Origin of the sequence: Glutamicibacter sp. 0426 (genome assembly GCF_001906485.1) — a bacterium.
In the GTDB taxonomy this organism is placed as follows: Bacteria; Actinomycetota; Actinomycetes; order Actinomycetales; family Micrococcaceae; genus Glutamicibacter; species Glutamicibacter nicotianae.
In genome coordinates this window covers 1-57,671 of record NZ_MPBI01000005.1, presented here as the reverse complement: position 1 = coordinate 57,671, position 57,671 = coordinate 1, and the positions used below count along the sequence as shown (strand labels likewise).

General features: G+C 56.9%; 43 protein-coding genes and 4 tRNA genes (1 of these 47 running past the window's edge). 33 read left to right on the top strand and 14 right to left on the bottom strand.

All coding sequences use genetic code 11. The annotated features are described in order from the left end of the window. A protein-coding gene (locus tag BKX98_RS12905) for a CueP family metal-binding protein (RefSeq protein ID WP_143181125.1) crosses the window boundary here: on the top strand, nucleotides 1–22 show its 3' end. 614 nt of this gene lie to the left of the window's left edge; the window shows 22 of its 636 coding nt (coding positions 615–636); its start codon lies beyond the left edge, outside the window; its stop codon occupies nucleotides 20–22. Nucleotides 23–109: 87 nt separating this feature from the next. Here the strand turns inward: BKX98_RS12905 and BKX98_RS12900 are convergent, their stop codons facing one another. After that, nucleotides 110–3,499 carry an efflux RND transporter permease subunit gene (locus BKX98_RS12900; protein WP_073707551.1) on the bottom strand — a complete coding sequence of 1,130 codons (3,390 nt, stop codon included), beginning with the start codon at nucleotides 3,497–3,499 and terminating at the stop codon, nucleotides 110–112. A gap of 386 nt (nucleotides 3,500–3,885) precedes the next feature. Between BKX98_RS12900 and BKX98_RS12895 the strand changes: the two genes are divergently transcribed. Continuing rightward, nucleotides 3,886–4,392, top strand: coding sequence for an OsmC family protein (locus BKX98_RS12895; protein ID WP_073707550.1), 507 nt, complete (start codon nucleotides 3,886–3,888; stop codon nucleotides 4,390–4,392). Nucleotides 4,393–4,469: 77 nt separating this feature from the next. Here BKX98_RS12895 and BKX98_RS12890 read toward each other — a convergent pair whose 3' ends face one another. The 3 genes from BKX98_RS12890 to BKX98_RS12880 all read right to left on the bottom strand — a co-directional run bounded on the left by BKX98_RS12890 (nucleotide 4,470) and on the right by BKX98_RS12880 (nucleotide 8,962). Further along, nucleotides 4,470–5,963, bottom strand: a complete 1,494-nt coding sequence (locus BKX98_RS12890; protein WP_255372333.1) for a malate:quinone oxidoreductase — start codon at nucleotides 5,961–5,963, stop codon at nucleotides 4,470–4,472. Nucleotides 5,964–6,034: 71 nt separating this feature from the next. Continuing rightward, on the bottom strand, nucleotides 6,035–7,879 hold the full coding sequence (locus BKX98_RS12885; protein WP_158024696.1) for an ABC transporter substrate-binding protein: 1,845 nt from the start codon (nucleotides 7,877–7,879) through the stop codon (nucleotides 6,035–6,037). Between the two features lie 150 nt (nucleotides 7,880–8,029). Further along, nucleotides 8,030–8,962 (bottom strand): 2-hydroxyacid dehydrogenase, encoded by a 933-nt coding sequence (locus BKX98_RS12880; protein ID WP_073707547.1) that lies wholly within the window; start codon nucleotides 8,960–8,962, stop codon nucleotides 8,030–8,032. 173 nt (nucleotides 8,963–9,135) lie between these two features. Between BKX98_RS12880 and BKX98_RS12875 the strand changes: the two genes are divergently transcribed. From BKX98_RS12875 to BKX98_RS12850, 6 genes are all read left to right on the top strand, one after another. Further along, nucleotides 9,136–9,208, top strand: a tRNA-Lys gene (locus BKX98_RS12875). Between the two features lie 49 nt (nucleotides 9,209–9,257). Next, a tRNA-Lys gene (locus BKX98_RS12870) sits at nucleotides 9,258–9,330 on the top strand. A 434-nt stretch (nucleotides 9,331–9,764) separates the two neighbouring features. Then, nucleotides 9,765–9,837 (top strand) — tRNA-Lys (locus BKX98_RS12865). A 66-nt stretch (nucleotides 9,838–9,903) separates the two neighbouring features. Beyond that, a complete protein-coding gene (gene bcp, locus BKX98_RS12860) occupies nucleotides 9,904–10,395 on the top strand; it encodes a thioredoxin-dependent thiol peroxidase (RefSeq protein WP_038991372.1) in 492 nt (163 codons plus the stop codon). A gap of 92 nt (nucleotides 10,396–10,487) precedes the next feature. Then, nucleotides 10,488–10,572: transfer RNA gene (locus BKX98_RS12855), tRNA-Leu, on the top strand. Nucleotides 10,573–10,684: 112 nt separating this feature from the next. Further along, nucleotides 10,685–11,245 (top strand): MarR family winged helix-turn-helix transcriptional regulator, encoded by a 561-nt coding sequence (locus BKX98_RS12850; RefSeq protein ID WP_073707546.1) that lies wholly within the window; start codon nucleotides 10,685–10,687, stop codon nucleotides 11,243–11,245. A 21-nt stretch (nucleotides 11,246–11,266) separates the two neighbouring features. Here the strand turns inward: BKX98_RS12850 and BKX98_RS12845 are convergent, their stop codons facing one another. Together BKX98_RS12845 and BKX98_RS12840 are read right to left on the bottom strand one after the other, a co-directional pair. Next, a complete protein-coding gene (locus BKX98_RS12845) occupies nucleotides 11,267–12,730 on the bottom strand; it encodes an SDR family oxidoreductase (RefSeq protein ID WP_073707545.1) in 1,464 nt (487 codons plus the stop codon). Further along, nucleotides 12,727–13,557 (bottom strand): tryptophan-rich sensory protein, encoded by an 831-nt coding sequence (locus tag BKX98_RS12840; RefSeq protein WP_143181124.1) that lies wholly within the window; start codon nucleotides 13,555–13,557, stop codon nucleotides 12,727–12,729. Before BKX98_RS12840 ends, BKX98_RS12845 begins: the two co-directional genes overlap by 4 nt. 68 nt (nucleotides 13,558–13,625) lie before the next feature. On the opposite strand from BKX98_RS12840, the gene BKX98_RS12835 reads away from it, so the two are divergent. The 9 genes from BKX98_RS12835 (at nucleotide 13,626) to BKX98_RS12795 (ending at nucleotide 20,487) form a co-directional block, all read left to right on the top strand. Beyond that, nucleotides 13,626–14,171 (top strand): MarR family winged helix-turn-helix transcriptional regulator, encoded by a 546-nt coding sequence (locus BKX98_RS12835; protein ID WP_073707544.1) that lies wholly within the window; start codon nucleotides 13,626–13,628, stop codon nucleotides 14,169–14,171. After that, nucleotides 14,168–15,301 (top strand): polyprenyl synthetase family protein, encoded by a 1,134-nt coding sequence (locus BKX98_RS12830; protein WP_073707543.1) that lies wholly within the window; start codon nucleotides 14,168–14,170, stop codon nucleotides 15,299–15,301. Before BKX98_RS12835 ends, BKX98_RS12830 begins: the two co-directional genes overlap by 4 nt. A 5-nt stretch (nucleotides 15,302–15,306) precedes the next feature. Next, complete coding sequence (locus BKX98_RS12825) at nucleotides 15,307–16,251, top strand: squalene/phytoene synthase family protein (RefSeq protein ID WP_073707692.1); 945 nt, start codon at nucleotides 15,307–15,309, stop codon at nucleotides 16,249–16,251. Then, nucleotides 16,248–17,840 (top strand): phytoene desaturase family protein, encoded by a 1,593-nt coding sequence (gene crtI, locus BKX98_RS12820; protein ID WP_073707542.1) that lies wholly within the window; start codon nucleotides 16,248–16,250, stop codon nucleotides 17,838–17,840. Before BKX98_RS12825 ends, crtI begins: the two co-directional genes overlap by 4 nt. Continuing rightward, nucleotides 17,837–18,166 (top strand): lycopene cyclase domain-containing protein, encoded by a 330-nt coding sequence (locus BKX98_RS12815; protein WP_073707541.1) that lies wholly within the window; start codon nucleotides 17,837–17,839, stop codon nucleotides 18,164–18,166. The genes crtI and BKX98_RS12815 overlap by 4 nt, the downstream gene beginning before the upstream one ends. Beyond that, nucleotides 18,156–18,470, top strand: a complete 315-nt coding sequence (locus BKX98_RS12810) for a lycopene cyclase domain-containing protein (RefSeq protein ID WP_073707540.1) — start codon at nucleotides 18,156–18,158, stop codon at nucleotides 18,468–18,470. The genes BKX98_RS12815 and BKX98_RS12810 overlap by 11 nt, the downstream gene beginning before the upstream one ends. Then, a complete protein-coding gene (locus BKX98_RS12805) occupies nucleotides 18,467–19,327 on the top strand; it encodes a prenyltransferase (RefSeq protein WP_073707539.1) in 861 nt (286 codons plus the stop codon). Before BKX98_RS12810 ends, BKX98_RS12805 begins: the two co-directional genes overlap by 4 nt. 30 nt (nucleotides 19,328–19,357) lie before the next feature. Further along, nucleotides 19,358–19,882, top strand: a complete 525-nt coding sequence (idi, locus tag BKX98_RS12800; RefSeq protein WP_073707538.1) for an isopentenyl-diphosphate Delta-isomerase — start codon at nucleotides 19,358–19,360, stop codon at nucleotides 19,880–19,882. Nucleotides 19,883–20,019: 137 nt separating this feature from the next. Next, nucleotides 20,020–20,487, top strand: coding sequence for a hypothetical protein (locus BKX98_RS12795; RefSeq protein ID WP_073707537.1), 468 nt, complete (start codon nucleotides 20,020–20,022; stop codon nucleotides 20,485–20,487). Between the two features lie 80 nt (nucleotides 20,488–20,567). On the opposite strand, the gene BKX98_RS12790 is transcribed toward BKX98_RS12795, so the two are convergent. Beyond that, nucleotides 20,568–21,029, bottom strand: a complete 462-nt coding sequence (locus BKX98_RS12790) for a hypothetical protein (RefSeq protein WP_038991384.1) — start codon at nucleotides 21,027–21,029, stop codon at nucleotides 20,568–20,570. A gap of 617 nt (nucleotides 21,030–21,646) precedes the next feature. Here BKX98_RS12790 and BKX98_RS12785 point away from each other — a divergent pair. The 3 genes from BKX98_RS12785 (at nucleotide 21,647) to ilvC (ending at nucleotide 25,204) form a co-directional block, all read left to right on the top strand. Further along, complete coding sequence (locus BKX98_RS12785; RefSeq protein ID WP_066137803.1) at nucleotides 21,647–23,530, top strand: acetolactate synthase large subunit; 1,884 nt, start codon at nucleotides 21,647–21,649, stop codon at nucleotides 23,528–23,530. A 3-nt stretch (nucleotides 23,531–23,533) separates the two neighbouring features. After that, on the top strand, nucleotides 23,534–24,052 hold the full coding sequence (gene ilvN, locus BKX98_RS12780; protein WP_038991387.1) for an acetolactate synthase small subunit: 519 nt from the start codon (nucleotides 23,534–23,536) through the stop codon (nucleotides 24,050–24,052). 120 nt (nucleotides 24,053–24,172) lie between these two features. Then, nucleotides 24,173–25,204: a ketol-acid reductoisomerase gene (gene ilvC / locus BKX98_RS12775; RefSeq protein ID WP_038991389.1), complete on the top strand. Its 1,032-nt coding sequence runs from the start codon at nucleotides 24,173–24,175 to the stop codon at nucleotides 25,202–25,204. 252 nt (nucleotides 25,205–25,456) lie between these two features. Here ilvC and BKX98_RS12770 read toward each other — a convergent pair whose 3' ends face one another. Then, nucleotides 25,457–26,065, bottom strand: a complete 609-nt coding sequence (locus tag BKX98_RS12770; protein WP_073707536.1) for a hypothetical protein — start codon at nucleotides 26,063–26,065, stop codon at nucleotides 25,457–25,459. A gap of 259 nt (nucleotides 26,066–26,324) precedes the next feature. On the opposite strand from BKX98_RS12770, the gene BKX98_RS12765 reads away from it, so the two are divergent. Next, nucleotides 26,325–27,029 carry a class I SAM-dependent methyltransferase gene (locus tag BKX98_RS12765; protein ID WP_083586887.1) on the top strand — a complete coding sequence of 235 codons (705 nt, stop codon included), beginning with the start codon at nucleotides 26,325–26,327 and terminating at the stop codon, nucleotides 27,027–27,029. 30 nt (nucleotides 27,030–27,059) lie between these two features. Here BKX98_RS12765 and BKX98_RS12760 read toward each other — a convergent pair whose 3' ends face one another. The 3 genes from BKX98_RS12760 to BKX98_RS12750 all read right to left on the bottom strand — a co-directional run bounded on the left by BKX98_RS12760 (nucleotide 27,060) and on the right by BKX98_RS12750 (nucleotide 31,951). Then, nucleotides 27,060–27,971 carry a class C sortase gene (locus BKX98_RS12760; protein ID WP_083586885.1) on the bottom strand — a complete coding sequence of 304 codons (912 nt, stop codon included), beginning with the start codon at nucleotides 27,969–27,971 and terminating at the stop codon, nucleotides 27,060–27,062. Nucleotides 27,972–28,096: 125 nt separating this feature from the next. Next, nucleotides 28,097–29,506 (bottom strand): SpaH/EbpB family LPXTG-anchored major pilin, encoded by a 1,410-nt coding sequence (locus BKX98_RS12755; protein ID WP_083586882.1) that lies wholly within the window; start codon nucleotides 29,504–29,506, stop codon nucleotides 28,097–28,099. A 69-nt stretch (nucleotides 29,507–29,575) separates the two neighbouring features. Next, the gene (locus tag BKX98_RS12750) at nucleotides 29,576–31,951 is read right to left on the bottom strand and encodes a SpaA isopeptide-forming pilin-related protein (RefSeq protein WP_143181122.1); all 2,376 of its coding nucleotides are present in this window, start codon (nucleotides 31,949–31,951) and stop codon (nucleotides 29,576–29,578) included. On the opposite strand from BKX98_RS12750, the gene BKX98_RS16875 reads away from it, so the two are divergent. The 12 genes from BKX98_RS16875 (at nucleotide 31,950) to BKX98_RS16870 (ending at nucleotide 52,893) form a co-directional block, all read left to right on the top strand. Next, complete coding sequence (locus BKX98_RS16875) at nucleotides 31,950–32,714, top strand: hypothetical protein (RefSeq protein WP_143181121.1); 765 nt, start codon at nucleotides 31,950–31,952, stop codon at nucleotides 32,712–32,714. The two genes, BKX98_RS12750 and BKX98_RS16875, sit on opposite strands and share 2 nt — an antisense overlap. Before the next feature lie 1,139 nt (nucleotides 32,715–33,853). Beyond that, nucleotides 33,854–35,449: a phosphoglycerate dehydrogenase gene (gene serA, locus BKX98_RS12745; protein WP_073707532.1), complete on the top strand. Its 1,596-nt coding sequence runs from the start codon at nucleotides 33,854–33,856 to the stop codon at nucleotides 35,447–35,449. A gap of 380 nt (nucleotides 35,450–35,829) precedes the next feature. Next, complete coding sequence (locus tag BKX98_RS12740; RefSeq protein ID WP_143181120.1) at nucleotides 35,830–36,936, top strand: polysaccharide pyruvyl transferase family protein; 1,107 nt, start codon at nucleotides 35,830–35,832, stop codon at nucleotides 36,934–36,936. Nucleotides 36,937–36,953: 17 nt separating this feature from the next. After that, nucleotides 36,954–38,129, top strand: coding sequence for a polysaccharide pyruvyl transferase family protein (locus BKX98_RS12735; protein ID WP_083586879.1), 1,176 nt, complete (start codon nucleotides 36,954–36,956; stop codon nucleotides 38,127–38,129). A gap of 327 nt (nucleotides 38,130–38,456) precedes the next feature. Then, nucleotides 38,457–39,173, top strand: a complete 717-nt coding sequence (locus BKX98_RS12730; protein ID WP_143181119.1) for a DUF6270 domain-containing protein — start codon at nucleotides 38,457–38,459, stop codon at nucleotides 39,171–39,173. A gap of 440 nt (nucleotides 39,174–39,613) precedes the next feature. Next, nucleotides 39,614–41,698, top strand: a complete 2,085-nt coding sequence (locus BKX98_RS12725) for a glycosyltransferase (RefSeq protein ID WP_083586877.1) — start codon at nucleotides 39,614–39,616, stop codon at nucleotides 41,696–41,698. Beyond that, a complete protein-coding gene (locus BKX98_RS12720; protein WP_073707527.1) occupies nucleotides 41,695–43,698 on the top strand; it encodes a glycosyltransferase in 2,004 nt (667 codons plus the stop codon). The genes BKX98_RS12725 and BKX98_RS12720 overlap by 4 nt, the downstream gene beginning before the upstream one ends. A 346-nt stretch (nucleotides 43,699–44,044) precedes the next feature. After that, nucleotides 44,045–46,156 carry a glycosyltransferase gene (locus BKX98_RS12715; RefSeq protein ID WP_073707526.1) on the top strand — a complete coding sequence of 704 codons (2,112 nt, stop codon included), beginning with the start codon at nucleotides 44,045–44,047 and terminating at the stop codon, nucleotides 46,154–46,156. 12 nt (nucleotides 46,157–46,168) lie between these two features. Next, nucleotides 46,169–48,115 carry a glycosyltransferase gene (locus BKX98_RS12710; protein ID WP_073707525.1) on the top strand — a complete coding sequence of 649 codons (1,947 nt, stop codon included), beginning with the start codon at nucleotides 46,169–46,171 and terminating at the stop codon, nucleotides 48,113–48,115. Between the two features lie 33 nt (nucleotides 48,116–48,148). Then, nucleotides 48,149–49,762: a heparinase II/III family protein gene (locus BKX98_RS12705; protein ID WP_143181118.1), complete on the top strand. Its 1,614-nt coding sequence runs from the start codon at nucleotides 48,149–48,151 to the stop codon at nucleotides 49,760–49,762. Nucleotides 49,763–49,775: 13 nt separating this feature from the next. Then, on the top strand, nucleotides 49,776–50,933 hold the full coding sequence (locus tag BKX98_RS12700; RefSeq protein WP_073707523.1) for a polysaccharide pyruvyl transferase family protein: 1,158 nt from the start codon (nucleotides 49,776–49,778) through the stop codon (nucleotides 50,931–50,933). Between the two features lie 211 nt (nucleotides 50,934–51,144). Continuing rightward, nucleotides 51,145–52,893, top strand: coding sequence for a hypothetical protein (locus BKX98_RS16870; RefSeq protein WP_143181117.1), 1,749 nt, complete (start codon nucleotides 51,145–51,147; stop codon nucleotides 52,891–52,893). 548 nt (nucleotides 52,894–53,441) lie between these two features. Here the strand turns inward: BKX98_RS16870 and istB are convergent. The 3 genes from istB to BKX98_RS12685 form a co-directional block, all read right to left on the bottom strand. After that, nucleotides 53,442–54,173, bottom strand: coding sequence for an IS21-like element helper ATPase IstB (gene istB, locus BKX98_RS12695; RefSeq protein ID WP_198934380.1), 732 nt, complete (start codon nucleotides 54,171–54,173; stop codon nucleotides 53,442–53,444). Further along, nucleotides 54,170–55,651, bottom strand: a complete 1,482-nt coding sequence (gene istA, locus BKX98_RS12690) for an IS21 family transposase (protein ID WP_083586874.1) — start codon at nucleotides 55,649–55,651, stop codon at nucleotides 54,170–54,172. Before istA ends, istB begins: the two co-directional genes overlap by 4 nt. Nucleotides 55,652–55,847: 196 nt before the next feature. Beyond that, nucleotides 55,848–57,551, bottom strand: a complete 1,704-nt coding sequence (locus BKX98_RS12685) for an IS1634 family transposase (RefSeq protein ID WP_073707521.1) — start codon at nucleotides 57,549–57,551, stop codon at nucleotides 55,848–55,850. Nucleotides 57,552–57,671: the final 120 nt, after the last annotated feature.

The window sequence follows — 57,671 nt, the reverse complement described above, 5'->3', positions numbered from 1 at the left end:
GACCGAGCTGCAGCTGGTGTAGCACCAATTGCCGCCGGCAGAGCACGAACGAACTCGGGCCTGCAACCACAGCGGTGGTTGCAGGCCCGAGTTCTATCGATGCTGAAAGCTAGCCGTCAGCCTTGGGCGGCGTCTGCTTCATCATCTCTTCGAACGCCCGGCGTTCCTTGCGCGAGACCGGAATCTGTCCGGTCAACGGGTTGACGACCTGATCGGCCGGTGCCGCCGGATTCTCATTCTTGCCAGCCTTGCCAGCCTTGCCGGTCTCGGCTGGTTTCGGCTGTTCCTTGTCCTTGTCTCCGGCCGTGTCTTCAGACTTGGACTTGGCATCGGCTGCCGGTGCAGCCTCCGGCGCGATCTTGGCGCTGGCGCTATCCATGGCACGGGTCAGGTCCTGGGCCGCGGTGTGCTGCTGCGCCGAATGCTTGCGCGCGGAGCGGGCCTTGGCGTTCTTCTCCTTGCGGGACTCGACCAGGCGGTAGAGCACCGGCACCAGGATCAGCGTGAGCAGGGTGGAGGAGACCAGGCCGCCGATGACCACCACGGCCAGCGGCTGGGAGATGAAGCCCGACTGGCCGGTCAGTCCCAGGCCCATCGGCACCAGAGCGAAGATGGTCGCCAGTGCGGTCATCAGGATCGGGCGCAGGCGCTGGCGGGCGCCGTGCATGATGGCATCTTCCAGGTCCATGGCAGGGCGCTCGGGCGTCTCCTCGCGGTACTGGTTGATCAGGTCGATCAGCACAATCGCGTTGGTCACCACGATGCCCACCAGCATCAGCATGCCGATCAGCGACGGCAGGCCCAGCGGGATGCCGGAGATCAGCAGCAGGCCGATCGCGCCGGTGGCGGCGAAGGGAATCGAGACCAGCAGGATCAGCGGCTGGATCAGGGACTTGAACGTGGCCACCATGATCACGTAAACGATGGCGATGGCGGCCAGCAACGCCAGGTACAGCTGGTTGAAGGACTCGGCCTGCTCGGTGGCCGCGCCGCCGATTTCGGCCGTGGCGCCCTCGGGCAGCTGCACCGACTCCAGGCGCTCGGTGACGTTCTTGGACACATCCCCGAGCATGTTCTCCGCAGGGGCCAGGGTGACGGTGGCGATCCGCTCGCCGTTGGAGGTGGTGACCTGCTGGACCACCTTGGCGCGTTCCACGGTGGCCAGGTCCTGCAGTTCCTTGACGCCGGCGGCGGTTGGAATTTCCAGCTCGCGCAGCTTGTCAAGGCTGTCCAGGTCCATGCCCTCGCCGATCTGCACCGTCATGTCGGTGTAGTCCAGGCGCAGCGTACCGGCAGGAACAGGGGAGACCTGGGAGGCCACCATGCCCGCCAGCTGGGTTTCGGTCAACCCGGCCTCGGCGGCCTTGGTGGCATCGATATCGATGGAGACCTGCTCGCGTTCGGCCGAGAGGTTATCGGAGATTTCGGTGACGTGCGCGGTGCCTTCCAGCGCCTCGCGGGTCGCGGTGGTCGCCTCGCGAAGGATTCCCTCATCCGGGGCCTTGATCTCGACGGTGACATCGCTGGACATCATGGCCGAGGAGTTCGAGCCGAAGCTCAGATCCAGGTCCTTGGGCAGGTCCAGTGCCTCGACCTGCTCGCGCACCGTGTTCTTCAGCGCTTCCTGGTCCGCATCGGGATCGGTGATCACGGTGAAGCTGGCGGTGTCCGAGCCCGAGGAGAACATGGCCGCCATGCCGCTGGCGGTGCCCACGGTCAGCTGGACATCTTCGATGCCGTCGATGTCCGCGAGCTTGGATTCGATCTTCGCCGCTTCCTTCTCGGTGGTTTCCATGGCCGTGCCCGACGGCATTTCGGCGGTGATGGAGATCGAGTTCTCGCCGGTTGAGCCCAGCAGGTTGGTGTTCAGCAGCGGGGTCATCGCCACGGTGCCGGCAAGCACCAGCACGGAGGCGAGCAGCGTGATGACCGGGTGCTTCTGGGTCTTCTTCAGCACCGGGATATATGCGCGCTGCAGCCAGGACTTGTCTTCGGCTACGTGCACGGTGTGGGTTTCGCCGCTGCCCGGGCGGTGTGGCAGGAACCAGTACGCCAGCACCGGGACGATGGTCAGCGAGACCAGCAGCGAGGCCAGCAGCGCGATGGTCATGGTCAGCGCGAACGGGCTGAACAGCTCGCCGGCCATGCCGCCCACCAGGGCGATCGGCAGGAACACCGCCACAGTGGTCAGGGTCGCCGCGGTAATGGCGCCGGCAACTTCCTTGACCGCCAGCAGGATGGCCTGCGCCTTGGATTCTCCGTGGGCCAGATGGCGCTTGATGTTCTCGATGACCACAATCGAGTCATCCACCACGCGGCCAATGGAAATGGTCAGTGCGCCCAGGGTCAGCATGTTCAGCGTGTACCCGAAAACGTTCATCCCGATGAACGTCGCCATCAGCGACAGCGGGATGGAGATTGCGGTGACCAGGGTGGAGCGTACCGAGAAGAGGAACACCAGGATGATGATCACGGCGAAGCCCAGGCCCAGCGCGCCTTCCAGTGCCAGGTGCTTGATCGAGTCCTCGATGAACGGCGCCTGGTCGAAGATCGTGGTCATGGTGGCCTTGTGGCCCAGCTCCGCTTCCAGCTCGGCGAGCATCGCGGTGATGGCATGCGAGATGGCTACGGTGTCGCCATCCGGGGTCTTGGTGACCTGGATGGACAGGGTCTCCTCGCCGTTGGTGCGGGTGATGCTGGTGGCCTCGTCGGCCTGCACCGAGACCTCGGCGACGTCCTTGAGCAGCACCGGGCCGTTGTCGGTGACCAGCGGGATGTCCTTGATGGCGTCCAGGGTATCCGGGGTGGAACCGGCGATCACCGGAAGCTCCAGTCCGTCGACGTCCATGTTGCCGATCGGCATGGGGGAGCCGGCGTTCTCGATGCCGTCCTTCAGATCCGCGACGGACAGCCCGGCCTCGCGCATCTGGCTGTCCTTCGGGATCACCGCAATGTGCTGGGAGGAGCCGCCGGAGACCGAGGCCTCGCGGACGCCGTCGATCTTCTGCAGCTTGGGCAGGGTGATGCGCTCCACGTCGTCGTTGAGCGCTTCCAGCGACTGGTCCGAGGAGACCGCCAGGGCCAGCACCGGGAAATCGGCGATGGAACCGGCGAAGGCGGTCGGCTCCACATCCTCGGGCAGCTGGGACTTGGAGTTGGCAATGGCCCGTTCCACCTGGGTGCGGGCCCGGTCCATGTCCGTGCCGTATTCGAAGGTCAAGCCGATGCGGGTGAAGCCGGTCTGCGAGGTGGCCGTGGAGGATTCCAGGCCCTCGACAGCCTGCAGCGCGGTTTCCAGCGGTTCGGCGACCTGCTCGTCAATCACCTCGGGGCTGGAACCCATTTGGGTTGCCATGACCGAGATCTGCGGGAATTCCAGTTCCGGGATCAGCTCCTGCTTGAGCGATCCCATGGAAATCACGCCGAAAACGGCGGCGAAAACCGTGATGAGCGCAATGAGCGCCCGGTTCTTCAATGACAAGATGGCCAAGCGCTGCATGCGGGTGTGGTCCTCGTTGTGTCGCAGTGGGAAGGGCTTATATCCAACTTTAGTTGGTTGCCATTGCACAACGGTCACCGAGAGATGTTAAGCACGCAAAAATCATCCGAATGGACTACCCGGCAGCCGCATGGGGCTGGAGTTGGATGCTGCTTTTTGATTTTTAGGGGGGCTTACGCCATTCTGCCGGCCTGACCCATGCGTCATCGGATGCCGCGGGTGCTTCCTTGGCCGGGGAACATTGGAAAACGACCCCGGCGTTGTGAATTGCCGTTGCCGTCGATCACGCGAAGATTCTGCCGATCGCCCGGCTCTTTGTGCGGAATCGCGCGCATACTCGATCTACGGGATAGTCCCGCGGAACTTCGCAGAGGGGCAGGGCAGCCATGGATCGGGATACTCTACGCAGCGTGCAGCGGCCATTGAAGCAGCTGTACCGCGAGCAGCCGGATGCTGGAAGCATCGTGCTGGAGGCCAGCGGAACGCTCGGAGAAGAAGGGCTGTCCTGCTCGGTGCACACCGGCCAAGCCCTGGTGGACGCCGGCCTGCACCCGTCCACCGGCGGGGACGGGACATTGGCCTGCTCGGGGGACATGCTCCTGCAGGCGCTGGTGGCCTGTGCCGGTGTCACCTTGGCCGCGGTGGCGATCAACCGCTCGCTGAGCGTGAGCGGCAGCGTCCATGCGAGCGGCGTGCTGGATGTGCGCGGCACCTTGGGATTGGATCCCGACGCCGCGGTGGGGTTCAGCTCGATCAAGCTGTCCTTCGAGCTGCAGACCGAGGCCAGCGAGCAGGAAGTGGCGCAGCTGATCGAGGCCACCGAAAAGTATTGCGTGGTGCTCCAGACCTTGGAATCCCCGCTGGACATCGCGGTCGCCGCGTCGGTGCAATAACCCGCGGTACTTCTTAGCCCGGATATGCGAAGAACCGCCCACCAGTGCTGGTGGGCGGTTCTCGTGGTGCCAAGTGGCTACAGTCCCAGGGACTTGTCGGTAGCTGCCTTGACCTCTGCGTAGAGTGCCGGGTTCTCGTTCAGCTTCTGGCCGTAGGAAGGAATCATGTCCTTCAGCTTCGACTCCCAGCCAGCGAACTGCTTAGGGAAGCAGCGCGAGAGCAGGCCGATCATGATCGGGGTAGCGGTCGAAGCGCCTGGCGAAGCGCCGAGCAGGCCGGAGATCGAGCCGTCCGAGGAGGTGATGACCTCGGTGCCGAACTGCAGCACGCCGCCCTTCTTGGCATCCTTCTTGATGACCTGGACGCGCTGGCCAGCGGTGATCAGTTCCCACTTGGAGCCATCTGCCTGAGGGAAGTACTCTGCCAGCGACTCGTCCTTCTTGGCGCGCGACTTGAGAACTTCCTTGATCAGGTAGGTGGTCAGATCCAGGTTGTCCTTGCCCACGGCCAGCATCGGGATGATGTTGTGCGGACGCAGGGACAGTGGAAGATCGAGCTGGCCGGTGGACTTCAGGAAGTTCATCGAGAAGCCGGCGTACGGGCCGAACATCAGCGAGCGCTTGCCGTCGACAAAGCGGGTGTCCAGGTGCGGCACCGACATTGGAGGTGCGCCCACGGAAGCCTGGCCGTAGACCTTGGCATGGTGCTGGTCGATGACGGTCTCGTCGGTGCAACGCAGGAACTGGCCGGAGACCGGGAATCCGCCGAAGCCCTTGATCTCGTCGATGCCTGCCTTCTGCAGCAGCGGCAGTGCTCCGCCGCCCGCGCCGACGAACACGAACTTGGCCTTGACGTTCTTCACTGCGCCCGAAGCGTTGTCCTTGACGGTCAGCTCCCAGCCGGCGCCCGAACGCTTGAGGCCCTTGACCTTGTGGCCGTAGTTCACCGAGGCGCCGGCGGCGCTCAGCGAGTCGGTCAACTCGCGGGTCAGCCGGCCGAAGTCGACGTCGGTGCCGGAGACGACGCGGGATGCGGCGACCTTCTGCGAGGCGTCGCGGCCCTGGGCAACCAGCGGGGTCCACTCGTTGATGGTGTCCAGGTCGTTGGTGATTTCCAGTTCGTCGAACAGGGCGTTCGGCTTCAGGGCCTCGTAGCGGGTCTGCAGGTACTTGGAGTGGTCCTCGCCGATGACGAAGGACATGTGCGGCAGGGCGTTGATGAAGCTGTTGTCAGCTACGCGCTTGTTCTCCACGGCCCACGAGTAGAACTGGCGGGACACCTGGAACTGCTCGTTGATGCCGATGGCCTTGGCCGGATCGACCGAGCCGTCAGCCTTGGCAGCGGTGTAGTTCAGCTCGCACAGTGCCGAGTGGCCGGTGCCTGCGTTGTTCCAAGGGGAGGAGGATTCCTGCCCGGCCTTGTCCAGGTTCTCGAAAAGACCAATGGACCAGGTTGGCTCCAGCTGGTTGATCATGGTGCCAAGGGTGGCACTCATGATGCCGGCACCGATTAGTACTACGTCAAAAGATTCGGTTGACGTTTCAGAAGGCACGAGGATCTCCATCGACAGTGATACTTTGCTCTCTCCCAGAGTAGACCCATATCCCCGGGGCCAGAAATCGTTAACTGGGTTAACGGTCGCTAACTTGAGATGGACGGTGAATTTGTCATCTGCACATCCGCGTAGCACTCATTGAGCATCGGCGATGGCGGATAGAAGGTGACGTTTCCGTTAAACGCCAGCGCAGAGATCGGAAAGACCAAGGGGAGCGCGGGCAGATCGGTGTTCAGGGTCTTGAGGATATCGGCATAGGCGGCGGTCCGCTCCTCGCCAAATGGGACGGAACGGGCCAGCATGACCTGTGAGTCAAGTAACGCCGAGGTGTAGCCGAACTCATTCTCCTTGGAAGCCAGGATGCCCGAAAGGAAGTCGTCGGCGGAACGGTAGCCGCCGGAGAAGCCCAGCAGGTGCAGCCCATTGAAGTCCTTGGACTGCACAGTCTGCACATAGCCGTCGGTCCAGGCGATCGGCTTGGGCTTGATGCGGATTCCCACCGCGGCCAGGTCGTCGGCGATCTGCGCGAAGGTGCGTTCGGGCAACGGCAGGTAGTTGCGCGAGACCCGCAGCGGATAGGCGAATTCGATTTCTTCACCGTCGTAGCCCAGCTCGTCCAGCAACGCCTTGGCCTTCGTGGCGTCGTGGTTGGGGGTTTCTTCCGGAGCCGGAATGCTCAGCGCGGGAGGCAGCAGGGTGGAAGCATGCTTGGATCCTTGCAGGAACAGCTTCTCGGCCAGCGAGCTGCGGTTGATCGCATGGGCGATGGCCAGGCGGAAATCCGGCTTGGCCAGCCACTTGTTGCGCTGGTCCATGCCGAGGTAGAGCACCGAGAAGGGGTCGCGCTGGACGACCACCTTGGCATTGCGCACCAGGGTGCGCATGATGTCCACCGACACCATGTCGAAGCCGTCGATTTCATCGGCCAGCAGCGCGCCTTCGCGGTTGTAGGGCGAAGGAACTGCGGAGATCAGCGCGACTTCAGGATGCCCGGTGTTGTTGTCCAGGCGCGCCTGGTTCCAGTAGTCCTTGAAGATCTCCAGGCGCACCACGCCGTTGCCATTGGAGACGAAGGTGTAGGGCCCGGTACCTACCGGGTGGGTGGACAGCGACTGGGCAGGATTCTGCTTTGGTCCGCCGGTCAACGCGCTGGGTGCGGCGATGGCCATGCCCGGCAAGGTCAGCGCGTCGACCAGCCCTGGCAGCCTGCGGCGCAGGTTCAAGGTGACCACGTACTCGCCGGTGGCCTCGATGGACGCGAAATAGCTTGCCGAACCCGCGGAGGATTTGCCTTCAAAGAGCTTCGTCTCGAACTGCTTGGACAACTCTTCGAGCTGCTCGGTGCGCGACTGCTGGGTGGCCAGCTCTTCTTCGGTAGCCTCGCCAGTGCTCTTGAAGGTCTTCTCAAGTTCTTTGGCGGTGGGCAGCTTGGGGATGTCGCTGTCGATGTGGAAGATGTTCGCGAAACCCTGGCTGGAGGCGGTGCGCAGCTGCGGCGACAAGTTCTCCCAGCGGTTGAAGTTGGCGACCACTGCCTTAGCGGTCAATTCGGTGCCGTCATGGAAGAGCACGCCCTGGCGCAGGGTAAAGGTGTAGCGCAGGCCGTCGGGACTTTCGGTCCAGGATTCGGCCAGGCCGGCTACGGTGCTGCCGGTATCCGGATCGATGTCGACCAGTGTTTCGTAAACCTGGCGGGTGATCCGGAAGGATTCGTTATCGCCGACGATGGCTGGATCAAGCTTGACCGGGGGAGCGGCTGCGGCCAAGCGCAGGGTCCGCGGAACAGGCGTCGCGCTGGAGGAGGCCGAGGGCGAAGCGGAGGCAGCGGGCCCGGAATTGCCGGTGCAGGCGGTCAGCGCCAGTGCGGTTGTCGCCAATGTACCGGTCAGCAATGCGCGTCGTGATACGGGTTTCGGTGGCAATTCGGGCACGGGGATGGCTCATCTTCCTTCGGCAGGCGGTACTGCTTTGCGCAGGGAACAAGCAGGGAGCAATGCGCAAAGGTATTTATCAAAGATAGCGCACCACGTCCACTGCTCCGGGAGCCAAAACTCCCGGAGCCGTCATCTGTCACTAAATTGTTAGCTGCGGTGCACGAGGTTCTCGCCGTCGTTGCCCGCCGCCCAGGCCTGCACCTGCTTCTTGAGCAGCTTCACCATGCGCGGGAAGAACGCCTTGGTGTTCCCGCCATTGTGCGGAATGACCAACGCATTGGGGTGCTGCCACAGGGGATGGCCGGCAGGCAGCGGTTCCGGGTCGAAGACATCTGATGCCATGTTCAAGCGGCCCGAGGCGACTTCCGCCACGATGGCGTCGGTGTCCACCACCGGACCGCGGGCCACGTTGACGACCGTCGCGCCGTCAGGAAGCTTGGCCAGCAATTGCGCATCCACCAGGTGGCGGGTGGAATCAATCAGTGGCACGATCAGGATCAGCACCTCGATTTCCGGCGCACGAGCCGCCAGCTCGGAGGTTGCGAAGACCTCGCCATGCTCATCGGTGCGGGCGGTCGATCCGAAGCGCAAGAGATTGACTTCGAAAGGCTCCAGGCGCTTGCGGATCTCCTCGCCGATGCCGCCCACGCCAACCAAGCCCACGGTACGGTCAGCTAAGCCGGGCCATTGCTGGGGGTTCCATCGGCCCTGCTGCTGATCGCGCACCGATTGCGGAAAGCCCCGCAAGGAGGCGATGGCCAGTCCCAGTGCCATCTCGGCGGTAGCCGCCGCGTGGACGCCGGCCGCTGTATTGATATCGGCGCGGTCGCCGATCAGGTCGATCATTCCATCAAAGCCGGTTGTCTGCGTCTGGACCACCTTGACATTGGGCGCCTTGCGGACGTTCTCCAGCGTCTGGGGATTCGCCATGTAGGGAAGGACGGCAATGTCGATGTCTTCCAGCGGGGTCTCGGGGTCGTTCTCCAAGTCCCAGAGCACTGCCTTGAGATTTTCCGGGATCGGTCCGACCGCATCAATCAGTTCTTGGGTGGGGAATGAAATCCTTCGTTGGGTGCTCATGGAATCACTGTACAAACCCCTTCCGCTCTTTGGTAGTAACACCTAGTCATCTCCTGTAATGAAGGTCACCGCGGAATGCTGGCAATCGAATTTGCGCTGAGGGAAATTGCTGGTAAAGTTTTATCTCGTTGCGAAAGCGCGAAGCTCGAAAAGCTTCTAGAACATCGCAGCGGGCGCCTCTAGCTCAATTGGCAGAGCAAATGACTCTTAATCATTAGGTTCCGGGTTCAAGTCCCGGGGGGCGCACGAACAATTTGTTCGGTTCACCAGGCAACTTGTTTATATAAATCAATACGCGCCTTTAGCTCAATTGGTAGAGCAAATGACTCTTAATCATTAGGTTCCGGGTTCGAGTCCCGGAGGGCGCACAAAACAAAGGTCAGGCTTCGGTCTGGCCTTTTTTGTTGACCATGCGCGATTCTGCGCTTCCGGTCCTGGCGCCAGGCCGAAATTTACCGGCCGCGGGGCGGGTCTGCTGGCGATGCTGGGGCGGAGCAGTGTTTCGACCCGTGCCCGTTTGCGGCTCGCGGCGCAGCGACCGCGATGGCGAACTTCTAGCGGGTGGTCGGCGTTATGGAATATGCAACTACGGTGCGCGATGGAAATGGGCATTGCCGAAGTGAAAACTTGTGTGTGTTTTAGATTACTTCGCCATCGGCGTAGTCGTGATAACATGAACCTGACTTGGATTTTTATCTTTGTGGACTGGATGCTGGGCGATTTTTGCTTTTGCGCCATTTCTGCCTATGATTGTCTACGTCGCAATGACCGGTTCTGAAAAAGAACTAGTCAGAGCGAGAAAGCGCCTTTAGCTCAATTGGTAGAGCAAATGACTCTTAATCATTAGGTTCCGGGTTCGAGTCCCGGAGGGCGCACAGTAGATCCGATCTGATTCATCAGGTCGGATTTTTTGTATACCGCAAAGAAAAGAGGATCAGCTCATGAGTACTCCCGCAACGGCTAACCGCCTGTCCGTCGGCGACCAGGCCCCTGATTTCACCTTGCAGGACGCTGCCGGCAATTCCGTCTCCTTGTCCGATTACCGTGGCAAGAAGACCATTGTGTACTTCTATCCAGCGGCATCCACCCCTGGCTGCACCAAGCAGGCGTGCGACTTCCGTGATTCGCTCGAATCATTGAAGGGCCTGGGCTATGCAGTTCTGGGCATCTCCCCGGACAAGACCGCAAAGCTTGAAAAGTTCGTTGCCAACGAAGAACTGAATTTCCCGCTGCTTTCCGATGAAGATCACGCGGTGGCTGAAGCCTATGGCGCTTGGGGAGAAAAGAAGAATTACGGCAAGGTCTACGAAGGCCTGATCCGCTCCACGATCGTGGTCGATGAAGAGGGCAAGGTTGCGCTCGCGCAGTACAACGTGCGTGCCACCGGACATGTGGCAAAGCTGCGCCGTGACTTGGGGATTGATCCGAAGTAACAGCTGCCCTTGACTGATTTCATATCAGGCCCAAGTTCCGCTACACTAAATGAGGTCGCCTTCAGGGAAACGGTGTTTCCGGTGTAGCGCTAGCGAGTATGGCGGAATTGGTAGACGCGCTGGATTTAGGTTCCAGTGTCTTCGGACGTGAGAGTTCAAGTCTCTCTACTCGCACCAACAAAACCCTGCGGTCTGATTCCATCGGCCGCAGGGTTTTCTGCATGCATCCATCACGCACGGCGTAAGATCCAATTAGGCACTCGACCGAGATCCGATCAGGAGAGGCACCATGTCCGCCAAAGACCTGCCCACCATGTACGGGCTAGCTGAATCCGATCCTGGCCAGAAGCTGATCAAGCGGGCTGGCGTCGTGGATGCGGATCTGCAGCAAATCGACCGGATCATGGCTGAAATGGGCCGGATGCGCCAGATCGAGCGCAGGATCATGCGCAGCTCGCAGCAGTACATGAAACTGAACGAAACCGACATGCGCGCCATCCGCAAGATGATCTCCGCCAAGCATGCCGGGCAATCGGTCACCCCTGGCGCCCTGAGCCAGTATTTGGGAATTTCCAGTGCGTCGGTCACCAAGATGATTGACCGGTTGGAGGCCCATGGCCATGTGCGGCGCACCAAGCATCCAACCGACCGTCGCTCGCAGTGCGTGGAAGTGACCGAGGAAACCCATCTGGCCGCCCGCGAGCAGGTCGGCCGGCATCATGCCAAGCGATTCGAAGTCGCCAAATCGCTGAGCCCCGAAGAACGGGAAGTGGTGATCCGGTTCCTTGCCAGCACCTCTGATGCCATGGAAAGCAGCCTCGACGAAGCGGGCCCCGGCGAAACCGAATAGCCCCGGCGCAGCAGGAGCTGCTCAGCCCTCCTCCTGCTTTTCCGCGGCGCGCACGATGTTCTTGATGGTGGCCGGGAAAATGGCGCCATGGAACGGGAATACCGCCCACCAATAGCAGCGTCCTGCCAGGCCGCGCGGGAAGAACACCGCACGCTGGATCAGTTCCGTTCGCCCCTCGCTGTCCTTCCCGATGCGGTAATCCAGCCAGGCCCGCCCCGGGGCGCGCATCTCCGCGCGCAGGCGCAGCAGGCTGTTCTCTTCCAGGGCTTCCACCCGCCACCAATCCAGCACATCTCCCAGCGCCAAGGTGCTGTGCGAGCGCCTGCCGCGCCGTGAGCCTACGCCTCCCGCCAGCTTGTCCATCAGGCCGCGCAGCCTCCACAGGGCGGGGAAAGCGAAATAGGGCGAATCCCCGCCAAGCCGCTGCAGCACGCTGAATAGCTGCGCCGCGGTGGCGCTGGTGCTGATCCGGCGGATGTCCGTGTAGGCCTTGCGCCCTGCCCAGTCCGGGTCTGAAGGCAGCGGTTCGGCCGGGGCGGCGATCGGCTGGGCGGTAGCCCAGCTGGTTTGCACCGCGTCAGCATCCATCTTCTCCAGCGCCAGCTGCACCGCCCGCGGATAGTCGCACAGCCCTTCGGCTGGCGGGGCAATCAGCGCATCGATCTCCCGCGAGCCCATCACGCAATCATGCTGCAGCGACTGCACCAGCGCCGATGCCAGGGTGTGCGGCAACGGCGTCACCAGATTCACCCAGTGCGAGGCCAGCCGCGGGGTCAGCAGCGGCAGCGGCCAGATGCTCGGCTCGCGCAGGCCGGCCACCCGGGCATAGATCTTCATCAGCTGGGCGTAGCTGTAGGTGCTTGGCCCGCCGATGTCATAGGTGCCCTGCGCGGGTTCCGCCAGCTCGGCGCAGGCCGCAAGGTAGTGCAGGGTGTCGCGGATGGCGATGGGCTGCACCTGGTTCAGCACCCAGCGCGGTGCCGGCATCACCGGCAGCACATCGCTCAGGTGCCTGACCATTTCGAAACTGGCCGAGCCCGAGCCGATCACCAGGCCCGCCTGGAGCACCAGCGTGCTGGCGGCCTCCGACAGGATTTCTCCCACGGCCACCCGTGATGCCAGATGCTCGCTGAGTTCGCCGGCGGGATGCAGGCCCGAGAGATAGACCAGCTGGCCGACCGATTGCTCCCGCGCGGCCTGCGCCACAACCTGTGCGCAGGCTTTCTCCTGGGCCGCGAAATCTCGGGTTCCCGACATCGAGTGCACCAGGTAGTAGAGCAGGTCCACGTCCTTGCAGAGCCTGGCCACGGCGTCCCGGTCCTGCAGGTCGCCCTCGACGACTTCCACCTGGCTGCGCCAGGGTATATCGCGCAGGCGCTGAGCATCACGGGTGAACACCCTGACCTGGTGCCCATTGCTCAACAGCAGCGGCACCAGCCGTCCGCCAATATATCCGCTGGCTCCGGTTACCGCGATCAAGCTCATGGCGCCGTCACCCCGCGCTGGCGCCAGGCGATGGCCAGCGAGCCGAGAAGCAGCAATGCAGCGCAGCCCAAGCCGGCGTAGCCCACCAGCTCGGACTGGTTGCTGCCGGCCAGCCGGCTCGCGCCGATCCAGGCAAGGCCCCAGGCGATGGCCACCGCGGTGAAAATCCTGCCCGAGTAGGCGGTGATGCCCAGACCGATGCCCGCTGCCGCCACCAGCAGCACCACAGCGAATCCCGGCGTCCAGGAAGCGCCTTCGCCAACGCCCAGCGAGAGCAGCCACGCTGCGGTGTTGGCAATGCTGGCCACGCAGACCCAGCCCAGGTAGATGCCGAAGGTCAACCACATGATCCAGTATTCGGTGCGCGAGCCAGGGGTGCCGGCCATCATGATGGACAGCATCCAGGCCAGGCAGGCAACCAGCGCAAAGATCACCGCGACGCTTACTCCCAGCCAGCCAAGCTGCACGACGGCAATCCAGGCGGCATTAAGTAATGCCGAAAGTAGCGCGGGCATCCGCAGCCGGGCCGCCCAGGCCGAGCGGCGCCCGGCGGGCGTGAGCTGGAAAATACCGTAGACGGCCAGCCCTGCATAGATCACGCTCCAGATGGAGAACGCCGGGCCGGCCGGTGCCAGCAAAGTCGCATCGGCGCTGAGATAGCCGCCGGCTGCCTGCTGGATCGGGGTCCCGCCCAGGGCGCCGCTGCCGAAGAACGAGACGGCGATGGCCAGAACCAGTGCCAGTGCCGTGATCACCGGCAGCGTCCATGATGCCGTGGCCGTTCGGGCAGGCAGGGGGAAATCGGGGGAATGGGCTGGACTGTTCATCGTGCGCTCCTGAAAGGTCGATGGAAAGTTTTTCCCGTATCGGGTCGACAAAACGAGATAGTTAAACCATGATGTATCTAGATAAGCTGAATATCAACAAGCCGAGAGAAGTGATCATGGAACGTCCAGCAGTGCTGACGACCTCGGAACTCTTCCGGGAGCTGTTGCGGCTGACGCGCTCCTACGCCCTGTGCGAGGCACGCTTGCGGCATCGGCTTGACCTGAACGATACAGACCTGCGCGCGGTGAACCTGCTGCGCTCCATGCAAACACCCAGCTCCGGGCAACTGGCCCGCGAACTCGGGGTCTCATCGGCAGGAATCACCTCGGTCCTGGATCGGCTGGAGGCTCGCGGAGTGGTGGAAAGACGGCATCACGCCTCGGACCGCCGGCGCACCTTGGTGGTCCCGGGACCCAATTTCCCTGTGTCCACCGGACCGGGACAGGTACTGCTTCGGCATCTGCACACCTTTAGTGCGCGACTCGACGAGCCAGATCGCCTCCGGCTGCGCGCCGAGCTGGAAGCTTCCCGGCGTGAACTGGACCAGCGGGAGACCGGGAGCAGTGAAGAACACCAAGCAACCACACCACAACCTGGGAGCAGGGAATCATGAGAACGCACACCACCACGCACCAGTCCCTGCCGGCCCCAACAGCGCCAGCGCACACTGCGCTATCGCAAACCGCACCGGCCGCGCGCGGGCTCATCGATGACGCCACCCGGCAGGCTATCAGCGACCGGCTGGAACTTCTGGCCATCCAGGCCCAGCGGCGCAGCGCCGCCTACTCGGAGCAGACCGCGCTGCTCTGGTCCCGCATCGCCGCACGCCTGGGAACCGGCAAGCTCATGCGGCCAGGGATGGTGATGCTCGGATACCGGGCGTTCGGCGGACGCAACGAAGCCCGCGCCATCGACCTGGGCTGCGCCTTCGAGCTGCTGCACGCGGCCCTCTTGATCCACGACGACGTGGTGGACCGCGATTTCGTGCGCCGCGGCGAGCCGACCATCTCGGCGGTCTACCGCGACCACGCACTGGCCAACGGCCGGAATCCTGCCGATGCCGAGCATGCGGGCAATTCGGTGGGCATCATCGCCGGGGACCTGCTGATCAGCGAGGCGATCAAGCTCGCCGCCCGCGCCGCGGCCGGCAGCGATGCCGAAGCCGGCGTGGAACAAGCCTTCTTCCAAGCCATCGAGCAGGCAGGAGCCGGGGAACTCGAAGACCTGCTCTACTCGCTGGGCCCGGCTCCTGCCACCACCAGCCAGGTGCTGCGCATGGAGCAGATGAAAACCGCCGCCTACTCCTTCCAGCTGCCGCTGCAGGCAGGAGCCCTGCTGGCCGGGGCGCACCCCGCGCAGGCCGAAGCCCTCGGCACGGTGGGCTGCCAGCTCGGCGTGGCCTACCAGATCATCGATGACGTGCTGGGCACCTTCGGTGATCCGGCGCGCACCGGCAAGCCGGTGGAATCTGATCTGCGCGAATTCAAGAGCACCATCCTGCTGTCCCTGGCCAGCGAGCAACCAGAATTCTCCGCACTGCTCACCGGATTCCGCGAGGGAACGGTGGATGCCGGCAGGATCCGCCAGGAACTGGCGGCGCAGGGAGCAGAGCGCTTCGCCCGCCAGCTGGCTGCGCAGCTGTGCTCGCGGGCCACCGGCTCCGCCGCCTTCCTGGACTTGCCCGAAGAAGCCCGCACGCTGCTGCTCGAATGCACCAGCCTGATCCTGGATCGAAGCAGTTGAACACCATGAAACGCGATACTTCCCTGAAGCCCGCTGCCGGCACCGCCGCCCTGGAGCACTACTCGCGCGCCGCCCAGCGCAGCGCACGGGTGGTGCTGGGCGAATACTCCACCTCGTTCTCGCTGGCCTGCAGGATGCTGGATGCCGGCAGTGCCCGGCACATTGCCAATATCTATGCGCTGGTGCGCCTGGCCGATGAGATCGTGGACGGGGTGGCCTGCCAGGCCGGCCTGGATAACCAGGCCATCGGAGGCTGCCTCGACGAGCTGGAAGCCGAAACCCTGCGCGCGATGGACCGCGGCTACAGCACCAACATGGTGGTCCATGCCTTCGCCATCTCCGCCCGGGCCACCGGCATCAACGCCGAGCTCACCGGCCCGTTCTTCGCATCCATGCGCGCGGACCTCTCCACCGGGCAGCACGACGCGCGCAGCCTGCAGGACTACATCTACGGCTCGGCCGAGGTCATCGGGCTGATGTGCCTGCAGGTCTTCCAGGCGATGCCCGGCGCACCTGAACTGGACCGGGCCGAGGAGCAGCAGGCCCGCCAGGCTGCCCGCAGCCTGGGCGCGGCCTTCCAGAAGGTCAACTTCCTGCGCGATCTGGCCGAAGACAGCCAGGACTTGGGACGCAGCTACTTTCCCGGGATCAACCCGGCCCGTTTCGACGAGCAGGCCAAGGCGCTGCTGGTGGAGCAGATCGAGCAGGACCTGGCCCAAGCCCGCGCCGGGATGCCTTATCTGGCCCCGTCAGCGGCCCGGGCGGTGCGCCTGGCCCATGACCTGTTCCGCGAACTGAATTCCCAGCTGGGCAAGGCCGACGCCGCCGACCTGCTGCGCACCCGCATCTCGGTCTCCACCCCGCGCAAGGCGCTGATCGCCGCCCGCGTGCTGCTGGGAACCAGCCGCAGCGCGCACCGCAAGCAACTCATGGAAAGAGCACGCAGATGAAGAACGAAAACCCGGACGTCGTCGTCATCGGGGCAGGCTTCTCCGGCCTGGCCAGCGCCGGGCTGCTGGCCGCGCGGGGCTGCAAGGTCACCGTCATCGAGCAGCAGCCGCATCCTGGCGGACGCTCAGGGCGCCTGGAACGCGAAGGGTTCCGCTTCGACACCGGGCCCTCCTGGTATCTGATGCCCGAGGTCTTCGAGCACTGGTTCCGGCTCATGGGCACCAGCACCAGCGAACAGCTTCAGCTGCGCGAGCTGGATCCCGGCTACCGCGTCTTCTTCCAGCACCGCGACGCACCCGTGGACGTGGGCACCGGTGCCGCGGCCAGCGCCCTGTTCGAAGCCCTGGAACCGGGCAGCGCTCCAGCCCTGGCGCGCTACCTGCGCACCGCGAAGGAAGGCTACGAACTGGCCCTGGAGCATTTCCTCTACGATGATTTCAGCTCGCTGACCGGGCTGCTGCACCCGAAGATCCTGCGCCGTGCCCCGCAGCTGGCCAAGCTGCTGGCCACCAGCCTGGCAGGCCATGCCGCCCGGCGCTTTGCCAGCACCGAGATCCGCCAGCTGCTCGGCTACCCGGCGGTGTTCCTGGGCTCCAGCCCGAAGCGCACCCCAGCGCTCTACCAGCTGATGAGCCACCTGGATCTGGCCGACGGGGTCAAATACCCGATGGGAGGCTTCGCCGCCGTGGCCGATGCCATGGCCGCACTGGCACAGAAGCACGGCGCATCCATCCACCTCTCGGCCACCGCAACGGCCATCGAAACCAGCCCGGGAAAGCACCCGCAGGTCACCGCGGTGCGCTGGGTCGATGAGCACGGCAAGGCGCAGCGCACCGAGGCCGCGCATGTCATCGGAGCCGCGGACGTGCGCCACCTGGACGGCGAGCTGCTGCCCGAAGAACTGCAGACCCATACCGCCAAGAGCTTCCAGCGCAAGGACCCCGGCCCCAGCGCGGTGCTGCTCTGCCTGGGGGTCAAAGGCAAGCTGCCCCAGCTGGAACACCACAACCTGCTGTTCACCACCGACTGGGACGAGAACTTCTCGCGCATCCGCAATGGGCAGGCGCTGCAGGAAGAAACCAGCATCTATGTCTGCAAGCCCAGCGCCACCGACCCGGACGTGGCACCGGCGGGCTGCGAGAACCTGTTCATCCTGGTCCCAGCCCCGGCCGTGCCCGGATGGGGGATGGGCGCCGCCGATGGCGCAGGAGCCGCCATGGTCGAGGCGGTGGCCGACGCTGCCATCGACCAGCTGGCCTCCTGGGCCGGCATCGAGGATTTGCGGTCGCGGATCGTGGTGCGCCAGAGCATCGGCCCGGGGGACTTCGCCGCCCAGTACGGCGCTTTCCAGGGCGGTGCGCTGGGCTTGGCCCATACCCTGGGGCAAAGCGCCATGCTGCGTCCGGGCAACCGCAGCGCCACCGTGCGCGGGCTGCACTATGCCGGCAGCACCGTGCGCCCCGGAATCGGGGTGCCGATGTGCCTGATCAGCGGCGAGCTGGCAGCCAAGGCGGTGCTCGGTGTCCCCGGTGCCGGGCCGATGGCCGACAGCGGTACTGCAACGCTGGCGCAGGAGGCCGGAGCATGATCTATTTGGGCATCCTGTTGTTTCTGCTTGCCTGCATGGTGCTGCTGGATGCCAAGGGGAAGCTGTTTCTCTTCCGCCACCCGGTGCGCGGGATCCTGGCCCTTGCGCTGGGCACCGGTTTCTTCGTGCTCTGGGATGTGCTGGCCATCAGGCAGGGCATCTTCCTGCACAAGGAATCGCAGCTCATGACCGGGATCATGGTGGGCGAGCAGTTCCCGCTGGAAGAAGTCTTCTTCCTCATCTTCTTGTGCTACTGCGCGATGATCGCCTTCGCCGGCCTGCCGATGCGGGTCCGCGGGCTGCGAGGTGAGCGGCATGTTCCTTGAATTGAGCTTCTGCTTCCTTGCCGCGGCCATGGCCATCTTCGCCGCCGGGCTGGCCGCCAGCAAGCAGCGCCTGCTCACGGTGATCAAGCCGCTGGGCACCGCATTGGCCGTGATGCTGGTGCTCACCGCGATTTTCGACAACCTGATGATCTACGCCGGGCTATTCGGCTACGGCAGCGGCACGCTGTCCGGGGTGCATATCGGCCTGGCCCCGATCGAGGACTTCTTCTATGCCGCCTGCGCGGTCTTCCTTCTCCCCGGACTGTGGTGGCTGCTCGGCGCAGGCAGAGAGGATGCTTCATGATCCGCGGAATCGTTGCCAGCTCGCGGCCCATTTCCTGGGTGAATACCGCCTACCCGTTTGCCGCCGCCTTTCTGCTGGCCGGCGGGGGAGTTGATTGGCGCTTGGCCGTGGGCACGGTGTTCTTCCTGTTTCCCTACAATCTGCTGATGTACGGCATCAACGATGTCTTCGACTACGAATCGGATCTGCGCAATCCGCGCAAGGGCGGAATCGAGGGGGCGCTGCTGTCCCGGCAGAGCCACAAGGCGCTGCTCGTCGCCTGCGTTGCGTGCGCCGTTCCGTTCCTCGTGGTGCTCGCAGCGGCGGGAAGCCTGGTGGCCAACCTCGTGCTGGCCGTGTCCATCTTCGCTGTGCTTGCCTATTCGGCACCGTGGCTGCGCTTCAAGGAACGGCCCGGGTTGGACTCGCTGACCAGCGCGGTGCATTTCGTTTCGCCGGCGGTCTACGGCTGGGTGCTCGCTGGTGCCAGCGTGCAGCCCGGGCAGTGGCTGGTCTTTGGCGCATTCCTGCTGTGGGGGATGGCCAGCCATGCCCTCGGCGCAATCCAGGACATCATTCCCGATCGCCAGGGCGGCCTGTCTTCGATTGCCACCGCCTTGTCCGCCCGCACCACCATCTGGCTGGTCCTTGCCGGCTATGTGCTGGCCGGAGTGCTGGTGGTCGCCGGGGTGCAGGGGATCGGCCGCTGGGCGTCGCTGCTGGCCCTGCCCTATGTGCTCAACGTCCTACCGCATCTTGGGGTCAGCGACGCGAGCTCGGGTACGGTTAATCGAGGATGGAAGAGATTCTTGTGGATCAACTACCTGTGCGGTTTCCTGCTGACCATGCTCCTGATCTTTTCGGCACTTTTCACCTAACTAGACCCGGATGGGGAATCAAGGATTTCAATGGATGTCATTTTGCTTTCGGAGGATGGCCAGCCAATCGGCGTGCGACCGAAAGAACTGGTCCACACCACGGATACCGTGCTGCACCAGGCATTCTCGTGCCATGTGCGCAATGCCGCCGGCCAGGTGCTGGTGACCCGCCGCGCACTGTCCAAGGTGACCTGGCCAGGGGTATGGACCAATTCCTTCTGCGGGCATCCGCAGCCCGGTGAAAGCTTCGAGAAAGCGATTGCCCGCCATGCGGCCCATGAGCTCGGCTTCAAGGTCAGTGGCATCGAATCGGCGCTGCCGGATTTCCGCTATCGCGCCGTGGATGCCTCGGGCATTGTGGAGAATGAAATCTGCCCGGTCTTCACTGCCGTGATTGACAGCGAGATCGCCGCCAACCCGGATGAAGTCATGGACTACTGCTGGGTGGATCCGGCGCAGCTGGGCGCAGCACTGCGCGCAACCCCGTGGGCCTTTAGCCCGTGGCTGGTGATGCAGGCCGAACAGCTTTCCCTGTACCAGGCCGCGCAAGGCTGACCCCGAGTGCGGCGGCGGCATGAATGCCGGTTCGGTAATGGCCTGTGGAGATGTCCTGGCCATGGGCTAGGCTCAATTGCATGGTGCTTCAAGTATTTGCTGCCGGTATCAAGCGGCGCTCAAAGGCCAGGCCTGCCATGGGCAAAACCGGCGTCGTAGCTGCCGGACTGGTGCTGGCAACGTGCCTGGCCGGCTGCACGCCGCTGCAGTTCGAAGCATCCGACCGCATCCCGGGTACAAACGCGACGATCGCGGCGCTGCCGAAGTATGCCGATAGCCTGGAGGAAGTCGAAGGACGGCAGGAATGGGCTGATCAGAAAATCTTCCAGTACCTCAACGGCCAGGGCGCTGCGGGATTCCATTCATTCGCCAAGGATTCCATCCAATACGCCACCGTCGGCTGGCTTTCTCCGGTCCAGGGCGTGCTCGCTATCGTCGTGGAGGGCAGTGACTGGATCGCCGATGGCAGTGCCGTCCGCTATGCCGAACTGGTCATCACATCCGTCGGCTACGAATCCAGCGAATTGGACCGGGTCGAGATTATCACCGTAGAAGGTGAGTTGCTCGCTTCCGACTACCGCGGGAATCACCCCGGGGCGCTGTGAACGAAAGGCCACCTCGCCGCAGGGCTCGCGATGGAGCTGGCAGGCGAGATGGCCTTCTCGTTTTGGGATGCTGTTGCTGCTTATACGAAGTTCTCGGTGCCTTCGATGGTGTTCATGAAGTGATCCATGAAATCGGCGAAGTCTTCGGCATCGGATTTCTGGTCGAGCGTGGCACCAATGCTGATCGCGTCATCCACATGCAAGTCGATGCTCGGTGCTTCAGGAACACTGAAGCGGAACACGCGACCGGTAGAGATCGCGATTTCGTAGCCGCCATCGCTGAGCTCGGCCAGCTGGTTCACGTTCGTGTTGTTGATGTTGATGGCATCTTCGGAGGCTTCCAAGCTGCTTGCATTGACTGGCGCAATAATCAGCTCCGCCGGCTGGCGTCGATATCCGATGACCTTGAGCCCCCCGGAGCCGGCGATGCCGGTGCCCGCCACGAGATTGTAGCTGGCGAAATTGGGGATCTGCGAGTCAAAAGCCTCGTGGAGGCGGTCCTTGACCTGCTGGGTCGGATTTTCGTCTGGGCGCTTGTCCATACCCCTTACTCTACCGATAAGTTTGGACAATTTGATCAGGCGCAACACTTATCGAAATATGTCATCGACACGTCATGGGTTATCTGATTGGTCATATTGACTTCTAGAATGGGATTAATGAGCCAAGATGCTAATTGAGTCAAGACGCCATGCGCACGTGTGGCCACTGGGCCAATTCATGCCCTTCTTGGCTTAAAGCTGCAAGCGAAACCATCTGCAAGGCAGGCGGTTTCCTTGGGGCAAGGGCTGCGAGCTGGATTAATCGCATCCCTGGCAGCTGGTGCTCGTCTCCAGCTAACCCCGCTTCGACAGGCGCTTTCAGTGCCCGGGAAGCGAAATGGCCAAGGTCTGAACGTGGGGACGCGTCCAATCTTTGGACATTCATCTCATATAATGAGATAAACAGGGTGTCTAGTTGCTCTTTGCCGTGAGGTGGAGAAAACTAGAGGCATGCAAATAAACACCGATGTACTACTAGTTATCAGGCGCGGAGCCTGAGGCGCTGTCCAACACCACGGACGGTACACCGGTAACGCGCAAGCCCCCTTTCGTCATCAGTGACGGCCGCGGGGCGTTTTTTATGCGTAAACGAAGAGATAGAAATGGAAAGGATCCCGATGAGCAACTCAACACCCGCCAATCCGGCGTCGGTTGCGAAGTCAGTCAATCGAACCAAGGATGCCGCCGCCGCTGTCTCTTCCGTCGTGGAAGCTTCGAACCCGGTCCAGGGTCCGAATAATATCGTTGCTCCCACACAGATGACGGGCTCACAAGCCATCGTCCGCTCGCTGGAAGAAATGGGCGTCAAAGACGTCTTCGGATTACCAGGTGGGGCCATCCTTCCCACTTATGATCCACTGATGGATTCGACCAAGATTAACCACGTCTTGGTCCGCCACGAACAGGGTGCAGGCCATGCCGCACAGGGTTACGCCATGGTGAGCGGGGAAGTGGGCGTCTGCATCGCCACTTCCGGTCCAGGCGCAACCAACCTCGTCACCGCACTGGCCGATGCCAATATGGACTCGGTCCCAATGGTGGCCATCACCGGTCAGGTCAATAGCGCTTTCATTGGCTCTGACGCATTCCAGGAAGCAGACATTGTCGGCATCACGATGCCGATCACCAAGCACGCTTTCCTGGTCACCAACGCAGAGGACATTCCTCGGACGCTGGCCAGCGCGTTCTACCTGGCGCAGACCGGCCGTCCCGGTCCGGTGCTGGTGGATATCACCAAGGATGCGCAGACATCCGAGATGACCTTCTCCTGGCCGCCCAAGGTGGACCTGCCCGGCTACCGCGTGGTCACCCGTGGCCACAACAAGCAGCTGCGCGAAGCCGCCAAGCTCATCGCTTCGGCAACCCGCCCGGTGCTGTACGTTGGTGGCGGCGTGATCAAGGCCAACGCGCACGAGCAGCTGAAGGAATTCGCGGAATTCATCAACGCACCGGTGGTCACCACCCTGACCGCCCGCGGCGCATTCCCGGACTCGCATGAACAGCATGTGGGCATGCCGGGCATGCACGGCGCCGTGTCCGCAGTGACCGCGCTGCAGCAGGCGGATCTGCTGATCACCCTCGGGGCCCGCTTCGATGACCGCGTCACCGGCGTGCTCTCCACCTTCGCGCCGAACGCGAAGGTGATCCACGCCGATATCGATCCCGCGGAAATCTCCAAGAACCGCGTGGCCGATGTGCCGATCGTGGGTTCGCTGGATGAGATCATCCCGCAGCTGCACGAAGCCTGCGCCGCACGCTTCGAGAACGAAGCCCAGCAGGATCTGACCGGCTGGTGGGGACTGCTCAACCGCCTGCGCGAAACCTATCCGATCGGCTACACCGAAACCCACGATGGCCTCTCGGCTCCGCAGAATGTCATCCAGCGGATCGGCGAGCTGACCGGTCCGGAGGGCGTGTACGTGGCAGGCGTGGGCCAGCACCAGATGTGGGCCGCGCAGTTCGTGAAGTACGAGCGTCCGCGCTCGTGGCTGAACTCCGCAGGCCTGGGCACCATGGGCTACTCGGTGCCTGCCGCGATGGGCGCCAAGGTGGCGCAGCCGGACCGCGTGGTCTGGGCCATTGACGGCGACGGCTGCTTCCAGATGACCAACCAGGAACTGGCCACCTGCGTGATCAACCAGATCCCGATCAAGGTTGCGGTGATCAACAACTCGTCGCTGGGCATGGTCCGCCAGTGGCAGACCTTGTTCTACGATGGCCGCTACTCCAACACCGATTTGAACACCGGACATGGAACCGCCCGGATTCCCGATTTCGTGAAGCTGGCAGACGCCTACGGCTGCGTGGGCCTGCGCTGCGAACGCGACGAGGACATCGATGCGACCATCCAGAAGGCATTGGAAATCAATGACCGCCCGGTAGTCATCGACTTCGTGGTCTCGGCCGATTCCATGGTGTGGCCAATGGTCCCATCGGGAGTCAGCAACGACCAGATCCAGATTGCCCGCGGCATGACCCCTGAATGGGAAGAGGAGGACTAGAACATGGCAAAGCATACGCTTTCGGTACTGGTTGAAGACGTTCCCGGCGTGCTGACCCGCGTCGCCAGCCTCTTCGCCCGCCGCGCCTTCAACATCCACTCGCTGGCCGTGGGCCCGACGGAAATTGCCGGCATCAGCCGCATGACCGTGGTGGTCGACGCCGAGGGGGATTCCCTGGAGCAGGTCACCAAGCAGCTGAACAAGCTGGTCAACGTCATCAAGATCGTGGAACTGCTGCCCGAAACCTCGGTGCAGCGCGACCACATCATGATCAAGGTGCGCGCCGATGCAACGACCCGTCTGCAGGTCACCCAGGCCGCGGAACTGTTCCGTGCTTCGGTGATCGACGTATCCACCGACTCGCTGGTCGTGGAGGCCACCGGCAACGCCGCGAAGATCGATGCGCTGCTGGCAGTGCTTGAGCCCTTCGGCATCCGCGAGATCGTCCAGGCAGGAACCCTGGCCGTAGGCCGCGGATCAAAGTCCATGAGCGACCGCGCTTTGAAGACGATTTCCGCCTAGGCGCAACGACTTCAAGAGACACGAACTACAAAATTTAGATACTTGGCACCTAGCTTGGAAGTAAGCAACAGTGCCTCAGCAAAGACTTCTTCACCAGAAGCACATATAAGGAGAATTACAGTGGCTGATCTGTATTACGAAGACGACGCAGACCTCTCGATCATCCAGGGCAAGAAGGTAGCCATCATCGGCTACGGCTCCCAGGGCCACGCCCACGCACTGAGCCTGCGCGACTCGGGTGTCGAAATCACCGTTGGCCTGGCCGAGGGCTCGAAGTCCCGCGCCAAGGCTGAGGCCGAAGGCCTGAAGGTCGCCACCGTTGCCGAGGCAGCAGCCTGGGCAGATGTCATCATGATCCTGACCCCGGACCAGGTCCAGGCCCAGGTCTACACCGAGTCGATCGCCGAGCACCTCGAAGAGGGCAACGCCCTGTTCTTCGGCCACGGCTTCAACATCCGCTTCGGCTTCATCCAGCCACCAGCCAACGTTGACGTTGCCCTGGTTGCCCCTAAGGCGCCAGGCCACACCGTGCGCCGCGAATTCGAAGCCGGCCGCGGCATCCCTGACCTGATCGCCGTGGAGCAGAACTTCACCGGCGGCGCCAAGGAACTGGCACTGTCCTACGCAGCAGGCATCGGCGGCACCCGCGCCGGCGTCATCGAGACCACCTTCACCGAAGAGACCGAAACCGACCTGTTCGGCGAGCAGGCTGTGCTCTGCGGCGGCACCTCCCAGCTGGTGCAGTACGGCTTCGAGGTCCTGACCGAAGCCGGCTACAAGCCGGAGATCGCCTACTTCGAGGTGCTCCACGAGCTGAAGCTGATCGTCGACCTGATGTGGGAAGGCGGCATCGCCAAGCAGCGCTGGTCGATCTCCGACACCGCTGAGTACGGCGACTACGTCTCCGGCCCACGCGTGATCACCCCAGAGGTGAAGGAAAACATGAAGGCTGTCCTGGCTGATATCCAGTCCGGCGCTTTCGCAAACCGCTTCATGGAAGACCAGAAGGCCGGCGCTCCTGAGTTCAAGGAACTGCGTGCCAAGGGCGAAGCACACCCAATCGAGACCACCGGCCGCGAACTGCGCTCGCTGTTCTCCTGGATCTCGGATGCATCCTCGGATGACTACGTAGACGGTTCGGTAGCCCGCTAATTCCAGGCAATGAGCTGATCACATAGCCTAAAGCCGTTGGCCCGGACGATTGAATCAATCGTCCGGGCCAGCGGCCTTTTGCTGCTTGGAATCGTCATTCGGAAGAACCGATCCGCGGACAACGCGGAAACTTCCACAGCCGAACTGGATTAGTGGGTCCAACACGAAAATTGACCCCGACTACTTTGCTGGCAAAGTGGTCGAGGTCAATTCCTATTCAGTTATTGATAAATGGCGATGGCCCAAGCCGGCTCAGATCTTCGATGCCCTGTAGCCGGCCTTGCGCGCATCAGCTGCAGTCTTGAAGCATTCTTCGGGCTTGGTGATGTCGTAGAAGCGCTGGCCCTTGACGTGGTACTTCCATTCCTTCTTGCTGCCCGTCCGGTTTCCCTTCACAGGGTAGCCCGCCGGGCAGTTCTTGGCCTTGCCATTCATCTTCACGGATCGCTTGGCGGCAGCCTTCTTTTTCACCTGCAGGGTCTGCGTCTTCTTCACCGTCGAGGTTTTGCCCTTGAGCTGGTACTTGACCGTGGTGGTGACCTTGTATGTGCCGGCTGCAAGCTTGACCGATTTCTTCTTGTTGGCGATGGTCTTCTTGCCCTTGACCACCTTCAACAACACCGACTTGATCTTGACGTTCTTGGCTTTGGAGTAGCTTGGTTTGATGGTGGCCTTGGCGGCTCCGCTGACGGTTTTCGTACCGATCTTCTTTATCGATACTGCCGGTACCTTCTTCGCGGCAGCAACAGTGACTGAAGGCGCGGCGGATGGCAGAGGGGCAGCCGCTGAAACGGCAACGCCAGAGAAAGCAAGCGCACCGGTGGCAACCACTGCCAGTGCGCGCTGAACCAATTTATTCAATTTATCCCCAGGTAGATGCGAGTGGATATGGAACCGGTTTGTCCCGTGCCTTGATTGTAAATGGCATTGCCGAAATAGGAAGCAGATCGCGGAATTATGTCCTGTTCAACCGAATGTTTCGGGTGGGTCCGCGAGTCAGGCGCCGTGGGAGCACCTGTTGCCGGCTCACCGGAAACAACCATCCGGAAGGCCGTGTTTTCCGTGCGATTCTCGCTAGCGGATTGCTAGACTCGCTGGAAACGAGCAAGGGAGCGCACCGGTGCTGCAGGAAAGCAACTATGACGACTTCGCCACGGACTACGCGGATGAGAACGAATTCAGCCTGCTGAACGCCTACTACGAGCGCCCGGCCACCCTGGAGTTGGCAGGCGAGGTGGCAGGACGGAAAATCCTGGATATCGGGTGCGGTGCTGGCCCCCTGGCCGAACAGCTGATCCGTCGCGGAGCCACTGTTTCAGGCTTCGACGCCAGCCAGGCAATGGTGGATCTGGCACGCCAGCGGCTGGGAGACGATGCTGATCTCCAAGTGGCCACGCTGGGGGAGCAGCTCCCATATGGCGATAGCAGTTTCGACGACGCCATTGCTTCCCTGGTCTTCCACTACTTGCCGGACTGGAGCTATGCACTGGAAGAAGTCCGCCGGGTGCTCGTGCCCGGAGGGCGGCTCATCATGTCGGTGAACCACCCGATTCTCTACCCGTTCAACCACCGCGGCAAGGACTATTTCCAGCTCACCCAGTACACCGATGAAGTGTCCTTCAACGGGAAGCCTGCCGAGCTGACCTACTGGCATCGTCCGCTGCATGAAACCATTGAAGCGCTGATTTCTGCAGGGTTTGCCATCGAGCGCGTCTGGGAGCCGCCCTATGCGAAGGATGCGCCCGAGCACGTGATTCCAGAGGCTTTGCGCGAACGCGATGCGTTCTTGAGTTTCCTGTTCTTCTCGCTGCGCTCGACGCGCTAGCAGGCGAGGGTCAAACTTGCCGCCGCGGGCTTAGGACCCGGTGTTCCCGCTATTCCGAGGGCGACCTGCAAGGTACACCCAGATCCCCAGGAGCACCAGTACCGTACCGAGCCAGATGCCCCACCAGGGGAAGCCCGGGATCTCAGGAGCGGAACCGAGCGCATCCAGATCGGCCTGCGGGGTGGGGTGCACGCGTTCGCCGGTGACCAGCATGCGATGGGTGTTGATGCCCAGGGGAGTGCAGGTGACCAAGGTGGCCAGATCCTTGCCGAATCGCGGGGCCAGCGCCTTGGTCTCATCCGGTTCCACCGTCTGCGTTTCGACGACCCGGTAGGTCAGCACCTCGTTGAAGACTTCGATGCTGAAGGTCTCCCCGATCCTGACCTGCGGCAGATCGTTGAACAGGTTGGCTTCCGGAAGCCCGCGGTGCGCGGTCAGCACCGTATGCCTGGACTGCCCGCCCACTGGCAAGGCCGTACCCTGCAGGTGCCCTACGCCTTTAAGCAAGGTTTCGGCATCGGTACCGTGGTAGATCGGCAGGTCGATGTCCACCGACGGCACACGCAGCCGTCCGATCAGCCCCTCGCTGTTGACATTCAGCAGCGAGCCGTATTCGGTATCTTCGCGCACCGAGCCGTCGCTGGTGGGAACGTTGCTGCCCGGAGCCAGCAAGCCACCGCCAACCAGGTCCTCGTTGTACTCCTGTGCCCGCAGCAGCTCCTGGGAAATCCTTGAGCTGCCCTCATGCGAGACATCGGTGGAGATCTCCTTGATGATCTTGGATTGGTTGTACTGCGAGAACCAGCTCGCCGTTGGCGGGTACAGCAGCATGAGCGTGCCCGCCAGGAAGACGGCTGCGATCACCAAGGTGGAGACCGGGGCGCGCCAGCGGTCCCTGCGTCTTGGCTCAGAAGCCAGCGTGGAACTGGATGTGGAGCTCATGATTTCTGCCTATGAGTCGTGGGAATCAGGAAGTTCAAAAAAGAAAATGGCGGGAGACCCAAGCAATGCTTAGTTCTCCCGCCATCTACTGGTTGGCTTTGCGCTGCAGCAACCAGTACGCGGGCTTAGCCCTGGGTGCGTGCGCGGCGGCGCTTCACCAGTACCGCACCACCGGCGGCGGCCATCAGGCCAACACCTGCAATGGTGAACAGGACGGTGCCCGAAGCGCCAGTGAGCGGCAGATCAGGACCGGCCGGCTTATGGTTGGTGATCGTTTCGACCAGGATTTGGCCGTTGGTGACAACCAATTCATCGGACCATGGGTCAGCTGGGAGCACGTATCCGGCTGGTGCCTTGGTTTCCTTGACCCAGTAGCTCGATTGCATGTCATCCTCGATGCCCAGATGCAGTTCCCACTTGACGACCCCGTTTTCGGTGGTTCCGGTAGCCAGAGGTGAACTGGTGGCATTGCCGTCGGCATCAGGTGCAGTTCCGTAGAGCTCGAAGACCGCACCATCCAGCAGGGCGCCATTCTCTCCTTCAGCCTTCTTTTCCAGCTGCAGGGTGCCCAGGTTGGTGTTGGTCGTGCCTTCATCTTCCGTGCCGTTGATGTTGACCGTCGCGGTGTTCTCGATGACCCCGCCTTCCGGAATCGACAAGACCTTGGTCTTCAGGACCGCCGTCACCGTGGTGGCACCGGCGCCATCAAGCTTGGCGAGGCCTTGTGGGGTCAACGTGATCACCGCATTGTCCGGCGAAATCGTGTAATCGGTATCCAGGACCAGTACCTCGGAACCGATCGAAACCGACTCCCAAGAGATGAATTCCAGGTTTGCCGACAGATTATCGGTCAGGGTGTAGGACTTGTATGGAAGGTCCGATGCAGGAACATCGGTGACCAGCGTCCAAGTGACCACATCACCCAGCAGCTTGGCAGTGTCATCCACGCTCTTGTGCTGATCAATCGTGTTCAGCGTGTTCTTCGGGTACACATGGACGTTGTAGTTCCACGTATTGTCAGCATTCGGGTAAGGAATGCTCACGTAGAACGGAGCGGCTGCTGCATTGATCAGGTTGTTACCCGAATCGGTTTCGGTGATCAGGTACAGTCCCAATTCCAAACCGGAGAAGGTAGTGAAGCCTCCGACGGTCGCCTGCGAGACACCGGTTCCCAGGCTGTAGCCTGCCGGCAATGCTTCGCCGGCAGTTTCAGATGGCAACGCTTCTGCCTGTTCCCAACCTTCGGCCGTGCTCAAGTCAATGGGAACGCCGTCGAACAGCACCGGCTGCAAGGTGAATTCGACACCATTCAGGCCCTTGCCGGCGCCGGGATCCGGATCCAGCAGGGTGCCGTCATTGAGCCCTTCAACAGGGTCCGCCGAGGACTTGTGGACGGTGATGCTGCCGATGGTTCCCGGCGTAATATCCGAAACTTCATCAGCGGATGCGGCAGCTACCCCAAATAGCCCCATCCCAGCAAGAGCCAAGGCGCTTGCTCCGGCAATTAGCTTGCCGAGTCTGCGTTGCGTGAACACGATTACTCCTTTTTTGCGAGTGATTTCTACGCCTACCCAAGGTCAGCGTGGTTGGTGAAATTGTTGAATCTAGCCGAGATTCCGGCTACGACGGATACGGAAGGTCTGTGCACCCCAAATGCCCAGCCCCAGTACCAGGATTCCGCCGCCAATCAGATATATCTGATCTCGGCCAATGCCGCCGGTGAGCGGAAGCGCGGGACCGTCCTGCTGCTCATTGGTGATAGCAGCCAGCTCGATATCCAGCGCGTCCCCGGTGACGTCAAATTCGTGGCTCGTCTCGTCCTTGATATAGCCCGGAGGAGCCGTAGTTTCTTGGAGCGTATAGTTCCCCCATTCCAAGTTTGCCAAGGCGAACTTCCCCTTGGCTGGATCCATGTCCGGACCGGTGCAACCCTCGGTTATGCAGTCGGTGACCACGATGGTTTCCGATGCATCTCCCAGCGGACCGGTCAGGGTCCATTCGGCGCCTGCAAGCAGGACGCCGTTAACGGTGGTCTTTGTCCAGCTGACTGACCCGGGAAGGGCCGTGTTCACGATGGTGCAGGTGGCTTCCTGGCCTAGCTCCAGCGTGATGCTCGCACCTTCGCCGTTTCCGGTGCCGACGCAGTTCCAGGTGCCTGGTTCATAACCTGCAGCGGTGCCTTCCTCGGCCAGTTGATAGGTTCCCACGCCGACCGCGGCATTGGTGATGGCAGCATCCCCGGTCTTTCCTTCGATGCTCCCAGCGGTGCCGGAAGCCTTCAGCGTCCAGTCGCCGGTGGTCGACGTTCCGTTGAAGTCCTCGTTGTCCACCACCTTGACCAAGGTCAAATGCTGCTCGCAATCCACCGTGTTCACGATCGCCACCGCATTGGGCGAAGGTGTTCCGGTCATGGTGTGCGTGGCAGATTTGCCTTCGACTCCGTCGATGGTTGAACTGGTCACCGTGCATAGTTCCGGAAGCGTGCCGGTGAGGGTTTCCTCGATGGCTACTTCCTCGCCGATCAGATGTCCGGTGCCTGTAGCACCGAATTCCGCTGGTTGCCCGTCAATGCTCAGTTCCGCGTCGCCGACCGGCTGCTCGCCGTGGGCATACTCGGTGCCATTGACCACCCAGGTCTTGGTGACTGTCAGGTCGATTTCCTGGGTATTGGTGAGCACGCAAGTGGCCTTGCTTCCGGCAGTGATGGTGATGATGTGATCTTCCCCAACTACCGCACCCTCGCAAGCCAAGTCCGTCAGCTGGTAGTTTTCCGGCCCGGATTCGGAGATGGCGTATTGGCCGGGAGCTACCGGTGCATTGGTCACGGCTTCGCTGCCGCTCACGCCGGACAGGTCCGTTGAGCTGCCGTCAGCTGCCAGCGTCCATGCGGTGGCCGCCGCAGCGCCAATGACTTCCTTTTCCAAGGTCAAGGTGGTGCAGGTGACGGTGTTGGTCACCGTGTAGGTGTTCAGCCCAGGTTGCAATACCTGCGCTCCGAGATCCCCAGAGGGGACATTGGAACAACCTGCGGGGAGCGCGGGGACCGATTCGCCGATGGTGATTTGATCATTGGCTTGGTAATCGGCTCCATTGCTGCGCTTTGCGTAGGCGGTGCCGAATTGCGGGGAGTCCTGGCCGGTCAGTTCCAGCGTGGCAGTGTAGTCATCGGGCTGCTGGCCGTTCTCGAATTCTTCGCCGTCAATGACCCAATTCTTCTCGACGATCACGCTGGAGCAGGTGCTCGGAACGGAAAGGGAGATCGGCGCGATCCAATCACCCAAGTTGGAAGTTTCCTGAATAGAAGACGAAGAACGCAGATTCAGCGTGCCGTAATTGCCGGTGCAAGTAGCTTGTCCAAAGAGCGAGGTCAGGTCTACGCCGATTTCGGCAAAGCCACGCACCGGGATGGTGCTGGTTCCATCGAAGCCGGTAATGGGTTGAGTATTCGTTGCCCCGACAAAACCGCTGAGGGTTTGCTGCTGCACCCAGAGTCCCGTCGTGGCATTCCACATGTAGGCGCCGGCAAGGATGAGATTATTGTTGCCATCTTGCTCGATGCTCAGGCGCAGGTCGCCATTGGTGCGAATCGGGGTGGGGATGACCGCGGGGTCGTTTTTCTTGGCATTGAGCTCCACGATATAGCGGATGGTGCCGGTGCTAGTCCCGCGCTCGAATCCCAAGAAGGCGAAGACGTGGCCATTGCTGGTCGTCGAATAAGCGTAGTTGCGGCCAATATCTGCCTGGCCCGATGCCTGCCCCGTGCCGTTGACTTGGTTCGCAGCCCACGGCCAGTTTCTTTCGCTGGCACCGCGGGTGAATTGGGTGCTGTCATCGAAACCATCGTTGCCCGACGGTGCCGTCAGGACGGTCGTCCAATCGGCCCGGCTCGCATTATTGGGGCACAGGTTGCCGTCAAGCTCAAATCCCCCAAGAATCTGAGTTGATGACTGGGCGACGTTGCACACGTCCCCTATGGCCATGGGTGCGAGCAGTTTGTTTTCCGTATTGCTGGGCGAGGGCGTCGGTGACGGAGTGGGCGACTCCGGTGACTTCTTCGCAACCTCGGTAGGAGAGGATTCTGCGGTGGCCGATGCTTTCACGGTTGCCGGTGCGCTCTTCGAGGATGGTGCGCTGGTAACTGCCTCGGTGCTAGCTTCTATCTCTGCGACCGGTTCCTCGGTTGGCAGCGTTTGCGCGGCCGGGGCCTCGGATTCCTTTTCCTGCACGGACGATGGCGGCTGCGTCATTGCCATTTGCTTTTCAACGGATGGCTTTGAGGCTTTCGCTTTTGGAACAGCGGGTTCGAGAGAGGACGCAGCCGCGGAAGATTCAGCCGGTGATGGTGCTGGGCTAGTTGGCGACTCAGAAGCAAGTACGCTTTTCGAATCGAATTCAGCAGCCGGTGGGGCCAGCTTTTCGTTGACTGGCGATTCGCCCGACGACGTGGCGGAAGCTGGAACGAACGTTCCGGCGAACGCCAGGGCGAAGACAATTCCAGCGCTGAGCGCCACGCTGGAAAGGGCACTTTGCGACGTGCCATGTTTCCTTGTTCCCCAGAGCAAGGAGCATTTACCTGAACGACCGTTGTTCCGTCGTGCAACTCTGTCCCCAACAGGTTTGCCAAACACAAGAATTCCCCAATATCCGAGGACATTGGAGATGCTAGACCTGAAGAACGCAGACTGGTGCGTAGAATCTGACGCTCGTTTCCCAAAAACGAGTGCCAAAAATGCAGCCAATTGATCCCCACGATCAACGGACTTTCCCCAAGTTTTGCCGGACCCCCAACATCCGGGCGAGTGATATGGCGACAGCGTATCGGATGAATTTCACTTACGTCAATAGTGAAGATTAGTAAAATGGTGCGGAAGAATCCGTTGCTGTCTTGAAAGACTGGGAATGCGCGGTTTTTCTTGGAAAACGGATCTTGTAGGCCCCCAAAAGAGCTTTAATAAGTCGCTCAAGAAAGAACTTGAAAGGAACTGAACCGCGACTGCCGGAACCACCTACGCACACTTTGCGCGGGCGTTTTCGGGCGGGCACAAGCTGACTTGCTCAGTTTCTTTTACCAACGTCCGGTAATACCGCAGATGGCCGGCGATGTCACCAGGGCGCGGATCCTCGATATCGGTTGCGAGCGAGGCGATGATGGTCCTGGCGAGTGTGCGGCTGGGGCGGGCGTCGAACTGCGGGTTGCCGCTCGGGGGAGATGCTGTCCTACGGGACGAATTCCTTAGACGGTCGCCTCGGTGATCTTGCACTACCTGAACGATTGGAAACAGTCTATGGCCGGGGATATGACGCGTGCGCGAACTTGGTGAATGGCCCATCCTCTTGCAGGCCCCTTCGATCCTGTACCAGTGGCACTACACCGGTGAAGTCTGCTTCCAACGACTCCAGGACAGTGATGAACTGTCTTTAGTCGACCAGGCTGCGCCGCTGCACGGCGCAGCGGATGATCTCGAACCTCATCGATGGTAACTGGGCTGAATGAACCAGTGGAGTCCGCACTCGAGTTGCCCATTAAAGGCAGTTTGATAACTTTGGTGCGAACAATCAATGGGTTCGCTTTGGCATCCAAATGTTGGGACGAGACTGCGACAGCGACGCTGCCTAACCGGACCGTGAGTTCCGGTAATTGTTACGGAATCCGGGGCGGTTTTGATTGTTGAGGAGTAGCATTTCCGTTGCGCCAGCAGACAGGGCTCGTCACAGTCTAGCGAATAAGTGAAAGTTTTCACAAAGTCAGATTTTCCTCGCGTAATATGCGTGAATTCAAGGGAAAACGGGGGATACATAGCGCTACTCTGGAAATGTAGGCAGCTACAATCAGCTGCTTTCATGCCACCATCAGCCCAAGAAATCGCAAAGGTGCCACACCCGTGTCTGACAACAAGCCCATCGTACTTCTGGCCGAACAACTGTCCCCAGCAACCGTTGCTGCACTCGGCCCCGACTTTGAAATTCGTCAGACCGACGGAGCGGACCGCTCCCAGCTGCTCGAAGCCATTGCCGACGTAGACGCAATTCTCGTGCGCTCCGCCACTCAGGTAGATGCTGAGGCAATCGCCGCCGCAAAGAACCTGAAGGTCATCGCCCGCGCCGGCGTGGGCCTGGACAACGTGGACATCAAGGCTGCCACCCAGGCTGGCGTCATGGTAGTCAACGCACCAACCTCCAACATCATCTCCGCCGCCGAACTGACCGTTGGCCACATCGTGTCCCTGGCACGACGCATTCCAGCAGCCAATGCATCGCTGAAGAGCGGCGCATGGAAGCGAAGCTCCTTCACTGGCGTTGAACTCTACGAGAAGAAGGCCGGCATCATCGGCTTGGGCCGCATCGGCGCACTCGTCGCAGCACGCCTGCAGGGCTTCGGCATGGAGATTGTCGCCTATGACCCATACGTCACCCCGGCACGTGCCGCGCAGCTGGGCGTTACCTTGCTGACCTTGGATGAGTTGCTGGCAGAAGCCGACTTCATCACCATCCACATGCCGAAGACCCCGGAAACCGTGGGAATGCTGGGCAAGGACGCCTTCACCAAGATGAAGAAGTCCGCCTATGTGGTCAACGTGGCACGTGGCGGTCTAGTGGACGAAGACGCGCTGTACGAAGCATTGAAGAATGAAGAGATTGCAGGCGCTGGCATTGACGTTTTCGTCAAGGAGCCAAGCACCGACCTTCCATTCTTTGAATTCGACAATGTCACCGTGACCCCGCACCTTGGCGCTTCGACCGACGAAGCACAGGAGAAGGCTGGCGTTTCGGTTGCCAAGTCGGTTCGCCTGGCACTAGCCGGCGAATTGGTTCCAGATGCTGTGAACGTTGCAGGTGGCGTCATCGATGAGAATGTCCGCCCTGGCATCCCGCTGATCGAGAAGCTGGGCCGCATCTTTAACGCGTTGGCGTCCGGCTCGCTGACCAGCATTGATGTTGAGGTTGCCGGCGAAATTGCGGCACTCGATGTCAAGGCCCTGGAGCTTTCGGCGCTCAAGGGTGTCTTCATGGACGTAGTTTCTGACCAGGTTTCCTACGTGAACGCACCGGTCCTGGCCGAGCAGCGCGGCGTCGCCACTCGTCTGATCACCACCCCAGACTCGCCTGAGTACCGCAACCAGCTGACCATCAAGGGATCCACCAATGAAGGGAACCAGCTTGCAGTGGCTGGCACCCTGACCGGGCCCAAGCAGATTGAGAAGCTGGTGGGCATCAACGGTCACGAGATCGAAATCCCGATTTCGGATCACATGATCGTCGTCCGCTATGCGGATCGTCCTGGTGTCGTTGGCTCGCTGGGCAACGTCCTGGGGGAGCAGGGTATCAACATCGCCGGTATGCAGGTATCGCGCGATGAGAAGAAGGCTGAAGCATTGGCAGTCATCAACATTGATTCGGCGCTGCCGGGCGGCGTGCTAGACGTTGTTGGTGCAGCTATCGGCGCGAGCGTTGCCCGCGAGATCAACTTGGCTGACTAGGTTTTGCAGCTGGACTCCAAAAGGAGCAATCCTCGTGAGTCCAGAGGTGAATTCAGCGAATGAAATCCCCTTGGATATTCCAAGGGGATTTTCAGCTACCAACTGCTAAATTGCAAATTAGACGTGCGCTAAAACCAGGACCAACCGCGCCAGAATCTTCAAACGAATACAAGCCGATATTGAATGCTTTGAAGTTGGTAAGTACCAAGTAAAAGAGACTTGAGGACTGACAAGCGCATATAAGCGCGTCATGACTAGTTTGACTGCTGTCAAACACGTAGTCTTGAACGAGACAAGAGTTAGATGCCTGACATGGAACTAGCGAACACGCCACCAAATACTGAGGAGCCTACTTGAAGCCTATTGCTGTCGGAGGAATCGTGACTTCCCTTGAAGACGATTTTCCCTACGCCGATGAAAATGCTGGAAACATGATCCATGGCGTGGCGCCTTACCGAATGTTCCGCGGTGCAGTTGACGTCCGACGCTCCGGTTGGCGTTACCACTATCAAGCTCCGACGGCAATGGAGTTCATCAACAGCCAGTGTTCCCATTACATTTTTTCATGTGCGAACTTCATCCAGTTCAAGAATCATACAGAACGAAAAAAACAGGCGTACGTCTCGCTCATGAACAGTTTGGACGCTTGCAAAGTTCCTTTGGTAATTTTTGGGCTTGGGGCTCAGGCTCCGAAGACCGGCGAAGCGAACCGAGAGGATTTACCGGACGAAGCAATTGAATTTATGAAGTTCCTTGGTGACAAATGTGAGGTCATCAGTGTTCGCGGTGAGTTTACTGCCAAGGTTTTCGCAGATTTCGCCGGTGTTGAGAACACGCAAGTTACAGGCTGCCCGTCATTCTTTCAGCGCCCAGAAGCCTTTACGGAGCTTAAGGAGTATCTTCGTGGGCCCCGACGTGGACAATTATCGTTTAACGCTACGCATTTTAATAAGGCAGAGGAGAAGATTCTCTTAACGCGAGCGATTCAAGAAGATAGCTTTTGGTTGGAAGTCCATTCGAAAGAAATGCACAAATTTGCTACGGACGTCCAGATATCGCCGGAAATCGCTGAGGTACCAGAAACATTTCACTCGTTGTTAGAAGGAACGGAACCGGTTATTCGTCGGCAAACACTAGTTGACTACTTCGCTCGACGATACCGGATCTTCCGCGATGTGAATCCTTGGTATCAATTTAATAAGGAATTCGTGCGCATGAGTTACGGCACTCGATTCCATGGGAATATGGCAGCTTTATTATCTGGTCGACCTGCCCTGTGGCTCACTCACGATTCTCGAACTGCAGAACTAACAAAAACTTTGCACCTTCCGAATATGACAATTCAACAAGCTAGTGAAATGACGACGCCAGAAATGGAGAATTTTGTCGACTATGAGGAGACGTTCGATAACTTGGGGTCAATGTTTGAGAACTTCAACTCATACCTACGAAGCCACTCACTTCAAGAGATTTCTGTAGATTTCTGATATCAGAGGGTATTTCAATGATCGTTTCAGATGGTGTGGCAAGAGTCTTCCACAGAATGCCTGAGATACCGGCACCGTCGGGTAAATTCAGTCTACTGGATAGTTCGTATGACAACGCAGGGAATGCGATCCATGCTGAAGCACCCTTCTCCTTTTGGGAGACCGGAAAGGGAGAGGTGCTAGATGCTCGTCAACTTCGAACTCGTTCTTCAATGGACTTTGATCGTGCCATTCAATTCGCGAATGAAAACGCCTCCCATTATGTACTCTCGGCCGCAAACTTTATACTCTTCGAAGACATGAGTAATCCAAGGAAGCAGTCCTATAAGGACTTGCAAGCTTCGTTGGAAAAGCTTACCGTCCCGCTTGTGGTCCTGGGTATCGGCGTACAAGCACCACGCCGTTGGAATCCCACTGATCATAAGCTTCCGCAGGAAGCAATAGATTTCATGTCCTTCCTTGGGCAAAAATGCGAGGCGATCAGTGTCAGAGGTGAATTTACGTCTAGCGTTTTCCGTGACTATGCCGGTGTGAAAAATACTGTAGTTACCGGTTGCCCTTCCTTCTTCCAAAACCCTCGTGCGTTTTCAGAGTTACGTACTTTTCTTACCAGCAGGAGAAAAGGTAACGTTTCTTATAATATGACAAATTATCGCAAGCCTGCAGAACAGGAACTCATGGCTCGCGCAATTTACTCCGACCATTTTTGGGTTGGTGTAGCAAAGGACGATCTTTATAGATTTGTTGTCGAAGCAAACCATAACTTCGAGTTGGTATCGTTGCCAAAAAACATGCACTTTCTATTTGACAATCCGAAGCATCCTTTATCTAGAGACCAAGTAACTAACTATTTCATTCGCAGATACCGGCGATTTTCAGGTATGGAATCATGGAACGAATTCAACATGGAACAAATTCGTTTTTCTTATGGTACGCGTTTCCACGCAAACATGGCCGCATTGAATTCGGGAAAGCCGGCACTGTGGATAGTACATGATTCACGTACACAGGAAATGGTCGATGCACTAAGTCTCCCTCATGTCACGCTTACCGATGCTATCGAAAACGACCAACGGGACTTAGAACTTTCGCTGAATTACGAAAAAGTATTTGACGGTCTCAGTGAAAAGTATCGTGTCTTCAATAAGTTTTTAAGAATGAACCAATTACCTGAAATCAACTTTTCGTTCTAACAGGGATAAGTAAGTTGTAGAAGATTCCGGAAAGATCTACGGCAATGTTGCGCTTCACGATGAGTATCTATGGTCCAACGACAAATTAGTTCCTTGGATACGTGTAAGGAATTTGCGTGAACGATCTCATGGCTGCTAAGGGGAGGGAAATCATCGAATAATGCCCCGTGATGGTCGGTAATTCTTTCTTTTGCGTGTGGGATCTACGAGACTCTCTAGTCTTACCTGCGCTTTAATTCGATGAAAAATTTTCGCATTTGGACCCATTAGGCTAAACGGAATTTACTAATAGAAATATATTCAGGTATTTAAAAGAAAGGAAAGTTGATGCTTAACGTCACAGTTTATGGATCATGCGTTTCACGAGATCTCGTTGCATTGCAGAAGAAAACAATGAATTGTATAGATTACGTGGCGAGGCAGTCTTTGATCAGCGCAGCTTCTAAAGCTCAGGAACCAATGCTTGATACCGAATTGAGCTCGAAGTTCCAGAATGAAATGTTAGCCGGCGATTTCAGATCTGATGCGTTTCAACGATTGCATACGAACGCTACTGAGAGTGATCTAATTCTAATAGACATCATTGATGATCGGTTCGGTGTGTACCCGTTTGGAGAAAGCTACATCACCCCTTCGGCTGAATTTGCTCAATCGGGAGTTCGGCAAAGTTTGCAATTGGGCACTCATATACCTTTTGGAACCGATGAGCATTTTGAACTTTGGATGCCTGCGGCCCTGGCGATGAAGCAATCGCTCAGTGAAAATATGGCTAAGTGCTTCGTCCTAAGCGCTCCATTCACTGATGCTTCACTTGACGGGACCATTGTTCCGGAAGCACTATTCCGGAATGCTACGGTATGGAACCAGCAGTATGCTCGGTACTACGATCACTTAGGCTCGATCGGATTCAACGTGATCCGTCTTCCTTCCAAAATGGCTGTTTCTACGAAGTACCACCAGTGGGGTGTGGCCCCGTTCCATTATGTCGAAGGTGCTTATGGTTGGTGGTTTGATCGAATAGTGGAGACCATGCCGAAGATGTAGAAGGCGGTTAGCTACTTTTGAAAAGTGGGGATGGAGTAGTTGTAGCTCAGCGCGTATGAGTAATTATTTGCTGAAAGCTGCTCTACACGACGTCGAGTGGAAAACTGTCACTATTATCAGTTATCGAGGAATGCTTGTCGTTGGTACCAGGGCCAGCAGTTGCCTTGAATCGGTATGACTTGCATCAATTTTAAGGGTGACCTCAACTTTCATAAAACTGAGGTTTGAGTCCTTACCAGGCCCACTGCTTCAGGAGCAATCGATCTTTTATGAACAGAAGCCTGAAATTAACTAATTCATAATACTTAAGTCATACGAACTTTCCCGCATGTGATGAAGTAGCATAGTAACGATGGCCACGGTACAGGTACTTCTAACACTGCCGAATATGCGACAAAGCCAGTGATGTGCGCTACCTGCCCCTATCTTCGGAAAGATCAATGACGACGAAAGTACCAATGCAGATTATTAAAGTCCCGACCGACATTTCGGGAGTGAGATTCGGGTACACTATCCCACCTGGTACAAGAAATATTGCTATAGCAATTGCAGCGGAGTGCACAAAGAATCTCGTGGAACGTGGGGCGCTGCTTAAATACACATTCTTTGATGGTTCTGGAAATGTTTGTATCCCTGCGGGGCACTTTTCGCAAAGTACGAAATTGGGGCCGTTCTTCTATCTAACGATTCGGGATCGTGAAGAGCAGCCGATTCAGAAGACGGTTAAATCCTTGGAAGTTCCTCCGGGTGCTTCGCGTGTTGTAGTTTCCGGTGCGGCTTGGAAACCGCAAATGCAAACTATGATCCATGAAATTCATGTTGTTCCACTGGACGACAACGGTTTCTCGGGGGAGACTTCCGAATGCGTTCCCGATTGGATTACTAAGTTTGCTGACCCTGGTCTTAAAAAACCGTGGTTGCAACGGGCTACGAATCGGGCTCAAAGAGAGCCTGGAAATTCCGAGGTTTTCCGTGACTGGTCTATCAGCAAGGAGATCGCTGCTAAGCCTAGGGGTCTGAACTTCATTGCAGACGACTACCAAACTAGTGGTCCGAGGCGTGCAAATAAGGTAAGGGTTGCAATAATTTGTGATGAGTTTACCTACAATAGCTTCTCTCCAGAATTCGAATCTGTGGCTTTATTGCCGGATACTTGGCGTGACCAAATTGAAGAATTTCAGCCAGATATTTTTCTCTGTGAATCGGCTTGGTCCGGGGTCGACAGCAAAGTTCGTCCATGGCGGGGAAAAATCTACGGTTCCATTAAATTCGCCTATGAAAATAGAAGCACCCTTTTTGAGATCCTTAAGTATACTAAGCAGAACTCAATTCCTTCGATTTTCTGGAATAAAGAAGATCCCACTCATTACTCAGATCGAGTGAACGACTTCGTTTCTACGGCATCGCGATTCGACTACGTTTTAACGACGGCAGAGGAAGTCGTTTCTGACTATTGTAAGTTCTTGCCTTCTGACAGAGTTGGCGTTATGCAATTTGCTGCACAACCGCGTACGTTCAACCCTCTAGGTGTCATTGAACGTGAAGAAAGTGCAGTATTTGCTGGCGCTTGGTACAAAATTCATCAAGAGCGCAGCGATTTAATGCATGCCGGATTCAGGTACGTCCTAGATTCTGGAATGGACCTGACGATTCACGATCGAAATTTCGGCAATAAAGGTGATTTAGCATTCCCAGAATCATATGCGGATTATATTCACCGCCCTGTCAATCATCGGGCAACCGCTGCGCTTTATCGTAGACATTCGATTGGGCTGAATTTCAATACAGTCCTTGGATCTAATACGATGTTTGCACGACGTGTTTTCGAATTGGCAGCTTCAGGTGCCACTGTTATATCGAACTATTCCCCTGGAATAGAACGTATTTATGGGGACGCTGTGATCTTCTTCGACCGGACTAACCGAAGATTAGATGATTTTAGTCGTGATGAACGTTCTGCGATGTCGATGCGCGCATTGAATTCGACGTTAGCTGCCCATACTTACCGGCATCGCTTCGAAGAGATACTGAGATTCATTGGTATGCCGTTTACGTCGGTTCGTGAGAATCCTACGATGATTACTCGTGTGGGATCCTTTGACGAAGCTGAGGTAGCTTTGTCTTATTACAAGCGCAGATCTAATATTTTCTCGCGCTTGCTACTAGTGATTTCCTCCGAAGTTCCGACGTCTCAGTCGAGTGCCTACTTGACCAGATATATGTCTAAGAACGTAACTGCGGTAAGCGAATCACTTATGGCCAAGGAGGACGTGCCGGCAAGCAACTTTGTGCAGACTGGGGATCTTATCTGGGTGGACCCAAATCAAGAGCTGTTACGCCAATCTGTCGAAGCAACCTTGCTCCACGGGGAGTACACACATCAACCGATTGCTCTATCCGATCGTAAAGATATCGGGTGGAATGCGGGAATAATTCGTCATGGAATGCGCGTCGCCGCACCTGACGTTGTGAATTCAATTTTGCAGCCGAACATTGTCCGCCCGATCCTGGAGGTTCCTCGATGAGCTTTAATACAAAGAACGCTGGCGCTGACTACGTATTGAGCATCGTCGTACCGATGCATAACGCCGACAATAAACTCGGTGCCTGTGTTGATTCGCTTGAAAAGCTGATTAATTACCCTGCGTTAGTCGAATTATTAGGACAGCGCGAAATTGAAGTTCTCTTCGTAGATGATAAGTCGTCCGACAATACGTATACGACGTTGTCCAAGCTATGCGAGAAGTACGAGAACTGGTCCTTGTATCAAACTGAATCGAATTCGGGTTCCCCATCGACGCCGAGAAATATCGGAATTGATAGGGCTCTGGGTCAGTACATTTTCTTGCTCGACGGTGACGACGAGATCGACGCTAAGGGTATTACTACAGGTCTGGCCCTTGCCCTGAAGCATGATCATGATTTGGTTCGAGGACCAGTTGAAGTTAATTATTGGGGTGAACGACGCACCATTGTAGACAGGCTTAAACTAACTGAGCATATGTCTACTGAGGATATGATTGTCGCTATCGCCTCAGGACAAAGTCTTAACTGTTCAGCTCTCTGGAAGCGTGAGCTGTTGAATCACCATAATTGGCGATTCGACCCTGCGACTCGCATGGGCGAAGACTTGGTCTTCACTTCGGCAGCAATGAATAGTGCATCGTCCATTGGCTATGTGGATCATCCGCTGTTTCACTACATGCGTCAGCCGGGAGGCGGAGATTCCGCGATGCATTATTATTCTGGCCGAGAACTGCGCGAGCTTGTTACGTCTTGGCAAAGAGTTGAAGATTCCTTCACTGGACGCGGACTCAGCTACTTAGCGCTTCATGGAGACCGGACTATCAACTATGCGCTGAGGCTCGTAATTCGATACCTGGATCCAACGAATGTAGACGATGGAGACTTGCGATATTTTGCTGAATTTTTCGCGAGGCATAAGGTTGCACTTCGAGAGATCACCTTCACGGACCCTCACGTCAAGGACCTAGTTTCCGTACTAGGCAAAGCCGACATCAAAGCAATTACCGAGGAAATTAAACCTCGATTATTGATTGCTGGGCACGATCTGAAGTTCATGAAACCGTCGATTCCGCTGCTTCGAAAAAAGTATCAAGTTCAAATCGATGAGTGGCCGACCGAAGTTCTTCACACGGAATCCCATAGTCAAAAGTGGTTGGAGTGGGCAGACTTCATATGGGTTGAGTGGCTGACCGCAGCTTCCGTTTGGTATTCGGAACGAGTTAAACCGACTCAAACGCTTGTAGTTCGCATGCACCGGTACGAATTGGGGCGCAGTTACGGTGATCAGATTAAACGTGAAGCAGTTTCAGCGTTCGTAACTATTGCACCTCATTGCATGGAGGACTTGATCGAACGTTTCGAATTCGATCGTGGGAAAGTTCGCTTTATACCAAACTTCTATTTCACGGATTCGTATAAGCAGGCGGACTCGAGCGAGGCCAATCGTGTCTTCCAACTTGCAATTATTGGAGCTGTTCCCCAGCGGAAAGGCTATCTGAAAGCTCTTCAAGTGCTAGCAAAACTCAGGGAAACTGACAAGAGATACTCGCTGACTGTTATGGGTAAAAGCTACAAGGAGCTCTCGTGGGTAGCAGGTGACCCCTTGGAACAGGCGTACTTCGCAGCTTGCGACAGCTTCATTGAAAACAACGACTTGACCGACAGTGTTCACAATCTTGGATGGGTGAATACTTACGAGTCCGTCCATGAGTATGGATTTGTACTGTCAACGAGTGAGCATGAAGGGTCACATGTCGGCCCAGGCGAAGCATTCTGTGCTGGCAATCAAGGCGTTTTCCTTCCGTGGCGTGGAGTTGAATATGTCTATCCAGAAACTTCAGTTTTCGAAGACACGGAAGCAATGGCCGAGTACATACTTCGTATGCGAAACCTAGAAGATTTCAACCGTGTTGCTAAAGCTGGGCAAGATTACATGCGCAGCAACTATGACATCAGTCTCTTCGTTGACCGGGTGGACACATTGTTCCGAAGCGTCTAACAATAATTGAAGCTAAATCAAAGTGGGCCCCGAACAGTCGCGCGGGGCCCACTCTAGACTTTCGCAATAAACATCATCTGCAAGAAGCGATATTAATCAGCGGGGTTGCTAGGTAAATTGAAGTTTCTCCGTCGCCATGCCCACTGATCCGAGATATTTGAAAGTTACATCTAATTTAAAACTTCGAAAAGTTTTGCTGAGCGTACGTTGAATAGAGCAGTAGTGTTAAGAGTATCTGGCCCGGTTCAGACTCGCCTTCGGCACGCACAAGTTTTTCCACTAGGGTGATAGACGGTAATATTTAGACGTCTGAAATGTTCGCGCTGTGCAGAGAGAAGGCGTTGGTTTGCCTAAACGTGTCGATAAATCCACATTACTACTCGCCGCTAGAGGGCTGTTAGACATCATCCTTGCCTTGGCTTTGGGGATCACGGTGTGGCTACTGGCTGCCAGTCTCCTAGTAGGAATAATTGCAGGAGTTGTGGCAGCTGGGTTCTTGCTTGCGCGTACGTTGCTGTCGCAACGTGACGGAAAGATTGACGCCAAGTTCCGTGCTGACACTCGCGACCAGATGAAACGTATTCGAGTAGACATCTCGAAGCAGCCTTCTGGAACTAACACCATGGCAGCGAAGGCTGTCGAAGATCAGTTGAAGAGCATGGAAAAGAAGGTGCTAGCGTCGCAGAAGTCCATTGCGCACGGAATAAACGCGTTGTCATCGAATACTGTAGTTGGGGGAGCCGCGGCCGGCAGTCCCGCCAAGGCTGTAGTTCTTCCTAATCATGATGAAACTGACGAACCGAAGGCGGTTCTCGCTGCCAGTATTACTAAACGTGCAAAGCGCCCTGCGCCTATTGAAAACCAGGCTTCTGCCTATTCCCCGATCACAGGCAAGGAACGAGTGCAGTGGGTGTTGTCCAAGGAAGGCCGCGATACCTGGCGCGCAGACGATGCAGATCAGGCATACCGTGGATCTAGCCTTCCTTATAGCCACCAGATTCCTGTAGCCATGATTGCCGATGATTTTACCTACGGCAGCTTCCAGCCGGAGTTCAAGACCTTGCGTCTGAAGCCTAAAACTTGGCGTGAGCAGATGGACGCTCATAAGCCTCAGCTCTTTATCTGCGAATCAGCCTGGCAAGGCGGCTCGCCACAGGAACACCCTTGGCAGGGCAAGATTTATACTTCGATTAAGTTCAAGAAGGAAAATCGCAAGGAACTGATCGAGATTCTCGACTACTGCCACGAAAAGGGCATCCCTACCGTTTTCTGGAACAAAGAAGACCCTGTCCACTTCTCTGACCGTATCAATGACTTCATTCGTACTTCCGCACTCTTCGATTATGTATTCACTACTGCCGTCGAATGTGTAGATCTATACATCCGCGACGTTGGCGTTCCGTATGCGGATGTCCTTCCATTTGCGGTTCAGCCAAAATTGTTCAACCCAGTTGGTTCCTACGGTGCCGGCAATAGCGTCAACTTTGCTGGTACCTGGTATGGACGTTACCCAAAGCGTGCCAAGGCTGCATCGAAGATTATTGACAACGTTCTGTCTTCGGAGAACGAGATGGTCATTTATGACCGCATGTATTCTTCACCGGACAAGGCCTACGCCTACCCTGAGCGTTACAAGCAGTACACACGCCCGGCAATTTCCTACGCTGAGACTGCAGATACTTACCGACAGTCGAAATACGGAATTACCCTCAACACCGTAGCGGACTCGGACACCATGTTTGCGCGTCGCGTATTCGAACTCGCAGCTTGTGGCGCTGTGGTGCTGTCGAACACTGCCCAAGGTGTTCAGCATTTCTTTGGTGACAGTGTCTACTACGCTGACCGCGACGATTTTGACATCAAAAACATCACCGAAGCCGAGTACTTGGCCCATCAGCGTGCAAGCATGCATATTGCTTTCCAGAACACCTACCGTCATCGTGCGGAACAGATTCTCAGCGCGGTTGGCATTGCTCATGCAACTTATTTCGACAAGGTACAGTTGGTCGCTCGTGTTGACGACGAAGCTGGCGCTGAACGAGCACGAGCTTACTTCGAGAAGAACCGCGAGAAGTTTGTCGGTCTTTTGATTGTGCTTAAAGACAGCGCAGACCAGACTCTGGCGATGGAATTGACGCGACGCTACCCAAGTAGCATTCGCGTGATCCGTCAGCTAGAGATCGATGAGCGTACTTTGCGCTCACGTAACGTGCTCAAGTCCCGCAAGGCGTTCATCATCGATATGGATGAGAAGGCTCATCTAGAAGGCGACGACTTGGCCTACTTGCTAGATGTCGGAAGTTCGATGAATGAGCCACTAGCAGTGACTCAGACCCCAGAGAAGAATCGTTTCCGGTATACACGCCAGTCACGTCCGAACAATGTGTTGGTCAACGCCAATGAAGTGTTCCCGGTACTGGCAGGACGCACTAACGAGCCGTCCATCTTCCTGATCTAGAAGGACTACCACATGATTAGCATCGTAATCCCTACGTACAATTCGATCGCGAAGATGGACCTGACCCTAGAGTCACTTCGAGCGATTCCGGAGAAGGTTCCACACGAAGTGATCTTCGTTGACGATCAATCGAAAGACGACACTTTTGATCGACTTTCGGCGGCATGTGAAGAGAACGAAAATTGGAAGATTTTTAGACTTCCCGAGAACTCGGGCTCAGCGGCTAAGCCACGTAACTATGGTTTGGAACAAGCGACCGGCGAATTCCTCTTCTTCCTTGACTCCGATGACATTCTGATACCCTTGGGTCTCGAAAACGCGTACTTACACGCAATCAAGTTTGAGAGCGACGCTGTACGAAACAGCTTGGAAGTTGTTGCTCCAGACGGTAGTAGTCGGATGTCGGATCGAATCCCAGGGTGGGACAAGATCAAGGATACGAGCTCACGACTACGTGCCATTGCCAAGTTCCAAAGCTTGACCTGTTCCTTCCTCATGCGCCGTGAGGTTGTTATGGACAACGACATACGGTTCATGGAAACGCGTCGTATCGGTGAGGACATCACGTTCAGTTCCGAGGTCCTGGTTAAGTGTGAACGCGTTGCATATCGTGACGTCCCTATCCGTAAGTACGTCAAGAACGATGATGACGAAGCGTCGGTTACTCAAAAACTGAATTCATCCAACTTCAAGGACTTCATTGAGGCTTGGGCTGACGTGGATGAGATTCTTGGCGCTAGCGGTGTTTCCTTCATCAAGGAACACGGACACGCAGCTATGGACTATGCGCTTCGTCAGTTCATCTGGTTCAAGACTGAAGATCTTAGCCGAGAGGTTTTCGATTTCTTCAGCCAATTCTGTAATACGCACTGGAACTACATTTCAACGTTCAAGTTCAGTCGCCGATTGAACGAGTTGGTATTGGCCGCACGAGACGACAACTACGAACAGTTTGTTGACGCCTGCAAGATTCGACTCGTACTTGCCGGACATGACCTGAAGTTCATGAACGATATTCTTCCGGAACTGCAGAAGCGGTACAACGTACGCACAGATAAGTGGACCGGGCACACGACTCATGATGAAGCCCAGAGCCGCGAACTTTTGGAATGGACAGATTACGTCTGGGTGGAATGGCTCCTTGGTGCAGCCGTTTGGTACTCAAAGAACGTCCAGTCGCGTCACCGTTTAGTTATTCGTGCCCATCGAAGCGAAATGACAGTAGACTACGGACTAGAGCTTGAGCTGTCCAAGGTCGCGAAAATTATCGCTATTGCGCCGCACTCGCTCAATGACTTCAGCGACCGTTTTGATATCCCTTATGAAAAGTTTGAGCTCATTCCTAATGCGTTCGACGTTGAGGGTTACAAAACAGACCCAGACGATGCAGATGCCCGCCGTTTCCAGCTGGCAATGATCGGAACCGTTCCAGCTTTGAAGGGTTTCCACAGAGCCATTGAACTGCTTGCCAAACTCAGAGCTGTTGATGAGCGCTACGAGCTGAGCGTCTACGGGAAAAAATACTCGGAGTACGGCTGGGTCATGAATTCAGAATCAGCCCGTAAGTACTACGCGATGTGTGACTCCCGCATTGAAGAGCTGGGCCTGGAAAATGCCATCCATTACCAAGGCTGGGTCAATACTAAAGAAGCGCTCCGCAACGTTGGTTATGCCTTGTCGCTTAGCGACTTTGAAGGCATGCAAGTTGCACCAGGCGAAGCATTCTGCGCCGGGGGACAAGGGCTATTTCTGCCGTGGCGTGGCGTGGAATCCTGCTATCCAAGTGAGTTCATTTTTGACTCAATTGAACTCATGGCCGAGTATATTTTGGCAATGCAGGATGATCGTACTTCGTTCGAACGTGCGTCGAACTATGGTCGGGAATTTATGCTTGAGCGCTATGATACTAAGATAGTCACTAGCCGTGTGGCAGATTTGTTGGATCACGTTCGTGCGTAGAGCCACGAATATCTTGAAGTAGGGAAATCGTAAGTGGAATTTGTGCCGTCAGATAATGACCGTCAACTTTTAGCAGCGTATGCAGGTCAATTTTCTGACGGCACGCCCCGTGGCTGGGAATTTAAAGAACTACCCGAGGGCTGGGAAATAACGTTGCCTAACAATGCCAAGCTGTTGACTTCAGAGCTCGTTAAGCCAGCGATATGGGCTGAAGTTCCTGCCAAAGACGCTAATACAACGACTCTCTGGCGCAACTCCTTGGCCTATTTGCCACGTATCCTCCAAATCCAGAGTGGAACTCTAGAAGTTCTCTTGGCAGAAAAAATCGTAAATTCATTTCTTGACTGGATTGAATCAGTCGCAGCGGATGATATTGGCAAACTTAAGTCAGGTAGCCAAGACCATCAAAGCGCATTGCGGTTACGTACGTTGCTTTGGATTCTGTCATTTCTTTTCCGCCAAGATCGAGAAGAGGAATTTAACCGATTCTTGACCCTGTACGTACGCTTATTATCCGTCGAGAACCGATTGCTAGATGAGCTGAGTCTTTTCCAGCCAAATAACCACGGAATTATGCTCGGCATCGCACACTTGCACGCGGAGACTCTACTTTCTGGCTTGGTATCGGAGGGCGCGAACGCCCACGAGTGGGTCAAGCGTTTGTATTCGACTCTGGGAGAAATCATAGACGAAGACGGTATAGCGTCGGAAAACACGCCAATCTACCAGGTCTTCTACGTGATGCTACTGGAAGATATTGTGTCGTTTGTTAAATGGGCCGGAAAGTTTTCGGGTCAAGCAAGAATGTTCGAACTATTGTTGCGAGCAGCGCAAATCGGCGTACGTAAGCAGCTTCTACCAAATGGTGCAGTTCCTCCGCTAGGAGACAGCCCGGGGGGCATACAATACCGGTTTAAGCCAATGTTAGGTAGCCTCTGGTCTCCCAATAATGGGCTTGCTGTGATAAGCCGTGACGAAGAGTACCTGTCTTTCGTAGCTGGCTTCAGGAGTGTAATTCATAAACAGCTTGATGACCTGAGCATTGCCTGGTGGCGCGGCGGCGACTTCATATTCCGTGATGCCGGACTTCTTAGCTATGACCAGAATGACCCAATTGCTGTAGCTATGCGCGGACCAAAGGGCCACTCATTGCCTACCTACACACAGCTCGACTCTTGGACTACCAAAAATTCGATTTCCTACGGCAGGAATACGAGTAGATTGCGTGGAAACTTACTATCACGTGAACAGTCGGAAAACGAACTGAGTTTTCTAGCAGAACTATCATTTGACGGGACTCCAATTATACGTCGCCGTGTTCGTCGAATCGGCACAGAAGTTCTCAAAATACGTGACACCTTCACATCCGTCCGCTTCGGAAACCCGATAGTTCGGTTCTTACTCGACCCGTCGATTCAAGTAACAGGTCAGACGAATAATACGATTGTGCTGGAGCGGCCTGGCTTCAGGTGTGTCGCGAAATTTGAATCGACTAAACCTGAATTCGCCCCACGTCTTCAAGTCGGAGAGTCCAATATTGCTTTGGAACATCATAAGCTGGCGAAAACAAAAGAATTGCTAATTACAATACCTGGTTCGCCTGAGTCTGCAGATGTAATCTCAACTTTTGAACGAACTAATTCTTAGGAGTGTCATAAATATGATTGGTGTCACCGGAATCCTTAATAGTCTACCCGCTACTTTTCCGCTGGAGACTCATGAAAATTCTGGAAATATGATCCACGGAGACGCGCCTTTTCAGTTATTTGATGATGCGTATCTTGCTATCAATCGTGATTGGCCAGGTTATAAGCCTGGAGACCGTTTCAAAGATTTCGTAAACGAAAAGTGCACGCATGTTATTATTACATGCGCAAACGTTTTTCGAGCGAATGATTTCGGAGAAAATATTCGAAAGAGATACGTTAAGCTCGTTGAAATGCTAAATGGTTATGAGAAACCGATTATATTATTCGGATTGGGAGTTCAGGCAAAGGAACAGGACCTATCCAAAGTAAAATTCCCGCCCGAAGCAATTGTAGCGATGAGAGCTATCGCTGAAAAGGCTACCGCTGTAAGTGTACGTGGCGAGTTTACTCTTTCAGTCCTGAAGCAATTTGGTGGTGTGGAAAATGCCTATGTTACCGGCTGTCCAAGTTTCTTTAGCTATCCAGATGCTTTTTCGAAGCTTAAAAAGAATATTGAGCTTCTTCGGGCTAACGAATTTCCACGTATTGCATTTAGCGGGACACACCATGCAGCGGAATCGGAACAATTATTGTTGCTGAATACTATCCGTAACAATGGTTTCTTTATTGAACCGCAAGATAGGGCGAATTACAGGTATCTAAAAGATATCTTAGAAAATCCCGAAACTGCTGTCGCCCCAGCTCATTTCCAGCGGCTGCTTTCAGGCCCATCGCCAAAGCTGCAACGCGAAGAATTCTGTAATTACCTTTCTCGGAGACTTAGGTTGTTCCGCGATCTCAAGCCATGGAAGGAATTCAACGGAGAGTTTGTTGATTACACCTTTGGTACTCGTTTCCATGTGAATATGGCAAGTATGCTTGAAGGAGTACCTGCCTTATGGATTACGCATGATTCTAGAACACGTGAACTGGCAGATGCGCTTCATTTACCGTCGATGGATGTAGAACAAGCCGGCGTTCTCAGCATAAGTGAACTTATCAATGCAACGGACTATGAACCGCTATTCTCTAACCTTGACAGGCTCTTTGAACGTTTTAACCAGTTCTTGGACGCAGCAACTCTTCCGAGAGTTCGTGTTCCTGAATTAAAGATCGCAGTTAAGCAGTAACTATTATTTGTTTAAGTGCTAGAATAAAGAAACGAACTAGCATTATTCAATTAGGCTACAATGATATGTAGAATATTCTGTCATTATTCCAAGAGCTATACTGCTAGATTCAATAAATTATAATCGTGATCAAGTTTTTGAAAGTGATACATCCGATCGAGTGAATCTAAGTAGTATTATCCGCTCACCATAACCATCAGACTAAGAGTAGGTGTCGGTTTTGACCGGTTTTTCTGTCACGCTAACTGAAGGTAAAATCAGTTTTGAAAGCGATCTTGCATTATCTGGATTTCAAGTCGAGCGTTACGAGGTCTTGGGATTCCATGGTGTTGGTATTCTCAATCGGACTTTAGTTTGCAACCAGACAGAGGCGCAGACGGCGATCGCATCAATCACAGATTCTCCTGCGCAAATTGGCCAATCGTTGAGGGGTTCTGTCGCCGTTTTGATTCGGGATTTATGGCACAACCATATCCATCTTTTGGCCGATCCCTTTGGTGGCTGTATGGTTCAACATTTCGAATCTAATGGGATAGATATTTACGCTTCCGATCTTGAGACGTTGAAAAGAACCGTAGCTCTACACGGACTCAAGCTTGAAAAGAATTTGGCTTACATCATGAGTGTCAGTCTAATTGGGAATGGAGGGTTGACTGAATCTCCATTTAAAAACGTTAGAGTGTTAGAACAATTCAGCTTTGTTTCGTTTGATAATACTAGGTTTAAAGAATGTAAATATCCTCAATTTAACGAACTAACAAGCCCTGATGTGCCTATCGAAGAAGCCATAGATCAGTTTCTGGAAGACGTCAGCATAAACATTAATGCGGCCAGTCGTTACCAGAGTCGGCGAAAAATTTCACAACTTACAGGCGGTATTGACTCGCGAATGGTGCTGGCTGGGCTGGTTGGCGCAGGCAAAGCACAAGAGTTTTCATATTTTGTTGGTGGGGCTGAGGATTCATTAGACGTCATGACCGCCAGGAATGTCTGTGCAACCCTAGATCTTATTATGACGAGATATGATGGCGTGGATCGAGCCATTCGACCAGCAGGTATCGACGAACTTACTTGGTCTCTACATGAAACAAACGGCGTTCTCCAAGGTCCAGCGGACCCTGGCCTGGCTAGTAACGAGAATCTAATTCTCAGCGGCGGTTATGGCGAATTCCTGCGGTCCTTCTACGCTAAAGGACGCCACCCAGAATTGTCTTCGCCATTTTCGACTTTTGTTGGGACATTCGGAAATTATGGCATCGGGGATTCTGACACGCGCGGGTTTTGGAATCGAAGTTTTGTCGAGGAGACGGGTAGTCGTCTTCAGGGGCTTATTGCTAATTTTGCAGACTTTGGCATTAATGGGGCTGCACAACTTGACTACCTTTACGTTGCCACGAGGAACAGATATTACGTTGGCGAGATTAGTAGATCGATGAGTCGTTTTACAAATAGATTTGATCCTCTGTATTCTCCAGCGCTGGTTGTTATTATGAATCATTCTTCCATGGCAGACAGGGACTCTGGAGAACTACAGCTCGAAATCCTTCACCGTATGGCCCCAACACTTTTATCTATTCCATTCGACACTCCTCGATTCAGCAAAGATTTCGCCACACGTTTTCGGATCGAGATGCAGCCAACTAGAACTGGACACGCTCCAAGGTTTGACGGACGAAGTAACAGAATTCCTTTGCGGCCTACTGGCGTTCTACCCTTACCGGATAGCGGTCTGCTCAAGAGTCAGGCTTTAAAGGTTAATATGCCTTACCACGCGCTTAAGGAAGCGCAATATGCAAAAGACTTGATTTCTCGAGAATTGGTTAATGGGCTGGACGACGAGTTTCGTCAATACTTTAACATGGATGAGTTACAGGGCTATTTGAAATCTCCAGTTAAATGGCGTCCTCAGATTCGCTTGCTTCGGCGTTTAGGGTCGAATATTGCTTGGTTTACATCCTAGTCAAGAACTTCTCATAGATGTTTTGAAGCTTCTTTCGTCCGTGTGCCGAATGTGACCCGTATACATTTTCAATCTTTCGAGATGGCATCGAGAACCTCTGATTAGTGGGCGTGGAATACGGCAACTGGTTTCTCTAGCTTGCTCGGCCGTGCCGAATAGAGTTTGTTGGTACTGCGTGCCTGGCTAATAGGGGCTCACAAAAGTTAAGCGTGGTGCAGGATGCTCAGCACGGCCGTAGCCCCTGATGAATAGGGTTAGTCGGTACCTCGTCCCCCTGTTTCGTGCCAAGGTTAGTGACCCCTTCTCAAAACTGTGTTTCGTCAAGTTTTAGTAGGCCATTAAAGCGCTTAAAAGTAGGCCACTTCGGCTCAAAAGTAAGCCATTTCAGCACGGACTGAACCCTGCACCGACCTGAATACTCAAATACACAGGTCAATGCAGGATTCAACACTGAACGTTCCAGGACGACGACGGAAATTCAGCACTGAGCAAGCCTGCCTGCTGGACTTCAGGACACCTGCTGGCGCGACGCCATGGCGCCACCGCACTCATCTCATCAACGCGTTCTTCACTCGGTAGGACTGGCCCCGGAACTGCAGCAAACGCCCGTGGTGCACCAGCCGGTCGATGACCGCCGCCGCCATGTTCTCGTCACCGAACACCATGCCCCAACGTTTGAACTTGAGATTCGTCGTCACCACCAAACTGCGCTTCTCATACCCATCGGCAATCACCTGGAACAGCAGCCGGGCACCCTCATCATCAATCGGCAGGTACCCGAATTCGTCAATGATCAGCAACTCGTTCTTGGCAACCGAAGCCAGTTCCTTATCCAGGCGACCTTCGGCTTTGGCGCGGCGCAGCTGCATCACCAACCCCGCTGTGGTGAAGAACCGGGCCGAGATGCCCCGACGGCAGGCTGCGACGGCCAGTGCCGTGGCCAAATGTGTTTTGCCGGTCCCGACGTCACCGAACAGAATCAAGTCCTGGGCATGTTCGAGGAAATCCAAATCAGTGAGCTGCTCCCGCCCGTAATCTGCCCGGAAAGTAATCGCTGTGAAGTCGTACCCATCCAACGTCTTCAATGCTGGAAGCTTGGCTGCACGCAGCAACCGTGCCCGCCGTGCGTCAGTACGCGAGCGCTGCTCGGCGATCAACAGATCGTAAAGGAACTGCCGCTGCTTCGGGGTGCCCTTACGCGCGTATTCCTCCATCACCGTGCTCGTCAACGACGCCGCGCGGCCGGCCCGGAGCAAGTCCTCGATCTTGATCTCGCTCATGCGGCCGGGCTGCCTTCCACCGTGGTCTGCTGCTGCCCGGGAACCGTGAACAGCCGGTCATAAACTTCTAAGTCCACGATGCCCGATTCGAACTGGCTGCCTTGGGAAATCCGGCGGGCCAGCATGCCTAGCGACGGGTTGGACGGATCAGCACCGTCCACGACCAGCTGCTCGGCAGCATCCAGTGCAGTAAGGAACCCGGCTGCCTGCGATGCCTCGTCCAACGCGGTGAAGAACTGCCGCCGGTCCGCCGTATCGGCAGTATCGATCCAATCCTTGAGCGGGTCAGCGAACTGGGCGCGGATCGGCGAATTCGACCACGCGCCAGGCTTGCGCGCCAACGCCCCCAGCACCACAGACGGTTCGCTGATCGTCTCCGGGTGGTATCCGAAGACCCGCGGGAAAGACCGGATTATCTTGCCCTGTTCATCAAGCAATTCAATCGTTTCGTGCCGCAATCCAACACTCACCTGGCGGGTCGCGAATGATGGGCCGGCTGCGTAAGTGTTCTGGGCGACTTGCACGTGCCCATACTTATTGGCTTTGCGCACCTCATACTGCACCGGGTCGAACTGGACCGACGGCAACGCCAGCAGCGCTTCCTGATCCTGGGCAAACAACACCTGGCTGGATTCCCGCTTTTTCCAATGAGGCTTCGAAGCGAACTTCGCAGCGCGAACCGCCAAGAGCTCATTGAGCTGCTCCACAGAGGTCGCTGCAGGGATGGGCACCATGATGTTGCGGCGCAAGAACCCCACCGCGTTCTCCACGTTGCCTTTCTCATGGCCCGACTCAGGATTGCAAAACCTGGACTGGGAACGGTAATGGTTCTTGAACGCCTCGAACAGCTTCGTCTCGGTGATTCTCTTGCGTACCCGCCGCCCCACACCAGTGGCGTTATCGAAGATCATCAGCGTCGGCGCGCCGCCAACCTCATCGAAGATGCTGCGCAGGCCATGGCATACGCATTCAGCGGTTTCCCCGCGGTAAGCGCGTACGAAACGCATGTTCGAAAACGGGAAGGTCACCACCAGCATGTGCAGGGTCTGCCGGTGTCCTGCAATCAGCGCATCTGCTTGGCCGAAGTCAACCTGAACGCTGCCAGGGGGCCATTGGAGCTCCAGGAACCCGTCGCTGGCGCTTTGCTGGTCAGCACGGTATTTCTTCACGAACCGCTGCACCGGCGAATACGTGCCCTCATAGCCTTCCTCCTCGGTGAGTCGGTCGAAGATCCGCTGGGCGGTATGGCGCTGCTTGCGCGGTGCGTTGCGGTCCTCATCGAGCCACGCGATGATGATCGATTCGAATCCGTGGATCACCGAGCCCGTCCGCGAAGTTGCTGAGGGCGGCTTGGGCGAATAGTCATCAATTTTCAAGTACTTGGCCACGGTGCTGCGTGAAAGCCCGACTTGCCGGGCGATTTCCCGGCCGGAAACTCCCTGGGAGTCTAATTTCCTGATACGTTCTTGAACGGACATGGGTACCGTCACTTCTCTTTCGTTTCCTTTCCAACACCCGTTGATTGTCTGCAAACATCATGTGGTGGGTGTTGGAAGGAATTTATCGTGAAGCAAGACGGGCCCATGTCTCTTTTGCGTTCAGCAAAGTAAAGTGCCGTCTTCGTCCAGGATCTGGCCTGCTGCTGGCTGTGGAGGTTGTGGGTGCGTCTTGGCTTCAGGTGGTGATCATCAGCGGCCTGGAACCATTGGGGCTCACTGGCCTGTTTTTCATGCTGACGTGGCCTGAATCAGGCCGCTGAAATGGCCTACTTCTTGTGCTGAAGTGGCCTACTTTTATCTGATCACACACAAAAACACCAATCACCTCAGCGAAGTCATCTGGAACCAGCGCGTCAAAAGCAATCTCATCCCCGTTGATCAACACACTAGAACCGCGTAACCCCTTCAAATCAGTAATCAACCGCTTCAACGGCAACCCAGACAGTTCCTGCAAATGCCGGCCAATGGCCAACGCAGCAAAGACCACGGTCAAATGAGCATCAATTGAATCCTTTTCCCGGTGGAAGATCGGCCTAGCCCGCAAATCTGACTTCGTCATCCTGAACGACGCTTCCACTTGCCACAAATCGTGATAAGCACTAATCACCTGCGTAGCAGGCACCGATTCGACCGGCAGGTTCGTGACGTAGCCCTTGAGCCCAGCCAGCATCCTGGCACGCTCGATGATCTTCTCGTCCAGCTCTTTCTCAGCCCAGCTCACTTTCAGGAACCGCACCTTCTTCATCGGTGCTTTCCCTTCAGCGACCGCCAGGGCTTTACGTTCCATGAGGTTGATATTCCTGTTATCCCTGGCGAACCGTTTCGCTGACCACTGGTAAACAATGCGCCGTTCCCGCGCGTTCTTCCCCGTACCCATCACCCTGGTGGATTCAAGGAGCTGACCGTTGGTGAACCTGTTGCCCTTGGTATCGAAATGCTCCTGCAAATCATAGGGTGCCTTGGTCAGTCGGGATCCGACGATAAATTTGAATCCTGCATCCTCGATCGCATTCAGATTATTCGCCGACAGCATCCCGGCGTCCGCGACCACAACCAGGTCGGTGATGCCGTGCCGTTTTTGAAATGCTTCTAGAACGGGGATGATCGTGGTGGTTTCTGCCTTGTTCCCTTCGAACATATGCAGCTCCAAAGGGAACCCTGCCGGGTCAACAAGGAGCCCGGCCTGGATTTGTTGGTCGACGCGGCGTTCTTTGCTCATTCCGACTTTGCGGAGTTTATCTTCGTCTTTCGCCTCAAAATGAAGGGTGGTCACGTCATACATCACCAAAGACGCTAAGCCGACGGTGGCTGATCGGTAAGTGACCATGGCCTTGGCCAGCTGGTCGCGGTAGTCCTGTTCGATGCAGGTTCCTAGGCTGCGGAACAAGGTCCGCAACGAAGGGTGAGGCGCATCGATGTCTTTCAGAACGCGGATGGTGTCTGCTTTGGACGTCGGTTCAATAATTCTGGCGAGAACCATGGCTTTGAAGGCTGTGTAATCCAAGACGTTGAATCCCAGCCGGTCGTAGGCGGCTTCGAGAATTTCCCAGAGGATCGTGGCTGGGGAGGCAATCACCTTGCCAGTCGCGCTAATGCTTCTGGACTGGTTTGCAACGGTTTGCTGAATGGATTCCGGGTCTCGCCAATCCGCGACATCGCTGGTTTTCACCGGGGTCTGCTCGATATCGCCGAAGTCGAAGATCTGCTGTCCCGGACGTAATTGATCTTCTGCTTTGGACAAGAGGACAGCGAGTTCAGTATCCGTGTGTGCTGAACCAATGTGTTCAATGCCAGTCACGATACGTCCGGTGCGGTTCACGATTTGCACCGCGACCGCACCTGACTTGGTGCGGACCTTCCGGATGAATCTCAAGGCCATGGTTCTACCCTACGGTGCGCAGGTGAATTAGTGACCCTGGTTGGGTCCCCGGAAAGTAGTCCAGTGACTATGCGAGTACTCGTGTCCGACAATGGACACAGGAGGAATCACAGAAACAAT

What these genes read in the sequence shown, in the direction of transcription:
- BKX98_RS12900 (WP_073707551.1), bottom strand. Translation starts at nt 3,499, where the DNA reads ATGCAGCGCTTGGCCATCTTGTCATTGAAGAACCGGGCGCTCATTGCG.
- BKX98_RS12895 (WP_073707550.1), top strand. Translation starts at nt 3,886, where the DNA reads ATGGATCGGGATACTCTACGCAGCGTGCAGCGGCCATTGAAGCAGCTG.
- BKX98_RS12880 (WP_073707547.1), bottom strand. Translation starts at nt 8,962, where the DNA reads ATGAGCACCCAACGAAGGATTTCATTCCCCACCCAAGAACTGATTGAT.
- bcp (WP_038991372.1), top strand. Translation starts at nt 9,904, where the DNA reads ATGAGTACTCCCGCAACGGCTAACCGCCTGTCCGTCGGCGACCAGGCC.
- BKX98_RS12850 (WP_073707546.1), top strand. Translation starts at nt 10,685, where the DNA reads ATGTCCGCCAAAGACCTGCCCACCATGTACGGGCTAGCTGAATCCGAT.
- BKX98_RS12845 (WP_073707545.1), bottom strand. Translation starts at nt 12,730, where the DNA reads ATGAGCTTGATCGCGGTAACCGGAGCCAGCGGATATATTGGCGGACGG.
- BKX98_RS12840 (WP_143181124.1), bottom strand. Translation starts at nt 13,557, where the DNA reads ATGAACAGTCCAGCCCATTCCCCCGATTTCCCCCTGCCTGCCCGAACG.
- BKX98_RS12835 (WP_073707544.1), top strand. Translation starts at nt 13,626, where the DNA reads ATGATGTATCTAGATAAGCTGAATATCAACAAGCCGAGAGAAGTGATC.
- BKX98_RS12830 (WP_073707543.1), top strand. Translation starts at nt 14,168, where the DNA reads ATGAGAACGCACACCACCACGCACCAGTCCCTGCCGGCCCCAACAGCG.
- BKX98_RS12825 (WP_073707692.1), top strand. Translation starts at nt 15,307, where the DNA reads ATGAAACGCGATACTTCCCTGAAGCCCGCTGCCGGCACCGCCGCCCTG.
- crtI (WP_073707542.1), top strand. Translation starts at nt 16,248, where the DNA reads ATGAAGAACGAAAACCCGGACGTCGTCGTCATCGGGGCAGGCTTCTCC.
- BKX98_RS12815 (WP_073707541.1), top strand. Translation starts at nt 17,837, where the DNA reads ATGATCTATTTGGGCATCCTGTTGTTTCTGCTTGCCTGCATGGTGCTG.
- BKX98_RS12810 (WP_073707540.1), top strand. Translation starts at nt 18,156, where the DNA reads ATGTTCCTTGAATTGAGCTTCTGCTTCCTTGCCGCGGCCATGGCCATC.
- BKX98_RS12805 (WP_073707539.1), top strand. Translation starts at nt 18,467, where the DNA reads ATGATCCGCGGAATCGTTGCCAGCTCGCGGCCCATTTCCTGGGTGAAT.
- idi (WP_073707538.1), top strand. Translation starts at nt 19,358, where the DNA reads ATGGATGTCATTTTGCTTTCGGAGGATGGCCAGCCAATCGGCGTGCGA.
- BKX98_RS12795 (WP_073707537.1), top strand. Translation starts at nt 20,020, where the DNA reads ATGGGCAAAACCGGCGTCGTAGCTGCCGGACTGGTGCTGGCAACGTGC.
- BKX98_RS12790 (WP_038991384.1), bottom strand. Translation starts at nt 21,029, where the DNA reads ATGGACAAGCGCCCAGACGAAAATCCGACCCAGCAGGTCAAGGACCGC.
- BKX98_RS12785 (WP_066137803.1), top strand. Translation starts at nt 21,647, where the DNA reads ATGAGCAACTCAACACCCGCCAATCCGGCGTCGGTTGCGAAGTCAGTC.
- ilvN (WP_038991387.1), top strand. Translation starts at nt 23,534, where the DNA reads ATGGCAAAGCATACGCTTTCGGTACTGGTTGAAGACGTTCCCGGCGTG.
- BKX98_RS12760 (WP_083586885.1), bottom strand. Translation starts at nt 27,971, where the DNA reads ATGAGCTCCACATCCAGTTCCACGCTGGCTTCTGAGCCAAGACGCAGG.
- BKX98_RS16875 (WP_143181121.1), top strand. Translation starts at nt 31,950, where the DNA reads ATGGGTGCGAGCAGTTTGTTTTCCGTATTGCTGGGCGAGGGCGTCGGT.
- BKX98_RS12750 (WP_143181122.1), bottom strand. Translation starts at nt 31,951, where the DNA reads ATGGCCATAGGGGACGTGTGCAACGTCGCCCAGTCATCAACTCAGATT.
- BKX98_RS12735 (WP_083586879.1), top strand. Translation starts at nt 36,954, where the DNA reads ATGATCGTTTCAGATGGTGTGGCAAGAGTCTTCCACAGAATGCCTGAG.
- BKX98_RS12730 (WP_143181119.1), top strand. Translation starts at nt 38,457, where the DNA reads ATGCTTAACGTCACAGTTTATGGATCATGCGTTTCACGAGATCTCGTT.
- BKX98_RS12725 (WP_083586877.1), top strand. Translation starts at nt 39,614, where the DNA reads ATGACGACGAAAGTACCAATGCAGATTATTAAAGTCCCGACCGACATT.
- BKX98_RS12720 (WP_073707527.1), top strand. Translation starts at nt 41,695, where the DNA reads ATGAGCTTTAATACAAAGAACGCTGGCGCTGACTACGTATTGAGCATC.
- BKX98_RS12710 (WP_073707525.1), top strand. Translation starts at nt 46,169, where the DNA reads ATGATTAGCATCGTAATCCCTACGTACAATTCGATCGCGAAGATGGAC.
- BKX98_RS12700 (WP_073707523.1), top strand. Translation starts at nt 49,776, where the DNA reads ATGATTGGTGTCACCGGAATCCTTAATAGTCTACCCGCTACTTTTCCG.
- istB (WP_198934380.1), bottom strand. Translation starts at nt 54,173, where the DNA reads ATGAGCGAGATCAAGATCGAGGACTTGCTCCGGGCCGGCCGCGCGGCG.
- istA (WP_083586874.1), bottom strand. Translation starts at nt 55,651, where the DNA reads ATGTCCGTTCAAGAACGTATCAGGAAATTAGACTCCCAGGGAGTTTCC.
- BKX98_RS12685 (WP_073707521.1), bottom strand. Translation starts at nt 57,551, where the DNA reads ATGGCCTTGAGATTCATCCGGAAGGTCCGCACCAAGTCAGGTGCGGTC.